The sequence below is a fragment of the Streptomyces sp. NPDC002276 genome, assembly GCF_053891435.1.
In genome coordinates this window covers 226,516-282,849 of sequence record NZ_JBSFCQ010000006.1, presented here as the reverse complement: position 1 = coordinate 282,849, position 56,334 = coordinate 226,516, and the positions used below count along the sequence as shown (strand labels likewise).

The window sequence follows — 56,334 nt, the reverse complement described above, 5'->3', positions numbered from 1 at the left end:
TACGGCCTACTCACGGTCTCACTGGTCGCGGAAGCGCACGATCTTGACGAACTCGTCGGCGTCCAGCGAGGCACCGCCGACCAGGGCGCCGTCGACGTCGGGCTTGGCCATGATCTCGGCGACGTTGCCGGACTTGACGGAGCCGCCGTACTGGATGCGGACCTGGTCGGCCAGTTCCTGGGTGTACAGCTCGGCGAGCTTGCCGCGGATGGCCTGGCAGACCTCCTGGGCGTCGTCGGCGCCGCAGACCTTGCCGGTGCCGATGGCCCAGACGGGCTCGTAGGCGACGACGATCGACTCGGCCTGCTCGGCCGGGACGTCCTTGAGGCCGCCGACGACCTGGGAGAGCGTGTGGGCGATGTGGTTGCCCACCTCCCGGATCTCCAGTTCCTCGCCGACGCACAGGATCGGGGTGAGGCCATGCTTGTAGGCGGCCTTGACCTTGGCGTTGACGACGTCGTCGGTCTCGGCGTGGTACTGGCGGCGCTCGGAGTGGCCGACGGCCACGTAGGTGCACTTCAGCTTGGCCAGCATCGCTCCGGAGATCTCGCCGGTGTAGGCGCCGGAGTCGTGCGCCGAGATGTCCTGGGCGCCGTACTTGATCTTGAGCTTGTCGCCGTCGACCAGGGTCTGCACGGAGCGCAGGTCGGTGAAGGGCGGCAGGACGGCGACCTCGACGGCCTCGTAGTCCTTGTCCGCGAGGGCGAAGGCGAGCTTCTGGACGTGGGCGATGGCCTCAAGGTGGTTGAGGTTCATCTTCCAGTTGCCCGCCATGATCGGCGTGCGCGTGCTCATAAAGGTTCAGTCCTCCAGTGCGGCGAGGCCGGGGAGCGTCTTGCCCTCTAGGTATTCGAGGGAGGCGCCGCCGCCGGTCGAGATGTGGCCGAATGCCGTCTCGTCGAAGCCCAGGATGCGGACGGCGGCGGCGGAGTCGCCACCGCCGACGACGGTGAAGGCCTGGGAGTCGACGAGGGCCTGGGCGACCGCCTTGGTGCCCTCGGCGTAGTCGGGGTGCTCGAAGACGCCCATCGGGCCGTTCCAGAAGATGGTGGCCGCGTCGGCGAGCTTCGAGGCGTACAGGGCACCGGTCTCGGGACCGATGTCGAGACCCATGTGGTCGGCCGGGATGGCGTCCGCGGCGACGGTGACGGGGTGGGAGGGGGCCTTCGTCTTCAGGTCCGGGAAGGCGGTCGCGGCCACGACGTCGACGGGGACGACGAGTTCGACGCCGTTCTTCGCGGCGCGCTCGACGTACTCGGTGACGGCGGGCAGCTGGTCGTCCTGGACCAGGGAGGCGCCGATCTCGTAGCCCTGGGCCTTGAGGAAGGTGAAGGCCATGCCGCCGCCGATGAGGATGCGGTCGGCCTTGCCGAGGAGCTGGTCGATGACGGCGAGCTTGTCGGAGACCTTGGAGCCGCCGAGGGCGACGACGTAGGGCCGCTTGACGTCCTCGGTGAGCTTCTTCAGGACGCCGACCTCGGTGGCGATGAGGTAGCCGGCGTAGTGCGGCAGGCGGGCCGGGAGGTCGTACACGGAGGCGTGCTTGCGGTGCACGGCGCCGAAACCGTCGCCTACGTAGACGTCGGCCAGGGCGGCGAGCTGGTCGGCGAACTCGCCGCGCTCGACGTCGTCCTTGGCGGTCTCGCCCGCGTTGAAGCGCAGGTTCTCGATGACCGCGACCTGGCCGGGCTCCAGGCCGCGCACCGCGTCGTGGGCGGCGGGGCCGATCGTGTCCTGGGCGAACGCGACGGGCGCGCCGAGGAGTTCGGCGAGCCGCTCGGCGGGCTGGAGGAGGGAGAAGGCCGCGTCCGGGGCGCCCTTGGGGCGGCCCAGGTGCGAGGCGACGATCACCTTGGCGCCCGCCTCGACGAGGGCCTTGATCGTGGGCAGTACGGCGCGGATGCGGCCGTCGTCGGTGATGAGGCCGTCGGCCAGCGGAACGTTGAGGTCGGCGCGGACGAAGACCCGCTTGCCGTCCACGCCTTCGGCGAGAAGTTCGTCGATCGTCTTCATGAATGGGGCTCCTAGGGAAGGCTTTTCAAGCTCTTCGGGCTCTTCGGATCCGAGAGGGCTGATCGATCACTACGTGGCGCAGGGCCCGGACAGCGCGGCGTGCGCTGCCCGGGCCCTGGCTCACATCGAGTTGCCTGCTCCGGGGGTCAGAGCTGGCCGCCGACGAAGACCGTGAGGTCGACGAGGCGGTTGGAGTAGCCCCACTCGTTGTCGTACCAGCCGAGGATCTTCACCGACGTGCCGTCCTGGACCATGGTCAGGAGGGAGTCGAAGGTGCAGGAGGCCTGGTCGCCGACGATGTCCGAGGAGACGATCGGGTCCTCGGTGTACGTCAGGTAGCCCTTGAGGTCGCCGTCCTCGGAGGCCTTCTTGAACGCGGCGTTGACCTCGTCCTTGGTGACCTCGCGCTGGAGCTGGACGACGAGGTCGGTGGCCGAGCCGGTCGGGACCGGGACGCGCATCGCGATGCCGTCGAGCTTGCCCTTGAGCTGCGGGAGGACCAGGGCGGTGGCCTTGGCGGCACCGGTGGTGGTCGGGATGATGTTCTCGGCGGCGGCACGCGCGCGGCGCAGGTCCGAGTGCGGGAAGTCCAGGATGCGCTGGTCGTTCGTGTACGCGTGCACCGTGGTCATCAGGCCCTTGACGATGCCGAAGTTCTCGTCGAGAACCTTGGCCATCGGCGCCACGCAGTTGGTGGTGCAGGAGGCGTTCGAGATGACGTGGTGCTGGGCCGCGTCGTACTTGTCCTGGTTGACGCCCATCACGATGGTGATGTCCTCGTCCTTGGCCGGAGCCGAGATGAGGACCTTCTTGGCGCCGCCGGCGATGTGCTTCTCGGCGTCGGCCTTCTTCGTGAAGATGCCGGTCGACTCGATGACGATGTCGACGCCCAGCTCGCCCCACGGGATGTCGGCGGGGTTGCGCTCGGACAGGACCTTGATCGTGTGCCCGTCGACGGTGATCGTGTCGGCGGTGTGCGACACCTCGGCCTGAAGGCGGCCCAGGATGGTGTCGTACTTGAGCAGGTGAGCGGTGGTCGCGGTGTCACCCAGGTCGTTGACAGCCACGATCTCGATGTCAGCACCCTGCTTCAGCAGCGCGCGGAAGTAGTTACGACCGATGCGGCCAAAGCCGTTGATGCCTACGCGGATCGTCACGAACCGATCTCCTCGTTGGTACGCCGGCTCAGTGCCGGCGAGTTGTATGGGATGTCCCCGACCGCCTACGACCCTACCTCCCTGAGCCCCCCGTGGTGACATCGAGATGCCCCATACACCGCAGGGCGGTCCGTACCCGCCAGTAGGGGTACGGACCGCCCTTGATGTTCATGACATCGTCACACCGCGTCAGCTCTTCAGGGCCGCGAGTGCCTTCTTGAGCAGGGCCGCGCGGTCGGTCGCCGAGGTGACCTGTTCCAGGCCGAAGCCCAGCAGCACGGTGCGGTCGGTGGTGATCGCGCCGTACGTCTGGAAGAGGGCTCCGGTGCGCGTCCAGTCCTTCAGGACCGCCGGGCTGCCCGGGGGCGGTCCGGTCACGCTCCAGGCGCCCAGGGAGGTCTCGAAGCCCTCGGTCTGGGTGGCGGTGCCGCCCACGACGAGCGAGGCGTCGTCGGCGAGGACGCCGTGGCCGCCGGAGCCCGGGTCGGTGATGTAGCTGAGCGACACCTCGACGGACTTGCCGGCGTAGGCGCTCAGGTCGAAGTCGACCTGCTGCCAGCCGTTGGAGGCGCCGGTGAAGCTGTTCCACGAACCGGTGGAGCCGGTCGCGGTGCAGCCGGTGGTGGCGAACGTCAGGTAGTGCTTGAGCCACGGGTGTTCGGCGACGAGGAACCCGGCCTCGCACTCCGAGGGCAGCGCGGTGCTGGTGGCGCCGCCCGCCTCCGGGAGCGTGGTCCAGTCGTCGGCGCCGGTGGTGTGGATCTCGACAACGGCGTGGTCGTAGCCGGGCTCGGTGTCCCACAGCAACTCGCTGCGCAGCGTGGGCTTGTCGGCCGCGCTCACCCCGGTGAGGTCGATGGTGCGGGTGAGGCGCTTGTAGGCGTCGTCGGTGTGGACGGCGGCGGCCATGTAGGAGCCCGCGAAGGGCCCGTACGGGTTGACGGTCCCGGCGAACTGGCCCGCGCCGGCACTCGCGAACTGCGGGTAGGTAGCCGGGGACAGCGAGTCGGAGGTGACGCTGTAACTGCCCGCCCGGTCCAGCGGGTTGCCGGGCGCGCCGCTGAGGGCGCCCGTGAAGCCGGTCAGCTTGCCGGAGCCGTTGAAGCCGGTGGCCCCGGGGAGGGACGTACGGGAGTAGGCGCCCAGGTAGTACTGGCTGAAGTCGTTCGAGGGGGTGCCGTCGGCGAGGGCGACGGAGCCGCCGGCCTGTTCGCCGGCCTCGATCAGCTTGCCGCCCTCGTTGAGGAAGGCGCGCAGCTGGAGCTGGGTGTCGTTGCCGGGGCCCGCGGGACCGGAGTAGTGGACGACCGTCTTGAAGTGGTCGAGCACGGCGAGCGCGTCGGGCGCGCCCTGTGTGGCGACGTCCCAGACGACCGTCTTACGGCCGTTGGCCTTCAGCGCGTCGACGTAGGCCTGTGTCTGGGTGGCGGCGGCGCCCTCCTCGGCGACCACGAGGGTGTCGGCGGCGGGTCGTTGGGCGACCGTGTACGTGAAGTGGGCGCTGGAGGTGGGCTTCCCGGCCTTCGTCCTGCCGGTGAACCACACCTCGACCTTGTCGCCCGGGTCGCCGCCCTTGACCTTGGCCCGGTACTCGTCGAAGTACAGGTTGTCGTCCCCGCCGTAGGTCTGGCCGCCCTTCCAGGCCTTGAGCGCCGCGCCCTGCGTACGGCCGCCGTCGACGCGGTACTTGAGCTCCTTGTCGCGCACGGACTTCCGTACGACGACGGAGACCGTCTGGTCGGCGCCGCGCGCGTACGACGTCGGGAAGCCGGCCGGGGTGAAGTCGGCGGCGCTCAGGCCGACCGACGAGGTCGGCTGGTCGGGGTGGGCGGCGGTCTCGGCGACGGAGAGCGCGAAGGGGACGTTCTTCGCGAACTCGTCCTGGATCAGCTTCTCGTCGTCCGGGTAGTTGAAGACGGACTGGCAGTCGGCCGCGTTCCAGGCGTCGTTCGGGTCGATGTTCGACGCGGTCTGGCAGGTCGACATCTCGGGGGTGAACATCGACATGCCGTTGACGTTCGACGCGTGGCCGTCCGCCTCGCCGTTGGTCGTGTACAGCTCCGAGGAGACCTGCGAGTGGTATCCGGGGATCGCCGGGTTGTCGGGCGTGCCCGCGAGTGCCTTGTAGAGCACGTCGTCCGGGGTGGGCGTGGCGACCTGCCAGCCGACTCCGTAGAGGAGGAGTTCGGCGGCGGAGTGGTAGTTGACGCCGTAGCTGAAGCCGACGCGCTTCTCGAAGTTGTCGAGTGCCTGCGTCTCGGGCTCGGAGGCGGGGGCCGTGCCGCGGTAGGTCTCGCTCGTCGGGTTCGGGGACGAACCCTCGTCGTCGTAGCCCCACTTGTAGGCGAAGTTGCGGTTGAGGTCGACGCCGTCACCGGTGGAGATGGTGCCGTCGCCGTTGACGTCCCGCAGGTTCTTGCGCCACAGGCGGGTGTCGGAGTCCTTGAAGGTGTAGTCGTAGCCGTCCGGGTTGGCGGAGAGCACGAACCACAGTTCCGTGGAGTCGACGATCTTCTTGACGCGCTTGTCGGTCTTGTAGTTGTCCAGGTAGTAGTGCATCAGCCGGCGGGTCATTTCCGGCGTGATCCACTCGCGCGCGTGCTGGTTGGACACGTACAGCACCGAGGGCTTGGAGCCGTCCTTGGTCTTCTTCGCGTTCTTGGTCAGTTTGAGCGCGAGGATGTCCTGGCCGTCGATCGTCTTGCCGATGGACTCGACCTTGGTGAGACCGGGGTTGGCCTGCCCGGTCCTGACGATCTCCTCCTTCAGGCCGCCGCTTCCGCTGTACGGCCGGAACACGCCCTGGGCCGCGTCCTCGACGCGGGTCTCGGCCTTCGCCGAGAGGGTGTGTTCGGTGAGGTCGACGCCCTGCTTCTCCAGCTTCTGGGCCTGCTGGTCGGTGAGGTAGACCTCGACAGCGGTCTTGCCGGCGGCCGAGAACTTGTTGTCGCCGAGTTCGTGCGCGTCCTGTCCGGCCTTCAGGAGCAGGGGTATCTGCTTCTGGGTGACGTCGGCGTGGAAGACCTTGACCTCGTCGGGGTCGGCCTTCGTGGAACTCCCGCCCTGCGCCTGGGCGATCGGCGCGATGCTCGCCCCGGCGATCAGGAGTGCACCGACAGCGAGGATCGATCTCGCTCTGTGTCTCATGAATCCCCCTAGCAACTGTCCGCCACAGCAGCGAACTGTTGCCAGGCTCATGACACTTCATGATCGAGTCAAGGGGGCGCATCGGGACGGTCAAGCGCCGGGCGGTCCCCCGGACCTGGGGGGGACAGGGACACTCATCCGAGAAAGCGTGACACCCCTCTCGGAAGTGTCACGCTTTCTCAACTCCACATGCCCCCGGCCCGCCCTGAGGCTTCGTCAGCCGACCATGTTGTCGGCCATCTCCTCGGTGATGCTGGACTCCGTGCCCGGGATGCCGAGGTCCTGGGCCCGCTTGTCGGCCATCGCCAGCAGACGGCGGATACGGCCCGCCACGGCGTCCTTCGTCAGCGGCGGGTCGGCCAGCGCGCCCAGCTCCTCCAGGGAGGCCTGCTTGTGGTCCATGCGCAGGCGGCCCGCGGCGGCGAGGTGCTCGGGGACCTCGTCGGCGAGGATCTCCAGCGCGCGCTGGACCCGGGCGCCGGCGGCGACGGCCGCGCGGGCCGAGCGGCGCAGGTTGGCGTCGTCGAAGTTGGCGAGACGGTTCGCCGTGGCGCGCACCTCGCGGCGCATCCGGCGCTCCTCCCAGGCCAGCACCGACTCGTGCGCGCCGAGCCGGGTGAGCAGGGCGCCGATCGCGTCGCCGTCACGGACGACCACCCGGTCCACGCCCCGCACCTCGCGCGCCTTCGCCGCGATCGACAGCCGGCGGGCGGCGCCGACCAGCGCGAGCGCGGCCTCGGGACCCGGGCAGGTCACCTCCAGGGAGGAGGACCGGCCGGGCTCGGTCAGCGAGCCGTGGGCCAGGAACGCCCCTCTCCAGGCCGCCTCCGCGTCACAGGTCGCCCCGGAGACGACCTGCGGCGGCAGCCCCCGGATCGGGCGTCCGCGGCCGTCCACGAGGCCCGTCTGCCGGGCCAGCTGATCGCCGCCCGCGACCACCCGGACGACGTAACGGGAGCCGCGGCGCAGTCCGCCGGGCGCCATCACGATCAGCTCCGAACTGTGGCCGAAGATCTCCAGGATGTCCCGCTTGAGCCGGCGCGCCGCCATCGCGGTGTCCAGCTCCGCCTCGATCACGATGCGCCCGCTCACCAGGTGGAGGCCTCCGGCGAACCGCAGAATGGCGGAGACCTCCGCCTTCCTGCAGCAGGTCCGGGTGACGGGGAGCCGGGAGATCTCATCCTTCACCGCTGCCGTCATCGCCATGGGCCGATCCTTCCATGCATCCGAAAAATACGGTCGTACGCGGCGGCCAACAGCTCCGGATCATGCCTTGGAGTTCCGTCGGTCCGGGCCACCGGCGCCAGCTCGACCGCGGCGTCCAGCCGCTTGGCGGCTTCGGTGAGCGACGCGCGATCGGGCACGGCTGCCTCGTCGGCCAGCACCACGTCCAGGGCGAGTTTAGGGGCGTGTCGTCCCAAAACCTCCAAATGACGCTGCGGGGAGAAGCCATCGGTTTCTCCGGGCTGCGGAGCGAGGTTCAGGGAGAGTACCCGGCGGGCCTTCGTCTCGGTGAGCGCGTCGAGCAGTTCCGGCACCAGAAGATGCGGGATCACCGACGAGAACCAGGAGCCGGGACCGAGCACCACCCAGTCCGCGTCGAGCACGGCGGCGACCGCCTCCGGCACGGCGGGCGGGTCGTGCGGCACCAGGTGCACGGACTGCACCTCACCGGGCGTCAGCGCCACGGTCGCCTGCCCCCGCACGGTGTCGACGTCGTCGGGCCGCGCCGGATCGTGCCCCTTGACCAGGGCCTGCAACTCCAGCGGTACGGCGGACATGGGCAGCACGCGCCCGTGCGCGCCGAGCAGCTTGCCGACCAGGTCGAGGGCCTGCACATGGTCGCCGAGCTGCTCCCACAGGGCGACGATCAGCAGATTGCCGACCGCGTGCTCGTGCAGGTCGCCCTTGGACTGGAAGCGGTGCTGGATGACGCGGGCCCAGGTCTGGCCCCAGTCGTCGTCGCCGCAGAGCGCGGCGAGGGCCTTGCGGAGGTCGCCCGGGGGCAGCACGCCGAGTTCGTCGCGCAGACGTCCGCTGGAGCCGCCGTCGTCGGCCACGGTGACGACGGCGGTGAGGTCGCCGGTGATCCGGCGCAGTGCGGTGAGCGAGGCGGACAGGCCCATGCCGCCGCCGAGAGCGACCACCTTGGGCTGGGTGCCGCGTCGGCGCGGCTTGCCGCCGCGGGCCTCCACGGGCCTGGTGGTACGCCCTTCGGGCACCACTCGGCGCAGCCTGCCGAGCCGTGGACTACGTCCCGTCATTCGCGTCCCATGTCCCGGTGTACGACCACCGTCTCCACGCCCTCGGCCACGAGTCGCGCGGCGAGCTTCTCCGCCGTGGCGACCGAGCGGTGCTTGCCGCCGGTGCAGCCGATCGCGATCGTCACGTACCGCTTGCCCTCACGCCGGTAGCCGGCCGCGATGAGGCGCAGCAGCTCGGCGTACCGGTCGAGGAACTCCTTGGCGCCGGGCTGGTTGAAGACGTACGCCGAGACCTCTTCGTTGAGGCCGTTGAAGGGGCGCAGTTCCGGGATCCAGTGCGGGTTGGGCAGGAAGCGCATGTCGGCGACGAGGTCGGCGTCGACCGGGAGGCCGTACTTGAAGCCGAAGGACATGACGGTGGCCCGCAGTTCGGGCTCCTCCTCGCCGGCGAACTGGGCGTCCATCTTGGCGCGCAGTTCGTGGACGTTGAGGCTGGAGGTGTCGATGACGAGGTCGGCGTCCCCGCGCAGTTCGCGCAGCAGCTCGCGCTCGGCGTCGATGCCGTCGACGATACGGCCGTCGCCCTGGAGGGGGTGGGGGCGGCGCACGGACTCGAAGCGGCGCACCAGGGCGTCGTCGGAGGACTCCAGGAAGACGATCCGCCGGGTGACGTTCTTCGACTCCAGGTCGGCGAGGGACTCGCGGAGGTTGTCGAAGAAGCGTCGGCCGCGTACGTCGACGACGACCGCGATCCGTGCCACGTTGCCCTGGGAGCGGGCGCCGAGCTCCACCATGGTGGGGATCAGGGCGGGCGGGAGGTTGTCGACGACGAACCAGCCGAGGTCCTCAAGGCACTTGGCGGCGGTGGAGCGCCCGGCCCCGGACATGCCGGAGATGATCACCAGCTCGGGGATGGCCGCTTCGGGCACCGCGGGGGTCGTGCTGTCCGTGCTCACCTGTGCTCCGTCGTCCTGGACCTGTGGCTGCGAAGCCTGATCCTCGCCCGGTTCCTTGTGCGTCCGATCTCGGTCCGCTGTGGGCTGCTTCTCTTGTTCGCTCATGTCTCCTGCCCCCGTCGCTCGTCCGGGGCTCCCGCGGGTACGGGCTCCCCTGGGACGCCCGCCGTCGTCTCGGGTGTCCCGTCTTCCATGTCATCCATGATCTCTCCAGTCGCCGTGTTGACGGCGGGTGCGGCCGGGGCCGCCTGGGCGAGGGCCACCGCGATGGTCTCGGCGGTCTTGCGACCTATGCCGGGAACCTCGCAGATCTGGTCGATTGTCGCGGATCGCAGCTTCTTCACCGAACCGAAGTGCTTGATGAGCGCCTGTTTGCGGGTCTCGCCGAGTCCGGGCACGTCGTCCAGGGGGCTCGCCCGGAACCGCTTGGCCCGCTTGGCGCGCTGGTAGGTGATCGCGAAGCGGTGGGCCTCGTCGCGGACCCGCTGGAGGAGGTAGAGGCCCTCACTGGTGCGGGGCAGGACCACGGGGTCGTCCTCGTCGGGCAGCCAGACCTCCTCCAGGCGCTTGGCGAGACCGCACACGGCGATGTCGTCGATGCCCAGCTCGTCGAGGGCCTTCTTGGCGGCGGCGACCTGCGGCTGCCCGCCGTCGACCACCACGAGCTGCGGCGGATAGGCGAACCGCTTGGGACGACCCTCCTCGTCCTTGAGCTCGTCGCCGTCGGCCCACTCCCCCGTCTTCTCCTTCTCGGCGAGATAGCGCCGGAAGCGGCGGGTGATCACCTCGTGCATGGAACGGACGTCGTCCTGGCCCTCGAAGCCCTTGATCTGGAAGCGGCGGTACTCGCTCTTGCGGGACAGCCCGTCCTCGAAGACGACCATCGACGCCACGACGTCGTCGCCCTGGAGGTGCGAGATGTCGTAGCACTCGATCCTGAGGGGGGCGCTGTCCAGGTCGAGGGCCTCGGAGATCTCCTCCAGGGCGCGCGAGCGAGTGGTGAGGTCGGAGGCGCGCTTGGTCTTGTGGAGGATCAAGGACTGCTGGGCGTTGCGCGCGACCGTCTCCATGAGGGACTTCTTGTCGCCGCGCTGCGGGATGCGCAGCGACACGTTCGACCCGCGCCGGTCCGTCAGCCACTGCTGGACCGGCTCCACCGGGTCGGGCAGGGCCGGGACGAGGACCTCCTTGGGGACGGAGTCCCCGGTCTCCTCGCCGTAGAGCTGCTGGAGCGCGTGCTCGACGAGGGCCGCGGTGGTGACGTCCTCGACCTTGTCGGTGACCCAGCCGCGCTGGCCGCGCACGCGTCCGCCGCGGACGTGGAAGATCTGGACGGCCGCCTCCAGCTCGTCCTCGGCGACCGCGATCAGGTCGGCGTCGGTCGCGTCGGCGAGGACGACCGCGCTCTTCTCCATGGCCTTGCGCAGGGCCTCGATGTCGTCGCGCAGGCGGGCCGCCCGCTCGTACTCCATCTCCTCGGCGGCCTCCGTCATCCGCTGCTCCAGGCGGCGGATGTACGTGCCGGTGCGACCGGCCATGAAGTCGCTGAACTCCTCGGCCAGTTCGCGGTGTTCGTCCTCGGAGACGCGGCCGACGCAGGGCGCGGAGCACTTGCCGATGTAGCCGAGCAGACAGGGGCGGCCGGTGCGGGTGGCGTTCTTGAAGACGCCTGCCGAGCAGGTGCGGACAGGGAAGACGCGCAGCAGCAGGTCCACGGTGTCGCGGATCGCCCACGCGTGTCCGTACGGCCCGAAGTAGCGGACGCCCTTCTTCTTGTGACCGCGCATCACCTGCACGCGCGGGTACTCCTCGTTCATCGTCACCGCGAGGTACGGGTAGCTCTTGTCGTCGCGGTACTTGACGTTGAACCGGGGGTCGAACTCCTTGATCCAGGAGTACTCCAGCTGAAGCGCCTCGACCTCCGTGGACACGACCGTCCACTCCACCGACGCGGCCGTGGTGACCATCGTGCGCGTGCGCGGGTGGAGTCCGGCCAGGTCCTGGAAGTAGTTCGCCAGGCGCTGGCGCAGGCTCTTCGCCTTTCCGACGTAGATCACCCGGCGGTGCTCGTCGCGGAACTTGTAGACCCCGGGCGAGTCCGGGATCTCTCCCGGCCTGGGGCGGTAGCTGGAGGGATCGGCCATGTTTCACACCCTACTGGCGCGGAGTGACAGCGCGGCGGGGCTGTGGACAACGCCGGGGCCTGCCCGGCGGAACTCCTGACGGGACTCCGGACGGAACTCCTACCGCGACTCCAGAAAGGTGAGAACCGCCAGGACACGGCGGTGGTCGTCGGCGGCCTCCGGAAGGCGGAGTTTGCCCAGGATGCTGCGGACGTGCTTCTCGACGGTGCCCTCGGTGACCCACAGCCTGCGGCCGATGCCGGCGTTGGAACGGCCCTCCGCCATCAACGCCAGGACCTCGCGCTCGCGGTTGCTGAGGACGGACAGCGGGTCGTCGCGGCGCTGCGCCGAGAACAGTTCGTGCACCAGGGAGGGGTCGACGACCGAGCCGCCCTTGTGGATGCGGTCGAGGGCCTCGATGAAGTCGTCGACGACCGTGACCCGGCTCTTGAGGAGATATCCGATCCGGTGCCCGCCGGCCAGCAGCTCCAGGGCCTCCTCGACCTCGACGTACGCCGAGAGGACGAGGATGCCGGTGCCCGGGTGGCGCTCGCGGATCGTACGGGCCGCCTTGAGGCCCTCGGTGGAGTGGTCCGGGGGCATCCTGATGTCGACGATCGCGAGGTCGGGCCGCTCGGTTTCGACCAGTTCCAGGAGCCGTTCCGCGTCACCGGCCTGGCCGACCACCTCGTAGCCCAGGCGTTCGCACAGGCTCGCCAGGCCCTCTCTGAGCAGGACGTCGTCGTCCGCGAGAACGACCCGTCCCCGCGCGGTCTGCTGCGATGCGTCCATCGTCTCGGCTCCCCCTGCCCGACCGGTGCCGTGCGCCAGGCACAGCCTGCCGGACCCGGTCGGGTACGGCTAGCGGGTAAGGGAATTGGGGGGTGACCGTGACGACAAGGGGCCGGGTCCGGACGATTCTCGTAGCAGTGCGGACGCGAGCGGACCGGTCGCCCCGGGTGAGGGGTTGCGGGCCGCGGGTCGGAAGGGCTGCGGGAGATGCGGCGGACACGGACGGAGAGACGACGGCGGTCGGTCCGTGTCCGCCCGTGGGAGGACGGCAGCCGATCCCCGACCCCGGGGGAGCCCTCGCGGCACACCTAGAGCCGGACGGTCGCCTCTCCGTCCGAGAAGACCGCCCGACGCGTACGCGACGTCACCGAGTCCACGCTCCCCCCGGCCTGGATCCCGTCGCGTACGCCTCGGGCGGTCACAACTCCGCCCGGGGCAGCGGCAGTCGTACGGTGAGTGTCGTGCCCTCCCCCGGTGCGCTGTCGACGCGCAGCTTGCCGCCGATCGCCTCCACGCGGTCGACGAGTCCGATGAGCCCGGAGCCGTGCCCGAGGTCGGCGCCGCCCACTCCGTCGTCGGCGATCGTCACCTCCAGGACGTCGTCCTCGGCCCGCGCGGTCACCTGCACGAAGCTCGCGCGCGCGTGCTTGGCGGCGTTGGTGAAGGACTCGGAGGTCACGTAGTAGACGGCGACCTCCGTCTGTTCCGGGAGGCGGCCCGGGGGCAGTCGCAGGTCGAGTTCCACCGGTACGGCGGAGCGGCGGGCGAGCGCGCGCAGGGCGGGGCCCAGGCCGCCCTTGGAGAGGATCGCGGGGTGGATGCCGCGCGCGATCTGCAGCAGGTCGGTGAAGGCGTCGTCCAGGCCTTTGGCGATGTGGTCCAGTTGCTCGGCGAGTTCCTCGGGCTGTTCGTCCAGCATCGACTGGGCGGTTCTGAGGTCGAGTTGGAGCGACACGATCCGCTGCTGGACTCCGTCGTGCAGATCGCGTTCGATACGGCGCCTGGAGGCGTCCCCGGCGGCGACCACGCGCGCGCGTGACGCCGTGAGCTGGTCTCGGCTGTCGGCGTTGGCGAGGGCGGTGGCGACGAGTTCGGTGAAGTCGGCGAGCCGGGACTCGGTGCCCGGGGGCAGCGGTTCGGGTCCGGCGGCGGTCGCGACGACGGCACCCCACAGCCGGTCGTCCACGACGATGGGGGCGCCCACCGAGCGGCCCACGCGCGCGGGGCGGGCGGTGCGGGCCACCGCCGCAGCCGCCGCCGTCGCGGCCGTACCGGCCACCGCGTCGGGTCCGTGGGCCGAACCGAGGACGGTGGCCGTGCCGTCGGCGCCGTAGCGCAGGACGGCGGCCGAGCCGCTGCTCAGGACCTTGCCCACCTGGTCGGCGACTTCGGAGAACACCTCACGCGGTGGCACTCCGCGGGCGACGAGGGTGGCGACCCGGCGCAGGGCGGTCTGTTCGCGGGCGGTGCGGCGGCTCTCGGTGACATCGCGCGCGGCGGCGTAGATCAGGCCCTCTCCGGTGACCGGGCGGGCGCTCCACTGGAGCCAGCGTTCGGTGCCGTCGTCCCGGAAGAAGCGGTTCTCGAACTCGCCCAGTTCGACGCCGCTCGCCAGCCGGTCGAGGGCGGCACGCGTGTGTGCCCGGTCCTCCGGGTGCACGAACTCCAGCCACGGTCTGCCGAGCAGTGCCTCGGCGGAGTGGCCGAGGGTCCGCTCGAAGGCGGGGTTCACGCGCTTGAAGTAGCCGTCGAGTCCCGCGATGCACAACAGGTCGAGGGAGAGGTGGAAGATGCTCGCCAGCTCCTGCTCGGCCTTGTCGCGTCGCCCGTGAGCGGCGGCGAAGGACGCCATGGTGCCGTTCATACCGCCGAGCAGCTCGGCCCAGGTTCCCTCGAAGGCGGCGACGTCCGCGCGGTGGCCGAGCCGGTTGTCGTCGATCGCCGTGTTCATGGTGGTGATCTCGCCGGCGAGCCGCTCGGTGGTCACCCGCAGTTCGCGGAACGTGTCGGCGACGGCGCCGAGTTCGTCCCGGCCCGCGTACCGGATGTCGTACGACAGATCGCCCTCGGAGAGCGCCCGCGCGCCCGCGGAGACCTCGCTGAGGGGGCGAGTGATCGACAGCCGCAGGGCCAGTGCGAGGACGGTGACGGCGGCCAGGACGACCAGCGACACGCTGAGGTCACGGGTCTCACGCGCGCGTGCGGCGTCCAGGTCGCGCGCGGCGTCACGGCCCAGTTCGGATGCGGCCTGGTGCTGGATGACGCGCAGCGCCTCGATGCGTTGGGTGGAGGCGGTCAGCCAACTGTCGTACGTGGGCCAGGCGTTCCGCTGGGCGTGCGGGTCGGCGAGGGTCTCGCGGGTCTTGCGGACGACGAGGCCGGGGTGCTGGAGGAGGACGACGTACAGCCTGCCCTTGAGGCCGGCGGGCGCGGTCTGGTCGAAGTCGTCCAGGAGCGCCTTCTCCAGGGCGGACCAGCGGTCCGTGGCGGTGGGGCGCGGGGCGCCCGGGGCGGCGAACAGGACGGCCAGCTCGGTGCGTTCGCGTTCGGCGGCCTCGATGGCGTTCAGGAGCGCGATGTGGGCGTCGGCGGCCTGGCCCGAGGCGCGGGTGGGACGACCGGACTCCAGGGTGGCGGCCAGCTCCAGGAGGTCGTTCTCGATCGTGTCGTACTGGTCGGCGAGTCGGGGCGCGGTGAGGGAGCCGGTCCCGGTCTGGAGCCGCAGGGCGCGCAGTTGACGGCCTCGGGCGTCGAGCCGGCCCGGCACATCCGGCGGTCCGGTCCAGCCGACGGTGTCGAGGAGGGCCGTGTGCAGGGCTTCGTCGGTGGCGTGCTGGGCCCCGGTGCGTTCCTTCAGTGTCACCGGTCCGGGGCGCAGCCGGGCCTTCACGGCGGCGATGCGTTCCCTGGCGAGCGCGTCGGTCAGCGCGGTGGTCCGGAACGACAGCTCGGTCGCCGTTCGGAAGTCCCGCAGTGTCTGTGCGTCGTGCCACTGGGAGACGGCGCCGAACGCGGTGAACGCCATCATGCCGGTCACCGGGAGCAGCACCAGGAGCATCAGCTTGCGCCCGACGCGCAGCCGGGCGAGGAAGGGGATGCGGAGGGCGGCGGGATGCCGGGGGCGGCGCATGGCGGGATCTCAGCAGCGGCCGGTGGGTGGGGAGTGCGGGTGGTGGTCGGTCACGTGCTCAGCCTGCCCCGAACCAGCCATGATCGTCAGGGTCTTGGAGAGGACGGGTACCGCGAAGTCGGGCACACGCGCGTGGCGCTCGGGGCGGGCACACGCGCGTGGTGCCCGTTTTCACGATGGGTTCATCTTCACGATGGGTTCATCGGATATCCGTCGTGCGCCGCGAGGTCCTTGTCGATCGCCTTGGCCGCCTGGTCCAGAGTGGCTTGGACCGGCGCCCGATCGAAGATGATCTTCGCGAAGGCGCGGGAGAAGGCGTCGGTGATCGCCGGGTAGGCCGGTGTCTGCGGCCGGGGGCGGGCCACGCCGTCCCGGAGTTGCTCGATGAACAGGTGCTCGGGTCCGCCGGGGGCGTACTGCGGAGAGAGCTTGATCGCGCTCTCGGTGGCCGGGATCGCCCCGTTGGCCGTGGTCATCCGGTGCACCTGGGCGGGCTGGAGCAGGAAGGACAGGAAGCGCCACACGGCGTCGCCGTCGGCGTCGCCCGCCGGGACCCCCCACTGGAAGGAGCCCATGCCGGTGACGGTGCCCTGGCCGAAGTCGGGCAGCGGGACGATCGTGACGTCCCCGGGGAAGGCCTTGTTGAATTCCGGATAGGTCCAGTGGCCGCACCAGGAGATCGCGCTGCGGCCACTGACGAACGCCTTGTCGTCCTTGACCATGTCGATGAGCCCCGCCTTGGCCCAGTTCTGCATGGTGGTGAGGGCCTCGACCGAGCCGGGGCCGTTCACGTAGCCGTCGGCGGTGCGGTGGTTGCCGGGCTCGATGAGGTCGCCGCCCGCCGACCACACGGCGGGCGCGAAGCCGTAGGTGTTCCACTCCTGGCCCGGCTGCGAGTAGACGAGCCGCAGGTCGAGCGGCGCCCGGTAGCCCTGGGTGCGCAACTTCCGCAGGATGCCGGTCAGTTCGGTGGCCGTCCAGGCGTCCTTGGGGCCGGTCGGGATACGTATTCCGGCCTTCTTCAGGACGGACTTGCGCACATACAGGCCCATGCCCGAGTCGAAGGTGCCGATGCCCCACAACCTGCCCGCGTAGGTGCCCTGTTGACGGATCGTCGGCAACAGGTCGGCGCGGACGCTCGCGGGCACGCAGGAGTCGATCGGCCGCAGCTTGCCGGACCAGGCGTAGCTGTAGAGGTTGGGCCCGTCGAAGTCGAGGAGGTCGGGCAGGTCCCCGCTGGCTGCGGCGGACAGCACCAGATCGGTGTAGGCACGGTCCTCGGGGAGGGTCACCAACTCGACCCGCACCTGTTTCTGCCGCCTGTTGAACTCCTTCACCTGGCTCTGCAACGTCGTGAACTCGCCGCTCGGGCCCGCGTGGTACCAGACGGTGATGTGCGCGGTGCCGTTGATCTTCCCGTCGCAGGTGGTGTCCTTCGGGGACGCGCTCACGCCTTTGGCATCGCTGCCGCCGTCGTCGCACGCGGCCAGCAGCAGGGCCGCGCACAGCATCCAGGGGACCAGGGTGCCCCGTACCCGGCGAATCGCGGGCCACGCGCGCGTGGCGCTCGTACCGCTCATGGCACACCCCCACTCGACCTGACGACCGGGCCTCCCCAGGGCTCCGACATGCTACCGCCCGTCGTATCGCCATCGCCCTGTGTGCACGAGAACCTTCTTTCACGGCACGGGACTTCAGCACTTTCCGGCTAGCTGGAAAGCGCGACCGACCACCGGTTGGCAAGCTGTGGACATGTCGCTGCGCTGTCTCCTCGTCGATGACAGCGCCCGGTTCCTGGAGGCGGCCCGCGCCCTGCTGGAACGTGGCGGAGTCGAGGTCGTCGGCATCGCCTCGACGGGCGCGGACGCCCTCTCCCAGGCCCGGGAGACGGCCCCCGACGTCGTCCTGGTCGATCTCGACCTCGACGGCGAGAACGGCTTCGACGTCGCGCGCCGCCTGGTGGGCGACGTACCGGCGGTGATCCTCATCTCGACCCACTCCCGGGAGGACTTCCAGGAACTGATCGCCGCCAGCCCCGCGCACGGATTCCTGCACAAGTCGTCCCTGTCCGCGCGGGCGATCAGGGACGTCCTGAGCGACGGCGGGCCGGCCGCGCAGCCCTGATCCCACCCACCACGACTCGGCCAGGTCACACCGGGCTGTTGGGCGGCAGGTGTTGTCGGGACTTGGTCAACACGCTTCAATGCGGGGGAACTCGGGGCGTGAACGACGGCGTACGGATGTGAAGACCCTTCTCCGGCGCCGACGGGGGCCCCGAAGCAACCCGCGTGAACGGTCTGACCAGCCGTTGTGAACATTCACAGAAAGGGCCCCTGCATGCCGCACGCCACACAGCAGGCGGATGTCGCCACCGCGGAACTCGACTCGGCCCTGCGCGGCGGCCCCTTCCACGTCGCACTGCGCGCCGCCATCGCCGCCCGCGGACTGCCACTGCAACGCGTCCAGCACCATCTGACGCGCTACGGGGTCAAGGTCGGCGTCACCAGCCTGAGTTACTGGCAGCAGGGCGCCCGCCGCCCGCAGCGCCCCGAGTCGCTGCGGGCCGTACGGGCGCTGGAGGAGATCCTCCAGCTCCCGGAGGAGTCCCTGATCCGGCTGCTCGCCGAGGCCGAGGAACGCGCGGTCGCCGCCCGCCCCGCGGCCCGCTCCTACCGCTCCTTCGTCGAGGCCTCGGGCGTCCTGGAACAGCTCCTGGCCGAACTGGAGTCCACGCCCGACAGCGGGCTGCACACCTTCGGGCACCACGAGCGGGTGCGCGTCGGCCCGCGCCGCGAGCTGGCGAGCCGCGAGTCGCACCACATCGTGCGCGCCCACCGGGACGGCGTCGACCGCTTCATCGCCGTCCACTACGGTGACCCGGGCTGCACCCCGGAGCACATGACCGTGCACGCCCTGGAGAACTGCCGCACGGGCCGCGTCCGCCGCCACCACGAAACCGGCATGCTGGTCGCCGAGTTCCTCTTCGGCACCCGGTTGCGCTCGGGAGATACGTTCCTCTTCCGCTACGGCGTCGAGGACGGCACCGCCGGCGTCTCCCGCGAGTACGTGCGTGACTTCGGTTCCGCGGGCGGCCAGTACGCGCTTCAGGTGAGCTTCGACGAGAGCGCGCTGCCGACGCGCTGCCACCGCTTCACCCAGCACTCGGCGGCGGCCCCGCGCAGCGGCCGTCAGGAGCTGCGCCTGACCGGACACCACTCGGTGCACCTCGTGGAGCCACGGATGCGGTCGGGGATCGTGGGGATCGGCTGGGACTGGGATTGAGCCGCCGCGGGCCCGGCGCCCCAGGGGTCAGGCGCCCGGTCCCGCGACGATCCTGCCGTTCTCGGCCGTCACCTTCAGCTCCGTCAGCGGCTCGGTGGCCGGGGACTGGAGCACCTTGCCCGTGGTGGCGTCGAACTGGCTGCCGTGGCACGGGCAGATGAGAGTCGTGCCGTCCAACTTGTCGATGGGGCACTGCGCGTGCGTGCAGATCGTGCTGTACGCCTTGAGGGTGCCGTTCGCGGCCCGGCTGACGACCACGTTGCTGTCCCGGTAGAGCTTGGCACTGCCCTTGGCGATCTCGCTCTCCGCGCCGAGGTCCACGGGCGCGGTCGGCGTGGCGGAGGCCCCTGAGCCGCCGCCCGAGCAGGCGGCGAGTCCGAGCCCGGCGACGGGCGCGAGGGCCGCTCCGCGCAGGACGGTACGACGGCTCGGGACGGGGCGGGCGGGCATGGGGGTCTCCAGCTGTCGTTCGGGCTGTTCAGCGGTCGGTGCACGGCGACGATACCCGTGGCGTTCCGCCCGCTTTGCGGTGGGTTCGCCGAAGAGGCGCTCACGGTACGTAAACGTTTGCGCAAGCGTTTACGTCGGGCGCCGGATGGGATACGTTCCCGGCCGGAAGACCTGCCGTACCGCAGACAGGGGGGACTCACGGTGGCCACCATGGCCGATGTCGCACGCAGCGCCGGTGTGTCCGTCGCGACCGTCTCGCACGTCCTGAACGACACCCGCCCGGTGCTGCCGGGCACCCGGCAGGCCGTGCTGAGCGCGATCGAGGAACTGGGCTACACCCCCAACACCCTCGCCCGTTCCCTGGTGACGTCCCGCACCCGTTCCATCGGCCTCGCGGTGTCGGCGATCAGCAACCCGTACTTCACGGAGATCCTCCAGGGCGTCGAGGCCGGCGCCCTGGAACACGGCTACAGCCTGCTCATCGCCGACCCGCACGACGACCCTGAGCACGAACTCAAGGTCGGCCGACTCCTGCACGAGCGCCGGGTGGACGGCATGCTCGTCGCGCCCTCGGCGGAACCGGACGCCCTGGTCGCCTACCTCGGGCGGCACGCCGTACCGACGGTGTTCCTGGACCGGGTGGTCGAGGCACCCTCGGGTGACGCGTTCCCCTTCGACCAGGTGTGCGCCGAGAACATCGAGCCGACGGCACAACTGGTCACGCACCTCGCCGGACTGGGCCACCGCCGCATCGGCCTCGTCGCGGGCCGACCCGGGCTCAGCACCACCGGCGAGCGGATCGCCGGATACCGGCACGGCCTGGCCGCCGCCGGACTCCCTTACGACGAGCGGCTGTTGGCGCACGGCGACTCCGAGTCGGCCGCCGCCGAGCGGGCCACCGCGGCCCTGCTGTCCCTCACCGCCCCGCCCACGGCCCTGGTCACCGCCAACAACGCGATGACCATCGGCGCCCTGCGCGCCCTGCGCGAGCGCGGTCTGTCAGTCCCCGGCGACCTGGCGCTGTGCTGCTTCGACGACTTCGCCTGGGCCGACCTGTTCGAGCCCCGGCTCACCGCGATCGCCCAGCCCAGCAAGGAGATCGGCGCCGAGGCCGTACGGCTGCTGCTGGACCGGCTCGCCGCGCCGGACCGGCCCGGCCGTGTGCTGCGGCTCCCCTGCGCGTTCGTCCACCGCACGTCGTGCGGCTGTCCCGACCAGCCCGAGAAGTCCACGAAGGGAAACGTCTCGTGATCGTCGTCGCCGGTGAGGCCCTGATCGATCTGGTACCGCAGGGCCCGGGCGCCCTCGCGGTCCTCAAGCCGGCGCTCGGCGGCGGCCCCTACAACACCGCCGTCGCGCTCGGCCGGCTCGGCTCCGCCACCGCCTTCTGCTCGCGCGTCTCCCAGGACGCGTTCGGCGAGGCCCTGCTCGCCGGGCTGCGACAGGCCGACGTGGACGTCCTGGACGTGCAGCGCGGCCCGGAGCCGACCACGCTCGCGGCGGCCACGCTCGACGCGAACGGCTCGGCCACGTACTCCTTCTACGTCGACGGCACCGCCGACCGGCTCTTCGCGATGCCCTACACGCTCCCCGCCGAGACCGAGGCGGTGTCCTTCGGCACCTGTTCGCTCGTCCTGGAGCCGGGTGCGAGCGCCTACGAGGAGTTGATGCGGGCCGCTGCCGCACAGGGCGTGTTCACCGCGCTCGACCCGAACATCCGGGCCGGTCTGATCCCCGACGCGGACGCCTACCGCGCGCGCTTCAAAAGTTGGCTGCCGCACGTGTCGCTGCTGAAGCTCTCCGAGGAGGACGCGCTGTGGCTGGGGGGCAATCCCGTCGAGTGGCTGGCCGCCGGTCCCTCGGCCGTCGTGATCACCCAGGGCGGCGACGGTCTCACCGCGTTCACCCGGGACGGCAAGGTGTATCCGGTGCCGGGCGAGAAGGTCGACGTCGTGGACACGATCGGGGCCGGCGACACCGTCAACGCGGCGCTGCTGCACGGTCTGTCGGCCCGGGACGCGCTGTCCCCGGAGGGGCTGGCTGGCCTCGGCCGCGACGGCTGGACCCGGCTGCTGGGGTACGCGGCGCGGGCGGCGGCGATCACGTGTTCCCGGGCGGGGGCGGAGCCGCCGTACGCCTCCGAACTGGGCGCTGTTTGACGGGCGTTGAGCGGATGCGGCGCCTCGCGGGGAGTCCCCGCGAGGCGCCGCATCGGTGTCCTTGCTCCGGTCAGGCCTTGCGGGCCCGCGTCGTCTTCTTCGCGGGCGCGGCCTTCTTGGCGGGCGCGGCCTTCTTCGCCGGGACCGCCGCCGTCTTCTTGGCGGCGACCTTGCGCGGGGCCTTCACCGGGGCTCCGTCGCTGATCCGGTCGGCGTCGAGGATCTCGCGCAGGAACTTGCCGGTGTGGCTGGCCCCCACCGCGGCGACCTGCTCCGGTGTGCCCTCGGCGATGACGAGTCCGCCGCCCGCGCCGCCCTCGGGGCCCATGTCGACGACCCAGTCGGCCACCTTGATCACGTCGAGGTTGTGCTCGATGACGATGACCGTGTTGCCCTTGTCGACAAGGCCGCCGAGCACGGTGAGGAGCTTGCTGATGTCCTCGAAGTGCAGGCCGGTGGTGGGCTCGTCCAGGACGTAGACCGTACGGCCGGTGGAGCGGCGCTGGAGCTCGCTGGCGAGCTTGACGCGCTGGGCCTCTCCGCCGGACAGGGTGGTCGCGGACTGGCCGAGCCGGACGTAGCCGAGGCCGACGTCCTTGAGGGTGTTGAGGTGACGGGCGATCCCGGGGACCGCCTCGAAGAACTCCGTGGCCTCCTCGATGGGCATGTTCAGGACGTCGGCGATGGACTTGCCCTTGTAGTGGACGTCCAGGGTCTCGCGGTTGTACCGGGCGCCGTGGCAGACCTCGCACGGGACGTAGACGTCCGGCAGGAAGTTCATCTCGATCTTGATGGTGCCGTCGCCCGCGCAGTTCTCGCAGCGGCCGCCCTTGACGTTGAAGGAGAAGCGGCCGGGCAGATAGCCCCGCACCTTCGCCTCGGTCGTCTCCGCGAACAGCTTGCGGACGTGGTCGAAGACTCCGGTGTACGTCGCCGGGTTGGACCGGGGGGTGCGGCCGATCGGCGACTGGTCGACGTGCACGACCTTGTCGACGAGGTCGTCGCCGTCCACGCGCGTGTGCCGACCCGGTACGTTCCTCGCGCCGTTCAGCTCGCGGGCCAGGTGCGTGTACAGGATGTCGTTGACCAGGGTCGACTTGCCGGAGCCGGAGACGCCGGTGACCGCGGTGAACACGCCCAGGGGGAACGAGACGTCGATGTCCTGGAGGTTGTTCTCCCGGGCGCCGTGCACCGTGAGCCGACGGGACGGGTCGAGCGGGCGCCGGATCTCGGGCAGCGGGATGGCCTTCTTGCCGGACAGGTACTGCCCGGTCATCGACTCGTCGTTGGCGAGCAGCTCCTTCAGTGAGCCGCTGTGCACGACCTTGCCGCCGTGCTCGCCCGCGCCGGGGCCGATGTCGACGATCCAGTCGGCGACCTTGATGGTGTCCTCGTCGTGCTCGACGACGATGAGCGTGTTGCCCATGTCGCGCAGCCGGACCAGGGTCTCGATCAGCCGGTGGTTGTCGCGCTGGTGCAGGCCGATGGACGGCTCGTCGAGGACGTAGAGGACGCCTACGAGTCCGGAGCCGATCTGGGTGGCCAGGCGGATGCGCTGGGCCTCGCCGCCGGAGAGGGTGCCGGCCGCGCGGTTCAGCGAGAGGTAGTCGAGGCCGACGTCGACCAGGAAGCGCAGCCTCTCGTTGCACTCCTTCAGGACGCGTTCGGCGATCTTCTTGTCGCGGGCGTCGAGCTTCATGCCGCCCAGGAACTCCGCGCAGTCGCTGATGGACATGCCGGAGATCTCGGCGATCGACTTGTCCATGATCGTGACCGCGAGGACGACGGGCTTCAGGCGCGTGCCGTGACAGGTGGGGCAGGGCACCTCGCGCATGTAGCCCTCGAAGCGCTCCCTGCTGGCGTCGCTCTCCGCCTCGCCGTGCCGCCGCTTCACGAAGGGGACGGCGCCTTCGAAGGGCGTCGTGTAGACCCGCTCGCGGCCGTACCTGTTGCGGTACCGCACCTCGATCTGCGTCTTGTGGCCGTAGAGCAGGGCCTTCTTGGCGCGCTGCGGGAGGCCCGCGAAGGGGATGTCGGTGCGGAAGCCCAGGGCGTCCGCGAGGGCGCCGATGAGACGGCCGAAGTAGTCCTTGGTGTGGCCGTGCGACCAGGGGTGGATGGCGCCCTCGTCCAGGGACTTGTCCTCGTCCGGGACGATCAGCTCGGCGTCGACCTCCATGCGCGTGCCGATGCCGGAGCACTCGGGGCAGGCGCCGAAGGGCGAGTTGAAGGAGAAGGAGCGGGGCTCCAGCTCCTCGAAGGACAGGTCGTCGTACGGGCAGTACAGGTGCTCCGAGAACATGCGCTCGCGCTCGGGGTCGTCCTCGGGGAGGTCGACGAAGTCGAGCACGATCATGCCGCCGGACAGTCCGAGGGCGGTCTCCACGGAGTCGGTGAGGCGGCGCTTGGCGGAGTCCTTCACCGTGAGGCGGTCGATGACCACCTCGATGGTGTGCTTCTCCTGCTTCTTCAGGACGGGCGGTTCGGAGAGCTGGATGGTCTCGCCGTCCACGCGCGCGCGGCTGTAGCCCTTGGTCTGGAGGTCCGCGAACAGGTCGACGAACTCGCCCTTGCGCTCGCGCACCAGCGGCGACAGGACCTGGAAGCGGCTCCCCTCCGGGAGGGCGAGGACCTTGTCGACGACGGCCTGCGGCGACTGGCGCGTGATCGGACGGCCGCACTCCGGGCAGTGCGGCTTGCCGATGCGCGCGAAGAGCAGCCGTAGGTAGTCGTAGACCTCGGTGATGGTGCCGACCGTCGAGCGCGGGTTGCGCGAGGTCGACTTCTGGTCGATGGAGACGGCCGGGGAGAGACCCTCGATGAAGTCGACGTCCGGCTTGTCCATCTGGCCGAGGAACTGGCGGGCGTACGAGGAGAGCGATTCCACGTAGCGCCGCTGGCCCTCGGCGAAGATCGTGTCGAAGGCCAGGGAGGACTTGCCCGACCCGGACAGGCCCGTGAAAACGATGAGCGAGTCGCGTGGAAGGTCGAGCGAGACATTCTTCAGATTGTGCTCGCGCGCGCCACGGACGATGAGACGGTCGGCCACGCCGGTCCGCACCTTTCTTGAGAGAAGTGACAGGGGCGGGGCCCCCGTCGTTCTCAGACTAGGGGGAGCCACTGACAACGCCGGTCGGAATCCCGGCCGAGGCATAACAACCTCCGGCCTTCCAGCATGCCCGACGCCGCACCCGACGATATAGCACGTGCATTCGATTTACGGCACTGCTTCACCACCTTCACCCAAAGGTGTGGCGGGACTAGGGTCAGCAGCATGATTGATCACGCTCATGACCTGGCCTCTGTACATGACGCGACCGAACGGCTCCTCACCGCAGCCGCCGCACTGGACAACGCCTCGGCCGCCGAGCCGTCACGGCTTCCCGGCTGGAGCCGCAATCACGTCCTCGCCCACATCGCCCGCAACGCGGACGCCCTCGTGAACGTCCTCGAAGGGCGCCCCATGTACGCGACGGCGAGCGTCCGTGACGCCGACATCGAGCGCGACGCCCCGCGCCCGCTCGACGCCCAGCTCGCCGATGTGCGCGAGAGCGGGGGCCGCTTCCAGGCGGTGGGCGCGGCTCCGGCGGACTGGTCGCGCCAAGTGGAGCTGCGCAACGGGGTCGTCGACACCGCGTCGAACGTGCCGTTCCGGCGGTGGGGCGAGGTCGAACTGCACCACGTGGACCTGGGCATCGGATACGAACTGGAGAACCTGCCCGAGGAGTTCACCCAACGGGAGATCGACTTCCTCGCCGAGCGGTTCACCGGGCACCCCGAAGTGGCGTCGACGCACCTTTCGGACGGCACGCGCGCGTGGAGCACGGGCCGGGCCGCCGAGAAGCCCGAAGTCACGGTCACCGGCAGCCCGGCGGATCTGCTCGGCTGGCTCTGCGGCCGCCGCGACGGGTCCGGCCTGACGGTCGACGGCGGCTCCTTGCCGACGCTTCCGCCGCTATAAGCCTCCGGGCCGGCGCTTCGCCCGCTGTACGCCTCCAGCCCTACCGTGCACAAGGCGTCCCGGTTCCGCACCCGAACGTCCGGGAGACATCGGCCACTTCGGAACGTCCTCCGGAAACGGATTAGGCTGACCGTCATGACGTACAGCGGCGAGGTCACGGTCGGTGGACCGGCGGATGTGCACGAACTCACGGACCTGATGATCACCAAGATCGCGGTCGGACCCATGAACAACAACGCGTATCTGCTGCGCTGTCGGGCCACGGACGAGCAGTTGCTGATCGACGCGGCCAACGACGCGGAGACCCTGCTCGGCACGATCGGTGACGACGGCATCGCGTCCGTCGTCACCACCCACCAGCACGGCGACCACTGGCAGGCGCTCGCCGAGGTCGTGACGGCCACGCGCGCGCGTACATACGCGGGGCGCGAGGACGCCGACGGCGTCCCGGTGCCGACCGACGTCCTGGTCGACGACGGCGACAGGATCCGGGTGGGGCAGGTGGAGCTGACCGCGCGCCACCTGGTGGGTCATACGCCGGGTTCGATCGCGCTCGTCTACGACGACCCGCACGGGCATCCTCATGTGTTCACCGGGGACTGTCTGTTCCCGGGTGGTGTGGGCAACACCCGTAAGGATCCCGAGGCGTTCGCCAGTCTGATCCACGACGTCGAGGCGAAGATCTTCGACGCGCTCCCGGACGAGACCTGGGTCTACCCGGGTCACGGCAACGACACGACGCTGGGCGCGGAACGCCCGCATCTGCCGGAGTGGCACGCGCGCGGGTGGTGAACCACGGGGCGCGGGTGGTGAACCACGGGGCGCGTGAAGCGGTTCACGCGCGCCCCGTGTGAATCCTTCGCACGCGCCGGTGTCGTACGCGCGCTCCCGGCACACATGATTGCGCGGTCAACTGGAAGCAGCCCCGCTCAGGACGACGGCTCCTGCGCGGATGGGCCGCCGGTCCATCGATCCCCGCCCTCGACCGGCGGCCCCGGCAAACGCGTCCCGGGCGTGATCGCACAGGAACTGTTCACAAGAACGCAACGCCCGTTCCCAATATGCGGACATTCAAGGCTGTGACCTCGACAAACAGGACGTTTGGCTGTCACTCTCCCGCCATGCACCTTGCCCCTCGCGTACCGAGTCGCGCGATAGCCGCCGTCACCATAGCCCTCCTCGCCACCGCCGTCGGCTGTGCTCCGCAACCGGAGGACAAGGCCTCCGACCAGGCCTCCACGTCGGCCGGGACCACCTGCGCCAAGGGCAAGCTGGCCACCCAGACCTCCGGCAAGCTGACGGTCGCGACGGACGAACCGGCGTACGAGCCCTGGTTCGAGGACGACAAGCCGGCCAACGGCAAGGGCTTCGAGTCGGCGGTCGCCTATGCCGTGGCGAAGCAGCTCGGCTACGACAAGAGCGCCGTCGTCTGGCAGAGCGTCCCCTTCAACAAGGCCTTCGCGCCCGGGGTGAAGACCTTCGACTTCGACATCAACCAGGTGTCGATCAGCGCCGAGCGCAAGAAGGCCGTCGACTTCTCGTCCGGCTACTACGACGTGCGCCAGGCCGTCATCGCGCTCAAGGGCAGCAAGGCCGCCAAGGCGACGACCATCGCGGGCCTGAAGGGCCTCAAGCTGGGCGCCCAGGTCGGCACCACGAGCCTGAACTACATCAGCGACGTGGTGAAGCCGACGCAGCAGGAGGCCGCGTTCTCCAAGAACGACCAGGCCGTGTCCGCGCTCAAGAACGGCCAGGTCGACGCGATCGTCGTCGACCTGCCGACCGCCTTCTACATCACCTCGGCCGAGGTGACCAACGCCAAGATCGTCGGCCAGTTCGAGAACCAGGGCGGCACGCCGGAGCAGTTCGGGCTCGTCCTCGACAAGGGCAGTGACCTCACGTCGTGCGTGACGTCGGCCGTGGATGCCCTCCGCAAGGACGGCACCCTGGCGGCGCTGGAGAAGCAGTGGCTGTCCGACGCCGTCGACGCCCCGGTCCTCAAGTGACCGTGGTGAAGGACGAGTCGGGCCAGGAGGGCTCGGACGACAAGGGCGACATGCCCGGCGGGGGCGACACGTACGTCCCCTCGGAGCGGCGCCTGGAGCGCGAACGTCACAAACGCGCGCGTGCCCGTCGCGCGACCGCGATCGCCGCGGTGTCGACCCTGGTCACGGCCGTCGTCCTGTACCTGGTCGTGGTCAGCGCGCCGGGCTGGGAGCGCACCAAGGAGACGTTCTTCGACGGGCACTACGCGCGCGAGGCGTTTCCCAAGGTCCTCGAAGGGCTGTGGCTGAACATCCGGCTGCTGCTGATCTGCGGTGTCCTGGTGCTCGTCCTGGGGATGCTGATCGCCATCGCGCGCACCCTGCGCGGGCCGGTGTTCTTCCCGCTGCGGGTGCTGGCGGCGGCCTACACGGACTTCTTCCGCGGGCTGCCGCTCATCATCAACCTGATGATCGTCGTCTTCGGAGTGCCCGCCCTGCGCCTCCAGGGTGTGACCGTCGACCCCGTGTGGCTGGGCGGTACGGCGCTGGTGCTGACGTACTCGGCGTACGTCGCCGAGGTGTTCCGCGCGGGCATCGAGTCCATCCACCCCTCGCAGCGCGCGGCGGCCCGCTCGCTGGGCCTGACCAACCGGCAGGCGCTGCGGCACGTGGTACTCCCCCAGGCCGTACGCCGGCAGGTGCCGCCCTTGTTGAACGATCTGGTGTCCCTCCAGAAGGACACCGGGCTCGTGTCGATCGGCGGCGCGATCGACGCCGTACGGGCGTCCGACATCATCGCGCAGCGCGCCCTCAACTACACGCCGTACATCGTCGCCGGGCTCGTCTTCGTGGCGCTGACCATCCCGATGACCCGCTTCACGGACTGGGTGACGGCCAGGATGGACCGGCAGCGCGCCCAGGGAGGCACGACATGAGCACCGACGACACTTCCCCCGTGCTGCGCATGGAGTCCGTCCGCAAGACCTTCGGTACGTCCGTCGTCCTGCGGGACGTCGACCTGGAGGTCCCGCAGCACACCGTGACCGCGCTGATCGGCGCGTCCGGCTCCGGCAAGTCGACGCTGCTGCGGTGCGCGAACCTCCTGGAGGACATCGACGACGGCGCGATCTGGCTGGACGGCGAGGAGATCACCGACCCGCGCGTCGACCAGGACGCGATACGGCGCCGTATCGGCGTGGTGTTCCAGGCGTACAACCTGTTCCCGCACATGACGGTCCTGGAGAACATCACCCTCGCCCCGCGCCGGGTGCACGGCGCGTCCCGCGCGGAGGCCGAGGCACACGCGCGTGAGCTGCTGGAGCGGCTCGGGCTCGGGGACAAGGCGGGCGCCTACCCGGACCGGCTCAGCGGCGGTCAGCAGCAGCGGGTCGCGATCGTGCGGGCCCTTGCCGTACGGCCGCGACTGCTGCTCTTCGACGAGATCACCGCCGCGCTCGACCCCGAGCTGGTGGGTGAAGTGCTCGCCGTCGTCCGGGACTTGAAGGACGAGGGCATGACCATGGTGCTGGCCACGCACGAGATGGGCTTCGCCCGGGACGTCGCCGACCAGGTGTGCTTCCTGGACGGGGGTGTGGTCCTGGAGCGCGGCACCGCCCAGCAGATCTTCGGCGACCCGCAGCAGGAGCGCACGCAGCGCTTCCTGCGCCGGATCGTGGAGGCGGGCCGGCTGTAAGGGGCGTGAACCAGGAGGCCGGTGCTTACGCGTCGGCCTTCCCCGCGCCCGCCAGCGCGGCGACCCGCTCCACGCCGAACACGTACCCCTGCACCCCGCACCCCGCGATGACACCGTCGGCACGCAGCGAGACGTACGAATGGTGCCGGAACGACTCGCGCTGGTGGATGTTGGAGATGTGGACCTCCAACACCGGTAGCCCGTCACAGGTGTTGAGGGCATCCAGGATCGCGATGGACGTGTGCGAGTACGCCCCCGGATTGATCACGATGCCGCAGTGGTTGAGCCGCGCCTCGTGGATCCAGTCGACCAACTCGCCCTCGTGGTTGGACTGCCGGAAGTCCACCGTGCCGCCGTGCCCGGCCGCCGCCTCGACGCACAGGGTCTCGACGTCGGCGAGTGTGTCGGAGCCGTAGATCTCCGGCTGGCGCTGGCCGAGGAGGTTCAGGTTGGGGCCGTTGAGGATCATGATCGGGGCGTTGGCCAGGGTGCGGGGCACGGTTCCTCCGGTCCGTTCGGACATGTCGTCGCAGGCGGGGCCGCCGGTCGACGGCCGCTGCTCGGACCCGGTCTATCACGCCGCCTCCGCACCACCGCGCGCCCCCGTAACCGACGTTCACTGTGGGTAGTTGACGCGGCATGCGTGATGCACCCACCGTAAGCACCCCGTCCATGCTCCGCCTCGCGACCGCCTCACTCGCCGGCACCGCGATCGAGTTCTACGACTTCTTCGTGTACGGCACGGCGGCGGCCCTGGTCCTCGGGCCCCTGTTCTTCCCGACGTTCTCGCCGGTGGCGGGGACGCTGGCCGCTTTCGGGACGTTCGGTGTGGGCTTCGTGGCGCGGCCGCTGGGCTCGATCCTGTTCGGGCATTTCGGGGACCGGCGTGGGCGGCGGCCGGTGCTCGTCGCCTCACTGCTGCTGACCGGCGGCTCGACGGTCTCGGTCGGCTGCGTACCGTCGTACGGCTCGATCGGGGTGGCCGCTCCCGTGCTCCTTCTGGTGCTGCGCTTTCTCCAGGGGCTGGGGCTGGGCGGCGAGTGGGGCGGGGCGGTGCTGCTGACCGCCGAGCACGCGCCGGCCGGGCGGCGCGGACTGTGGTCGAGCTTTCCGCAGATCGGTCCCGCGGTGGGGTTCCTGCTGGCCAACGGCGTGATGCTGACGCTGTCGGCGACCCTGACCGACGCGCAGTTCGCGCAGTGGGGCTGGCGGGTGCCGTTCTGGGTGGCCGGGGTGCTGGCCCTGGGCGGGCTGTGGCTGCGTTCGTCGCTCGCGGAGAGCCCCCGGTTCCTCGAAATCGACGACCACGCGCGCGTGCCGCTCGCCGAGGTCGTGCGCGAACACTGGCGGCTGGTCCTGCTGACCGCCGGGGCACTGTCGGTGGGGTACGCCATCTTCTACGCGGTGACGACCTGGTCCCTCGCCTACGGCACCGAGCGGCTCGGGGTCGGCCGTACCGAGATGCTGGCCTGCATCATGGCCGCCGTGGTGGTGAAGGGCTCGCTGACCCCGCTGGTGGCGCTGCTGAGCGACCGCTACGGGCGCAGACCGCTGTGTCTGCTGGGGTGCGCGGCCGCCGCGCTGTGGATGTTCCCGATGGTCGCGCTGCTCGCCACGGGAGCACCGCTGCTGATGTTCCTCGGCTTCTTGGGGGCGCTGCTCGCGTTCGTGACGATGTTCGCCGTGCTGGGCGCGTATCTGCCGGAGCTGTACGAGCCGCGGGTGCGCTGCACGGGCGCCGCCGTGGGCTACAACCTCGGCGGGGTCCTCGGCGGCGCCCTCACTCCGATCGTGGCGACGGCGCTCGCCGAGCACAGCGGGCGCGTTCCCTGGAGTGTGGGCGCCTATCTGACGGGGGTCGCGCTGTTCAGCCTGGGCTGTTTCGCACTGCTGCCGGAGACACGGCCGGTGCGGGTGGCGGTCCCCGCGCCGGCCACCGGGTGACCCGGCTACGGGTTGATCGCCAGCTCCAAGTACGCCGCGAACAGCACCAGATGGACCCCGCCCTGGAGCGGTGTCGCCCGTCCCGGCACCACGGTCAGGGAGCTGACCACCACGGTCAGGGCGAGCAGCACCATATGGGTCGAGCCGAGGCCGAGGACGAGCGGCCCGGAGAGCCAGATGGACGCCAGCGCGACGGCGGGGATGGTGAGGCCGATGCTGGCCATCGCCGAGCCGAGCGCGAGGTTGAGGCTGGTCTGCACCCGGTCGCGGCGGGCGGAACGCAGGGCGGCGATGGTCTCGGGGAGCAGCACGAGCAGCGCGATGATCACGCCGACCACGGCGTGGTGCAGCCCGGCGGCCTCGACGCCGGACTCGATGGTCGGCGAGACGCCCTTGGCCAGTCCTACGACACCGATCAGGGCGAGGCCGAGCAGGCCCAGGCTGATCAGGGCGGTGCGGGCGGACGGCGCGTCCGCGTGGTGGTCCTTGGTGATCACCGCACCCTGCCGGGAGATCGGCAGGAAGTAGTCGCGGTGCCGCACGGTCTGCGTGGCCACGAAGAGGCCGTACAGGGCGAGTGAGGACAGTGCGGCGAAGGTGAGCTGGGCGCCGGAGAACTCCGGGCCCGGCTTGCTGGTGGTGAAGGTCGGCAGGACCAGGCTGAGCGTGGCCAGGGTCGCCACGGTGGCGAGGGCGGCACCCGTGCCCTCGGGGTTGAAGACCGCCGTGCCGTGGCGCAGGGAGGCGACGATGAGGCACAGGCCGACGATGCCGTTGCAGGTGATCATGACGGCCGCGAAGACGGTGTCTCTGGCGAGGGTCGAGCTCTTGTCGCCGCCGTCGGCCATCAGGGTGACGATCAGGGCGACCTCGATGATCGTGACGGCGACGGCCAGGACCAGGGAGCCGAAGGGTTCGCCGACGCGGTGGGCGATGACCTCGGCGTGGTGCACCGCGGCCAGGACGGCCCCGGCGAGGACCAGGGTCACCAGGGCGACGACGACGCCGGGCAGGTCCTTGCGCCCCCAGGTGAAGATCAGCAGGACGGCTGCGAGCACCGGTACGAAGGTCGTCCACCGGGTGGTGAGCGACCTGAGCCGAGTGATCATGAAGAGATCCTCGCAGAGGCGTACGGGCCCCGCACTCCGGCGCCTCGGAGCCCGTCGCGCACTACTTGAACTCGGTCATGTCCAGGACGTCGCAGTCGGTGAAGGACGGCGGCCTGGTACACAGCGCGGCCATCTGCTGGGCGAATTCGGTGGTACCGGGATCGTTGCTGTTGCGCATGGCGTCGTCGTACGAGTCGAACTCGATCACGACCAGGACATGGCCGGGATTGTTCCGGTCGCGCAGCACGAGGCGGTGCGTCGGTCCGCCGGCCCGGCCCGCGAAGCGCTTGTCCGCCTCCTCCGCCACCGCCCGCATCTCGTCGAAGCGGTCGGTCTCGAAGTCCACGATCTGCACGAACTTCATCGCTGCGTCCATGAAGGCCTCCACCCGGCCGTGCCACCCCCGGGGCGGGGGCGCTCGGTATCCAACGAAGCACCGGGAGCGGTGGTCGGCAATTCATGGTGCGGTGCTCCCGGTGCTTGTCGTTCCTACGTCGGGCTTGGTCAGGCGTCGATGCTGTCCTTCGGGGCGCCTTCGGTCCCCGTCCGCGCCGCCTCGGCCGCCGCGGTCTTCTTGTTGGCCATCAGGCTGGTGATCGTGGTGACGATCAGGACACCGCAGATCACACCGAGGGAGACCGGGATGGAGATCTCCGGGACATGGACCCCGGACTCGTGCAGCGCGTGCAGCACCAGCTTGACGCCGATGAAGCCGAGGATGACCGACAGGCCGTAGCTGAGGTGGACCAGCTTCTTGAGCAAGCCGCCGATGAGGAAGTACAGCTGCCTCAGGCCCATCAGGGCGAACGCGTTGGCCGTGAACACGATGTACGGGTCCTGGGTGAGGCCGAAGATCGCGGGGATGGAGTCGAGGGCGAACAGCACGTCCGTCGTACCGATGGCGAGCATCACGACCAGCATCGGGGTCATGACCCGCTTGCCGTTCTCCCGGATCCACAGCTTGGTGCCGTGGTACCGGTCGGCCACGCCGAAGCGGCGCTCGGCGGCCTTGAGAAGCTTGTTCTCCTCGAACTCCTCGTCCTCCTCGTCGGTCCGGGCCTCCTGGATGAGCTTCCAGGCGGTCCAGATGAGGAAGGCGCCGAAGATGTAGAAGACCCACGCGAAGTTGGCGAGGACGGCCGCGCCGGCCGCGATGAAGATGGCCCGCAGGACCAGGGCTATGAGGACGCCGACGAGCAGCACCCGCTGCTGGTACTGCGAGGGCACGGCGAACTTCGCCATGATCAGGACGAAGACGAAGAGGTTGTCGACGCTCAGCGACTTCTCGGTGATGAATCCGGCGAAGAACTCGCCACCGGCCTGGCCGCCTCCGAAGACGAGCAGGCCGAGTCCGAAGAGTCCGGCGAGGGCGATCCAGACGACGGTCCAGATTCCGGCTTCCTTGATCGACACGTCATGCGGCTTGCGGCCGATGAAGAAGTCGACGGCGATGAGGGCGGCCAGCCCCACGATGGTCAGGACCCACAGGGTCACGGAAACATCCACTACTGCTCCTCCGGCGGTATTAACGGCAAATGGTCAGCGTCGTCGCTACCGGAGGTCTCTTCCACCTTGGACGGGCGTCCAGGGCCGACGCCCCGGGATCTGGCCTGATCCGTATTGACGGGTACGCCGCAGCAGATAGGGAGTACTCCCCTCCGTACGGAGAAGACTACCCCAATCACCAAGGAAAGGTAAAGAGATTGGCAAAAGAAAGACAAACCAGCAGGTGAGAGCCCTTTACCTGTACTTGGTACGAGCCGTCGCGACCTCGGTCAGCACCCGCTGGAGCACCTGGCTGCCGGGCGGCACGAGCGAGGGCTCGTACGTCCAGGCATGACCCACCCACGGGTCGGCGAGATGGTCGTCGGGCAGCGGGGTGAGTCGCATCAGCGAACGCCAGAGCGGGTCGAGCAACGGACCGTAGCCCGCCGCGTCCTCACGGTCCGCGACCATCATCAGATGGACGCCGACGGCCGGGCCCTCGTCCGCGAGATAGCGCAGCTGGGTCACAGCACGGTCGTCGAAGCCGTGCGGGAAGTCGTTGACGATCAGCAGCTGTTCGGCCGTGTCGAGGCCGGGCGGGAGTGAGTCGGCGGCCCCGCCGCGCACCGCCATCTGCACCAGGTCCACTCGCTGGGTGAGCCGGGCCAGCACGTCCGCGACCCCGGCGGCCCCCACGGCGGGCGGCGCCGCGAGCACGCCGGTGTGCACCAGGGGGACCAGCGCCTGCGCCGCCGAACCGGCCGGGTCGATGACGTGCACGGCGAACTCGCCCACCGGATAGACGGCCAGCAGCCGGGCCGCGTGCGCCACGGCCGTGTCGAGCGCGAGGCGCCGCAGCTCGTGCGAATCGGCGAACGAGCCGTCCAAGGACTCCCCGCCACCGCTGTCGATCCACAGACCGCGCTCCAACGGCAGCCGGACCAGCATCGGGATGCGCAGGTCGGGGCTCTCCGGGAGATGGAGGTCGCCCAGGCGCAGGGCCATGGGGATCTCCATCGGGACGCGGTAGCCGTGCCAGACGGGGTTGTCCCAGCCGGCGAAGGCCAGCGGGAGCGCGGGTTCGACCACCTCGGACTCGGCGGCCAGCTGGGCGAGGTCCCGGTCGAGGGCCGCCCGCGCCTGGTCGACGAGTTGGGCGTGCTTGGCCTGGGCCGCCTCACGGGCCGCGTCGCCCTGACCGCCGATCCGGCTGCGCGGGTCGGACAGCGCCTGGTCGAGTTCCTTCTCCATCCGCGAGTCGGCGAAGTCGACCGCGCTGCGGTATGCGGCCATGGTGCGGGCCAGGTCCTCGAACATGCCCCACACCTGGTTGTAGAGCCGTTCCTCCATCGACCACCCGGTCGCGTCACCGGCGACGGGCTGCGCGGCCTGTCCGGGCGGAGCCGGGGGCGCGGTCGGCGCGGGCGACGGAGGCGCCCCGGTCCCCCGACGCGGGTGGCTGTAGTCGATCGGCCCACCGGTAGCGGGAGCGGCGGCCTGGGCGGCGGGATCCGCGGGCGCGCCCGCACCGGGATATCCGGACTGCGGCGCCACGGCACCCGGGGTGCCCTGCGGACCGTACGGAGACGTAGGTTGCGGTGCTACGGCGCTGGGGGCGCCCTGCGCGTCGTAGGGCGAGGTCGGTTGCGGAGCGACAGCGCCGGGTGTGCCCTGCGCCGTGGCGCCGCTCGCCTCGGGGCCGATTCCCGGTGTGGCCGTCTGGCGGGTGCGGTCGCCGTCCGTGGTGCGGGGTGGGGGCGTTGCCACGGATCGGGCCAGGCCCCGGGCCACCGCTTCGTTGATGCCGCCCGCGAGGTGGGCGGCCTGGGGCAGGCCCTGGTCGGTGAGGAGTTCGGCCAGGCCGCCCGCGTAGCCCTGGCCGACGGCGCGCACTTTCCAGGCGCCCTGTCTGCGGTACAACTCCAGGGCCACGACGGCCGATTCGGCGTCCAGGCCGGTGATCGTGTAGCTGGCGACCTCGGTGCCGTCGAGGCCGGTGACCGCGACGAAGGGTGCGGCGACGGCCCCGAAGCGGGCGGGGCCGTCGGCGCCGAGGGGCAGCGCGAGCAACACGCTGACGCGGTGGACGGCCTCCGGCATGGCGCCGAGGTCCACCGCGAGGCGGTGGTCGGCGGCGGCCTGCTTGGAGACCTCAAGGCCGGGCAGGGTGGGTGTGCCCGGGTGGGCCACCCACTCCACGCCGTGGGTCCTGCCGCGCTCGTCGCCGAGCGTGGCGGCGGCCACGACCGGCTTGCCGGCCGCGACCCGGATCTCCAGACGCATCTGGGAGAGCGGGTGGTTCTGCCCTCGCACCAGCTCGGCCGCCATCGCTCTCGTCCCCCTGCTCAGCCGTGTCGTGTCGTGTGCGCCGGGCCGCCCTAGAGGTGCGGCAGGATCGCCGGCATCAGGTCCTGGAAGGTGCGGCCGTTGGTCGGTGTGCCGAGGGCCGTCAGTGTCCAGCCGGAGCCGGTGCGGTGGACCTTCGCCATGATCTGGGCCGTGTACTGGCCGCCGCCCGCGAGGGTGTAGCGGGCCAGCTCCTGGCCGTTGGTCTCGTCGACCAGGCGGCAGAACGCGTTCTGCACCTCCTGGAAGGTCTGCCCCGTGAAGGAGTTCACGGTGAAGACGATCTGGTCGATGTGGACCGGCACGCGCGCGAGGTCGACGAGGATGGCCTCGTCGTCGCCGCCCTGGCCGACACCGCCGACGAGGTTGTCACCGGTGTGCCGGACGGAGCCGTCGTCACTCACCAGGTGGCGGAAGAACACCACGTCGACCGGCTGCTTGTCGGCGAACAGCACCGCGGACGCGTCGAGGTCGATCTCCCGGGTGCGCGAGCCGAACAGACCGCGTCGGGGTGCCGCCTGCCAGCCGAGACCCATGCGCACCGCGGTCAGGCCGGTCCCGTCGTTCTTCTCAAGACTGATGGCCTGACCCTTGGTCATGTTGACGGTCACGGCTGTTCCCCTCTCGAACTGTCCCCTGTTGCCGTGGAATCCGCGGCTGCCCAGAACCCTACGCAGCGGCACTGACAGTGCCGAACCCCGCATCGGACTTTGTGTCGGTCTTGCAACACAGAGCGCATATCCCGAGGTCCGGCACTCCCCCGAGGGGGTCAGGCGATGCCCGCCTCCTTCATCTGACGCAGCTCCTTCTTCATCTCGTGCACCTCGTCGCGCAGCCGGGCCGCGACCTCGAATTGCAGGTCGGCGGCGGCGGCGCGCATGCGCTGCGTCATCTCCTCGATCTGCTCGGCGAGTTCGGCCGCGGGGCGGTCGGTCGGCACCCCGTCCTTCGCCTTGCCCTTGGCGGACTTGCCGCCCTTCGCGGCCTTGCCCCCGAGCGCGGGCACAGGGGCCTTCGCGCCCTTGCCGTCCTTGTTCTTGCGGTAGCCCGAGCCGAGCAACTCCTCCGTGTCGACGTCCTCGCGGGCGATCTGCGCGACGATGTCGTTGATCTTCTTGCGGAGCGGCTGGGGGTCGATGCCGCGCTCCGTGTTGTACGCGACCTGCTTCTCCCGGCGGCGGTTGGTCTCCTCGATGGCCTTCTCCATCGCCGGGGTGATCCGGTCGGCGTACATGTGGACCTGGCCGGAGACGTTGCGCGCCGCGCGGCCGATGGTCTGGATCAGGGAGGTGCCGGAGCGCAGGAAGCCCTCCTTGTCGGCGTCCAGGATGGCCACCAGGGACACCTCGGGCAGGTCGAGGCCCTCACGGAGGAGGTTGATGCCGACCAGGACGTCGAACTCCCCGGAGCGCAGCTCGCGCAGCAGCTCGATGCGGCGCAGGGTGTCGACGTCGCTGTGCAAGTAGCGGACCTGGATGCCGAGTTCGAGGAAGTAGTCGGTGAGGTCCTCGGCCATCTTCTTGGTGAGGGTGGTGACCAGGACGCGTTCGTCCTTCTCGGTGCGCTTGCGGATCTCGTGCACCAGGTCGTCGATCTGGCCCTCGGTGGGCTTGACGACGACCTCGGGGTCGATGAGGCCGGTGGGGCGGATGATCTGCTCCACGGTGCCGTCCGCGCGCGAGAGTTCGTACTTGCCGGGGGTCGCCGACAGGTAGACCGTCTGTCCGATGCGCTTCTGGAACTCCTCCCATTTCAGGGGGCGGTTGTCCAGGGCGGAGGGCAGTCGGAAGCCGTGGTCGACGAGGGTGCGCTTGCGGGAGGCGTCGCCCTCGTACATCGCGCCGATCTGCGGGACCGTGTTGTGCGACTCGTCGATGACGAGCAGGAAGTCCTCGGGGAAGTAGTCGATCAGGGTGTTCGGCGCGGAGCCGGGCTCGCGGCCGTCGAAGTGCATCGAGTAGTTCTCGACGCCGGAGCAGGAGCCGATCTGGCGGAGCATCTCCAGGTCGTACGTGGTCCGCATCCGCAGGCGCTGGGCCTCCAGGAGCTTGCCCTGCTTCTCCATCTCGGCCAGCCGCTCGGCGAGTTCCTTCTCGATGTCGTTGACGGCCCGCTCCATGCGCTCGGGGCCCGCGATGTAGTGGGAGGCCGGGAAGACGTAGAGGTGCTCGTCCTCGCTGATGATCTCGCCGGTCAGCGGGTGGAGGGTGGAGAGGGCCTCGATCTCGTCGCCGAACATCTCGATGCGGACGGCCAGTTCCTCGTAGACCGGGAAGATCTCGATGGTGTCGCCGCGGACGCGGAAGGTGCCCCGGGTGAAGGCCAGGTCGTTGCGCGTGTACTGGATGTCGACGAAGCGGCGCAGCAGCTGGTCGCGGTCGATCTCGTCGCCGACCTTGAGGGGGACCATGCGGTCCACGTACTCCTGCGGAGTACCGAGGCCGTAGATGCAGGAGACCGAGGCGACCACGATGACGTCGCGGCGGGTGAGCAGCGAGTTGGTCGCGGAGTGGCGCAGGCGCTCGACCTCCTCGTTGACCGAGGAGTCCTTCTCGATGTAGGTGTCCGACTGCGGGACGTAGGCCTCGGGCTGGTAGTAGTCGTAGTACGAGACGAAGTACTCGACCGCGTTGTTCGGCAGGAGTTCGCGGAACTCGTTGGCCAGTTGGGCGGCCAGGGTCTTGTTCGGCGCCATCACCAGGGTGGGGCGCTGGAGCTTCTCGATCATCCACGCGGTGGTGGCGGACTTGCCGGTGCCGGTCGCGCCGAGCAGGACGACGTCCTTCTCACCTGCCTCGACGCGCCGGGCCAGCTCGGCGATGGCCGCCGGCTGGTCGCCGCTGGGCTGGTAGGAACTGACGACCTCGAAAGGCGCCACCGTGCGTTCGATGTGGGAAACGGGCCGCATGGAACCAACCGTACGACCCGCCACTGACAACGGGGTCGGATCAGCGGTTCTGCGGGGTGCGGGAGCCGCGGTGTCCGAGGTCGCGGTCGGCGCGGACCGGGGTGCGCCGGGGGTGCGGGACGACGGCGCCGGCCGGGACGCCGGGCTTGTGCTCGACGGGGAGCCGGGTGGGCTTGCCCATGACCATCAGCGGGTCGAACATCACGACGACGCCGGCCAGGAGGAGGAAGGCGAGGGGGCCGATCATCATGGGCGCGAGCAGTGACGCGGCGGAGACCCCGTCGGTGGTCGCGGCCGTGCCGTGGACGTGGACGGTGAGGGCGGCCATGCCGGTGTAGTGCATGCCGGTGACGGCGAGCCCCATGACGAGACTCGCGCCCACGCTCCACAGGAACCCGCGGACCTGGCCGGCCGCCCACAGGGCGCTGATCGCGGCGACGACCGCTATGACGACGGAGGCGGCGACGGTGAAGGTGTTGTATTCGAGCTTTCCGTTGAGGCGCATGCTGGCCATGCCCAGGTAGTGCATCGAGGCGATGCCCAGGCCGGTGAGGGTGCCGCCGGTGAACAGGGCCGTCCCCCTGGCTCCCCGGTAGCCGACGATGAAGATCCCGACGCCCACCATGACGATGGCGACGGCGAGGCTCGCGAAGGTCATCGGTTTGTCGTAGTGGATCGGTGTCTGGCGGACCGAGAAGCCCATCATCGCGATGAAGTGCATCGTCCATATGCCGGAACCGATCGCCGCCGATCCCAGGGCCAGCCAGCCGGGCCTCCAGGACTGGGTCACGAGCATCGATCTGGTGGTGCAGCGCAGGCCGAGCGCACCGCCGAGGCAGGCCATGAGGTAGGCCACCAGCGGTGTGACGAGTCCGTAGCTGAAACCGTCGACCGTGCCCCGCATGCGCAGCAACCCTTCCGCCCTGTTCCGTCCCGCAAATTCCTGAAACCCGCCCAGCCCCAGCACCGCAGGAACGGTCGGGGTCGACGCAGAGAGTATGACCCCCACCGGAATGGTCGAACGATTTTCCGGCAAAGAAACACGGCCCCGCCCCACTTGTGCGGCACCGGTGAGCGGACTTGGGCAACTCCATTCATTCTGTGTCCATCCCGTACCCCACGGGTAGTGACGTTCCGCTGTCATTCTTGAGCTGTATGTGATCGCTCGACGCGAGGAGTACGCATGCACCTGCGCGCAGTTGCCGCCTCGACCACCGCGCTCCTGGGGGCCGCCGCCCTCCTGCTCCCCTCCCCCCAGGCCAGGGCCGGTGACGAGGCCGTGTGGCCCACCGTGGTCGCCCATCGCGGCGCGTCCGCCTACGCCCCCGAGAACACCCTGGCCTCCATCGACAAGGCGGCCCGGCTCGGTTTCCAGTGGGTGGAGAACGACGTCCAGCGCACCAAGGACGGCGAACTCGTCGTCATCCACGACGACAGCCTGAAGCGCACCACCGACGTCGCGAAGGTGTTCCCCGACCGGGCCCCCTGGAAGGTGAAGGACTTCACCGCCGCCGAGATCGCCCGCCTCGACGCGGGCAGCTGGTTCGGCCCCGCGTACACCGGCACGCGCGTGCCCACGCTCACGCAGTACATGCGCGAGGTGGAACACAACCACCAGAGCCTGCTCCTGGAAATCAAGAACCCGGAGCTGTACCCCGGCATCGAGCAGCAGACCCTCAAGGTCCTGGGCAACGAAGGATGGCTGGGCCAGTCCCACGTCGACGGCCGGCTGATCGTGCAGAGCTTCAGCGCGGCCAGCATCCGGATCGTGCACGACCTCGCTCCCGGGATCAGGACCGGCTTCCTCGGCACACCTTCCGTGTCCACCCTGCACGAGTACGCCGCCTTCACCGACCTGATCAACCCGTCGTACGGCTCGATCTCCAAGAGCTACGTCTCCGCGGTGCACGGGTTCACGGGCCCGCACGGCGGTCCGATGGAGGTGTACGCCTGGACCGTCGACGACGCGCCCACGGCGTGGACGGTCGCCGGGTACGGCGTGGACGGCCTCATCACCAACAGACCGGACGTGGTGCGGTCCGCGCTGAGCGGGTTCTGAGACCGCCCGCGGGGCGTTGTCAGTGCCGGGTCGTACGGTGGGCGCATGGACAGCCATGGGCAGAACGAGCAGCGGGTCGTGTGGACCGTCGTCGGCACCGACATCGGTCCGCTGCTGCTGGCCGCGACACAGGACGGCCTGGTCAACGTCGTGTTCCACGCCACGGACCCGGTGCGCGAGAGGACGCTCGACCGGCTGGCGTCCCGGCTGGGCACCGAACCGGTCGAGGCGCCCGACTCCCCCTTGCTGGCCGAGGCGATACGCCAGTTCGAGGCCTACTTCGCCGGAGCCCGGCGCGACTTCGACCTGCCGCTCGACTGGTCCCTGATCTCCGGCTTCAACCGCCAGGTACTGCGCGAGCTGGCGTCCGGCGTCCCGTACGGCTCGGTCGTCGGCTACGGCGACCTGGCCGGGCGGGTCGGCCAGCCGCGCGCGGCCCAGGCGGTGGGGGTGGCGATGGGTTCCAACCCGCTGCCGGTCGTCGTGCCCTGCCATCGGGTCGTCGAGAGCGACGGCGGCATCGGCGGCTTCGGCGGCGGCCTGGAGACGAAGAGAAGACTGCTGGCGCTGGAGGGAGTCCTGCCCGAGCCGTTGTTCTGAGCGCTCGGGCAGGGGGCTGGACCAGGCGATGGTCGGCCACTCCTGGAGAACCACGGTTTCCGATGCCCCGCGAAGGGTGGCCGGGAGGCCGAGCCGGTAGCAGACTCCGCCATGCGCGCGCACAGCCACTGGCATCCGGGGGATCGGAGCCGAAGGGACGGCGATCACGCATGAGTGGAAGCGGAAACAGGGCAGTCGCGTATCTCAAGCCGGGAGCGGTGGAAGTCAGGACCATCGACTACCCGACGCTCGAACTGCAGGACGGGCCGGGAGTCGCCCCCGCCAACGTCGGCCGCAAGGTCCGGCACGGGGTCATCCTGAAGGTGCTCGCCAGCAACATCTGTGGCAGCGACCAGCACATGGTGCGCGGTCGGACGACCGCGCCCGAGGGACTGGTCCTCGGACACGAGATCACCGGAGAGGTCGTCGAACGGGGTCCGGACGTCGAGTTCATCGACGTGGGCGACATCGTCTCCGTACCGTTCAACATCGCCTGCGGGCGATGCCGCAACTGCAAGGAACGCAAGACCGGCATCTGTCTGAACGTCAACCCGGCCCGTCCGGGGGCGGCCTACGGCTATGTCGACATGGGCGGCTGGGTCGGTGGTCAGGCCGAGTACGCCATGGTCCCGTACGCGGACTTCAACCTGCTGAGGTTCCCCGACCGGGACGAGGCACGCGAGAAGCTGCTCGATCTGACCATGCTGTCGGACATCTTCCCGACCGGTTTCCACGGCGCGGTCACCGCGGGCGCCGGGGTCGGGTCCACGGTGTACGTCGCCGGGGCGGGTCCGGTCGGTCTCGCGGCGGCGGCGTCGGCGCAGCTCCTGGGCGCCGCGGTGGTCATCGTCGGCGACCTGAACCCCGAACGCCTGGGCCAGGCAAGGAGTTTCGGCTGCGAGACCGTCGACGTCTCGCGCGGCGACATCGGGGAGCAGATCGCCGAGATCGTCGGCGAGCCCGAGGTGGACGCGGCGGTCGACGCGGTCGGCTTCGAGGCACGGGCGCACGGCCCGAACGCCCCGGAGGCACCGGCGACCGTCCTCAACTCGCTGATGGGCGTCACGCGCGCGGGCGGTGCCCTGGGCATCCCCGGGCTGTACGTCACCGCCGACCCAAGTGGGGTCGACGAGGACGCGAAGAGCGGCACCCTGAAGGTACGGCTCGGCCTCGGCTGGGCCAAGAGTCACCGGTTCGCAACCGGTCAGTGCCCGGTGATGACATACCACCGGAGTCTGATGATGGCGATCCTGCACGGGCGCGTGCACATCGCGAAGGCGGTCAACGCGACCCCGATCGCGCTGGAGGACGCACCGCGCGGCTACGCCGAGTTCGACCAGGGCGCCGGCCGCAAGTACGTGCTCGATCCCCACGGGACGCTGGCGGGCGTCAGCCCGGTCTGAGGTACGACATGGAAAACGGGGGCCACGCACGTGTGGCCCCCGTTTTCCATGTCGGGCGCCGATGATGTCTCCCACAGCCCGCGAGGGTTTGACCGGGCACCGAGCCCGCCAGGGATGAGGGAAGACCGAACGACAGGAGGCGCGTGGTGCTGGTGGTGTCCGAGGAAGTACGCGAGGCGATCGACGCGCGTCGACCCGTGGTGGCCCTGGAGTCGACGATCATCGCGCACGGGCTGCCGCGCCCGCGCAATCTACAGGTGGCGCTGGAGCTGGAGGCGGCGGTACGTCAGGAGGGCGCCGTCCCCGCGACGATCGCCGTGCTGGACGGGCGGCCCCATGTCGGCCTGGACAAGGACCAGTTGGAGCGGGTCGCCAACGAGGACGGGATCCGCAAGCTGGGCCACCGCGACCTGCCGCTCGCGGTGGCGGCGGGGGCCAGCGGGGCGACCACGGTGTCCGCGACGGCGCTGCTGGCGGCGCGGGCGGGCGTCCGGGTGTTCGCGACCGGCGGGCTCGGCGGGGTGCACCGGGAGTGGACGGTGACGCAGGACGAGTCCGCCGACATGGGGCTGCTGGCGTCCACCCGGATCACGGTGGTGTGCGCGGGCGTGAAGTCGATCCTGGACGTGCCGGCGACCTTGCAGCGCCTGGAGACGCTGGGCGTGGCGGTCGCGGGATACGGCACGGACCGCTTCCCCGGCTTCTACCTCTCCGACTCCGGGTACCCGGTGGACTGGACGCTGGAGACCCCGCAGCAGGTGGCGGCCGTGATGCGGGCGCAGGACGCGCTCGACGCCCCGGAGTCGACCCTGATCGTCGCCAACCCGGTGCCCGAGGACGAGCAGTTGGATCCCGAGCTGCACGCGCGCGTGCTCGCCGACGCGCTGCACGCGTGCGAGGCAGAGGGCGTCACCGGGCAGGCGGTCACCCCGTTCCTCCTCGGCTACCTCGTGGAGCACACCGACGGCGCCTCGCTGAGCGCCAACCTGGCGGCCGTACGCGGCAACGTACGACTGGCGGGGCGGATCGCGGCGGCCTGGGCCGAGGAGGCGTGACGACCGGGCCGAACGGCGCGCTCCTGGTCGTCGGCGACGTCGTCACGGATGTCGTCGCCCGGCATCTGGGGCCGCTCGCGCCCGGCACCGACACCGCCGCCGTGATCCGGACCGTGCCGGGCGGCGCGGGCGCCAACGTGGCCTGCTGGGCGGCCCATTGGGGCTGCGGGGACGTACGGCTGCTCGGTCGGGTGGGTGCGGACGCGGCGGCGTGGCACGAACGGGAGCTGGTCGCCTCCGGGGTACGGCCCCGTCTCGTGGTCGATCCGGAGGCGGCGACCGGGACGGTGATCTGTCTGGTCGACACGGGGGCGTCGGCCGAGCGGACGTTCCTCACCGACAGCGGCGCGTCCCTGCGGCTCGATCCCGGCGACTGGTCGGACTCGCTGCTCGACGGGGTCGTACGGCTGCATCTGTCGGGCTATCTGCTGTTCTCCGAGCCCAGTCGGGCGTTCGTGGCCGCGGCGGTGGAGTCGGCACGCGCGCGTGGGGTGCCGGTGAGTCTGGATCCGGCGTCGGCGGGGTTTCTCGTGGAGCTGGGTGTGGACCGTTTCCTGGCGCTCGTCGAGGGGGTGGACGTGCTGCTGCCCAGCCGGGACGAGGCGTGTCTGCTCACCGGGTTGCCCGATCCGGCGGACGCGGCGGCCAAGTTGAGCCGCCATGTCCCCCTGGTGGTCACCAAGCAGGGCGCAGAGGGGGCCTTGGTCGCCCACTCCGGCACGGTCCACGCACGCGTGCCGGCCGAGCCCGCCACGCCCCGGGACACCACGGGCGCGGGCGACGCGTTCACGGGGGCGTTCCTCGCGACGCTTCTGACGGGCGCCGATCCCGAGGCAGCGGCGCGGGAGGGGTGCCGGGCGGGAGCGCGGGCGGTGGAACGGGTGGGAGGGCGGCCACCCGGGCGGGAGTGAGCAAGCAACCCCGCCTCCCGCGCCCACCGGGCCTCAACTCCCGCCCGGCGCCTACGCCTTCCGCCCCCACGCGGAGATCATCGGCGCCGTGGCCAGGTCCATCGTGCCGGAGGCGACGTTGGCCAGATGGCGGTCGATGTCCTCGTCCGTGGCGAGACCCGCGGTGACGAGCTGGTCGCGGATCTGGCGGACCGTGGCGGATTCCAGGGCGGCGCAGGCCGGTGAGGTGACCGGGAAGTACGCGTCGGCCTCCACCCGGCGCAGACCGGCCTCGCGGAGCAGGCGCGGGAGTTTGCGGCCGTAGGAGAGGTCGGCGCCGCGGTCGGCGAGGAGTGCGCGGAAGCCGTTGCGGAGACGGTTCGCCAGTTGCTGCTCGGGACCGTGTTCGTCGGGGCAGAGCAGGGGCTGGAGGGCGGGGTCGGCGTCCTCGATCAGGAGGCGGCCACCGGGGCGCAGGGACTTGATCATCGAGCGCAACGCCCGTTCCCGGTCCGGGACATGGACCAGGACGAGCCGCGCGTGCACGAGGTCGAAGCCCTCCCCCGGCGGTTCCTCGGCGCCGACGTCGTGGACGCGCACCTCGATCGGCGGGCGGGCCACCGAGGCGACCTGGGAGGTGTCGATGTCGGTCGCGAGGACCTTCCCGGTCGGTCCGACCTTCTTGGCCAGCCAGGACACCACCGAGGTGCCGCCGACGCCGACCTCCCAGACCCGCCAGCCGGGTCCGACGCCGAACCCCTCCAGGTGCCGGAACGTCGTGGGGTCGAAGAGCGTGGCGAAGGCGTCGAAGCGCTGCCCTGCCTCGGACTGCCGGTTGTCGAGGAGATACCCGTCGGATCGCGTCATGCCGCGATCATCCCAGTTGCCCCGCTTGTCGGGAGGGGTCGACGCTCCGGTTCGGAACGCCCTCGCACGGCTTCGTCCACAGGCGGGAACAAAGCGGAGGATTCCGTTCCCACAGGCTTACCCACCGCTCACGTCGGCCTGGCAAACTGGCACGCCAAGGCGCAGAAATGCGATGCGAGGGGATCCACGCAAGGAGATCCGGATGTCCATGGCAGGGAATCTTCGGAAGGTCACGGGCCTGGGCAGGGTCGGCGGCCTCCGCAAGGTGGCGCGGCTGGCGCGACGGCGCCCGCGGGTCGACCTGAGCCACCACGCCCGGTCACCCCTGGGCTCCTCGGTGGTGAAGTGCGTCACGTATCAGGACGGCGTCCGGGTCCCGGTCGGCGGCGATCTGGTGGACGCCGTCGAGCGGGTGCGCAAGAAGGACGACGGGTTCGTCTGGCTCGGTCTGCACGAGCCGACGAACGAGGAGTTCGCGGGCATCGCCGAGCTGTTCAACCTGCACCCGCTGGCGGTCGAGGACGCGATCGAGGCCCATCAGCGCCCCAAGGTGGAGCGCTACGGCGAGACGCTGTTCGCGGTGTTCAAGACGGTCTGCTACGTCGAGCACGAGAAGCTCACCGCGACGAGCGAGGTCGTGGACACCGGCGAGATCATGGTGTTCGTCGGCGCCGAGTTCGTCATCACCGTGCGGCACGGACGGCACGGCTCGCTGGGGCCGCTGCGCGAGGAGTTGGAGTCGAATCCCCGGCAGCTCGCCAAGGGGCCGGCCGCGGTGCTGCACGCGATCGCGGACCACGTGGTCGACGACTACCTGAGCGTCACGGACTCGGTGCAGGCGGACATCGACCAGGTGGAGACGGACGTGTTCGCGGAGAACGGCGCGCGGGCGGACCCGGGCCGTATCTACCAACTCAAGCGTGAACTGCTGGAGTTGAAGCGGGCGGTGGTCCCCCTCAGCGGCCCGCTTGAGGCGTTGTCCACCCGGCCGATGCGGGTGGTGGGACCGGAGATACAGGCCTACTTCCGCGATGTCTCCGACCACCTGCTGCGGGCGAAGGAACAGATCGCGTCCTTCGACGAACTGCTCAACTCGATTCTGCAGGCGCACCTCGCCCAGGTGACGGTCGCGCAGAACGAGGACATGCGGAAGATCACGGCCTGGGCCGCGGTGATCGCCGTACCGACGATGGTGTGCGGTGTGTACGGCATGAACTTCGACCACATGCCGGAGCTGCACTGGCGGTACGGCTATCCCCTGATCCTGGGCGTGATAACCGTGGCCTGTCTGGCGCTGTACCGGGGCTTCCGGCGCAACGGCTGGCTCTGAGCCACCCGGCGGCCCAGAGCACGACCGTCCAGGGGTTCGGTTCAGCGCATGGCACTTCGGGCGTAGACGTTCTCGACCCAGGTGGCGAGCTGGTCCTCGGTCAGATGCTGGGCGAGGTCGGCCTCGCTGATCATGCCGACGAGGCGTTTGTTCTCGATGACGGGAAGCCGGCGGATCTGGTGTCCCTGCATCTCCTGGAGCACCTCGCCGACATCGGCGCCGGCGTCGATCCAGCGGGGCGTGCCCTGGGCCATCTCGCCCGCGGTGATCTTCGCCGGATCGTGGCCCATGGCCACACAGCCGACGACGATGTCCCGGTCGGTGAGGATGCCGCAGAGCCGTTCGTTCTCGTCGCTGATGGGCAGGGCTCCGACGCCCAGTTCGCGCATCAGCTGGGCGGCGCGGTCCAGGGTTTCATGGGCGGGGATCCACTGGGCGCCCCGGTGCATGATGTCTCCGGCGGTGGTCATGAAGTACCTCCCGGTGCCGGACGGCCGGCGCGGTACAGAACGTTCCGCTAGTCCCGGCGCCCTACATTCTCGCCGCGCGGCGGGGCGAACGCACCCGGGCGGTCGGGACTTCCGGTGGTCGACCGGGAATCCGGGACGGCGCTCGAACAGCGCTCAGACCTGGAAGCCCACGATCTTCCGCGGCACGACGCGGACGATCACCCGCACCTGGTCGTCCCGCTCGCCGGGCGGGTCGACGCCGAGGTACTTGTGCGAGAGCTCGTGCGGGAGCCGCTTGTCCGGGTCGGGAAGGATCTCGGCGGTGCCGCGGATCTCGACCGAGGCATAGGGGTTGGCGAGGTCGAACACCGACAGGCTGACGCGGGGGTCGTGACGGAGGTTGCGCACCTTCTGGCGGTCCTGGAGAGAGGAGAAGAGGACGGTGTCGTCCTCGCGCTTGATCCAGACCACCGAGGTCTGCGGGGCACCGTCGGGGCGGAGAGTGGCGACGCTGGCGAAGTTCTTCCCGTCGAGGAGAGCACGGACGAAGTCGTCGAAGATCGGCATGGCGACACCCTAACTAAATGCACACACATATAAAAGCCCTTTGGGTCAGGCCGTTCGGCCGTTGGGCAGCCCGCCCCACGCCGGGTGCCGTGGATCGTCGGCGCGCACCAGGATGTCCGCCGTGCCGGCCGGGTCGGTCTCGTCCTCGTAGCGCTCGAAGACGGGCAGGGTCCAGTGCTCGGCCTCGGGCGTACGGCGGCGCAGGGCGCCCGGCGAGAGGAGGACGTGCAGGGTCAGGTCGAAGGGGAACCAGTGCCGCAGAAGGAGGGGGCCGTGCAGCAACAGAAGGGCGCCGGGCGGGAGTTGGACGTAGGGGCTGCGGGTGGCGCGGTCGGCGGCCGGGTCCCACAGGTCGGGCAGGACGCGGCCGTCGCCGTCCGGTTCGAGCGGGCCGAACACCTCGCGCCACAGGGCCCGGGTGTCGAACCAGCCGTCGTAGTAGGCGTCGGTGTCCTGGTGCCCGTACTCCAGGCGCAGCGAGGCGGGGCGCAGGAAGCCCTCCGTGCCGACGACGAGCGAGGGACGGCCGCGGACGCGCAGCGCCTCCGCGACCCGTTCGGCGAGGTCGCCCGGGCGGGCCGCCGGGGCGCCGTCGAAGGCGACGCGCGGCCAGGGGCTGCCGTCGGCCGGCTTCAGGTCGAGCAGACGCTCGGCGAGGAGGTCGCCGAGCCGGTCCCAGGTGATCGCTTCCAGTCGCACAGGGCCCATGATGCGTCAGGCCTCGGTCAGCGGGTGGCGCGAGGCTCAGATGCGGCGGACGTACAAGGTCGGGACAGCGTGAAAACAGGAGCGAGGTGGTCGGTGGCAGGGAATGTCTCTCGTATGGCATCGCTCTCGACTCCCCCGATCCGCGACGGACTTGTGGCCGTCGGCGGACTCTTGGTCGTCCAGCCGCTCAGGAAACGGCACTGCGCGGGGTGTCGGCGTGGGCCGTTGGCGCTGCTGGTCGTCGAGGGCGGGGTGCCGCGGTGTCTCGACTGCGTGGACCTCGGGCATCTGGTGTTCCTGCCGCGCGGCGACACGGCGCTGACGCGCAGGGCGCGGGAGGAGAGCGCGTTGTCGGCGGTGGTGGTGCGGTTCGACCGGCGCCGGGGCCGGTACGAGCGACAGGGCGTCCTGGTCGAGGAGGAGGGGCTCGTCCGGGCCGAGGAACGGTGCCTCGCGGACGCCGAGGCACGGCGGCGGCGCCGGGTGCGGGACGCGGGGCGGCGGGCCGTGGAGGACGTGCGGTTCGCGGAGGCGTTCGCGGCGGAGATACGACGGCTGTTCCCCGGCTGCCCCGGGGAGCGGGCCCGGACGATCGCCGCGCACGCCTCGCTGCGCGGCAGCGGGCGGGTGGGGCGGAGCGCGGCGGGCCGGGCGTTGTCCGAGGGGGCGGTGGTCTCGGCGGTGGCGGCGGCCGTACGGCACGAGGACACGCCGTACGACCAGTTGCTGATGAGCGGGGTGCCGAGGCACGAGGCGCGGCGGCGGATCGCGGTGGGGGTGGAACGGGTGCTGCGGGACTGGCGGGGTGTCCCGGTATGACGTCCGTCGGCGTCGGCGAGCGGTGTCGTGGACGCTCGCGTATGGTCCGGCGATTCTCGGCCATGGTCGGGCGGGCGGGGACGGGTTCGACTTGTCGTGACGGTTGGTGGTGGGCAGGATCTCGGCTCTACGGGCGGGAGTTGGTGTCGGCATGATCGGTGAACCGTATTTCGCGCTGACGGTTCTGGGGGTGCTCACGACCGGGGTGATGGCCGGTGTGTTCTGTGCCTTCTCCGTGCTGGTCGTGCGGGGGCTGGCCGAACTGCCGCCCGCGCAGGGGGTCGCCGCGATGAACGCGATCAACAGGGCGGCGCTGACTCCCGCGTTCATGCTGCTGTTCGCCGGTTCGGCGCTGGTGTGCGCGGTGATCGCGGTGGTGACGTTCGTGCTGTGGCCGGATCAGGGGACCGCGGAGCTGCTGTTGGGCAGCGCGCTGTATCTGTTCGGGGCGTTCGGGCTGACCCTCGTCGCGAACGTGCCCCGCAACGACGCCCTGCTGAAGCTGGCCCCGGGGACCCCGGAGGCCGCCGCGTACTGGCCGTCGTACATACGCGAGTGGACGATGTGGAATCACGTCCGCGCGACGGCCTCGGTCGCCGCCGCGCTGGTCTACATGCTGGCCCTCGCCTGAGCGAAGTCCCAAGATCAACTGAGCGCGGGCTGAGGAACGCGGGCAAAGGGCGGCACAAGCCTGCGGAAACCCTCCTGAGAAAGCGGTCTCGCCCACTCTGCGCGCTCGGCCGGGGGGCCTTATCGTGGCTGAAAGAGTGCCGCTCGATGACGCACGGCCTGTCGCATGCGGACGCGAGGAAGACCGCCATGGCCGATCCCAAGGGTTTTATGACCACTCCGCGCGAGGAGTGGCCCCGCAGGCCCGTCGACGAGCGGGTACGGGACTGGGACGAGGTGTATGTCCCGGGCGCGCTGCTGCCGATCGTGAGCGGACAGGCCGACCGGTGCATGGACTGCGGCGTCCCGTTCTGCCACGACGCCTGTCCGCTCGGCAACCTGATCCCCGAGTGGAACGATCTGGTCAGCCGGGACGACTGGCGGGCGGCGGCCGACCGGCTGCACGCCACCAACAACTTCCCCGAATTCACCGGGCGGTTGTGCCCGGCACCCTGCGAAGCGGGCTGCGTGCTCGCCATCAACCAGCCCGCGGTCACCATCAAGAACGTCGAGGTGGCCATCGCCGACCGCGCGTGGACCGACGGTTTCACGCCACCCCGGCCGCCGGACCGGTTGTCCGGGCGGACCGTCGCGGTGGTCGGCTCCGGGCCCACCGGCCTCGCCGCGGCACAGCAGTTGACGCGCGCCGGGCACACGGTCGCCGTGTACGAGCGGGACGACCGGCTCGGCGGGCTGATGCGGTACGGCATCCCCGAGTTCAAGATGGAGAAGCGGCATCTGGAACGGCGGCTGGCGCAGATGCGGGCCGAGGGCACCAAGTTCCGTACGTCCACGATGGTCGGGCGGGATGTCGGAGCGGCCGAACTGCGGGCGCGCTACGACGCGGTGGTGATCGCCACGGGAGCCACGGCGTGGCGTGAACTCACCGTGCCGGGGCGGGAGTTGACTGGCATCCATCAGGCGATGGAGTATCTGCCGCTGGCCAACCGGGTCTGCGAGGGGGACCTCGCCGAGTCCCCGTTGTCCGCCGCGGGGAAGCATGTCGTCATCGTCGGCGGCGGCGACACCGGGGCCGACTGTCTCGGCACGGCGGTGCGTGAAGGGGCCGCGTCCGTCACGCAGTTGGACATCTACGCCCAGCCGGACACCGAGCGCGACGAGGACGCGGAGCCCTGGCCGACGTATCCGAAGATCTACCGGCTCTCGGCCGCGCACGAGGAGGCGCGGGACCTGGAGACGGCACCCGCCGCGCACGCGGATGCCCGGCTGTTCGCGGCGTCGACGCTCCGTTTCGAGGGGGACGCGGACGGGCGGGTGCGGTCGCTGCATCTGGTCGAAGTGGACGCGGAGCGGCGGCCGTTGGACGGTTCCGGCCGCAGCCTGCCCGCCGATCTCGTGCTGCTCGCCCTCGGGTTCTCCGGGCCCGACCGGGCCGACGGGCTCATCGACCAGCTGCGGCTGGCGATGGCACCGCGCGGCACGATCACCCGCGACGCGGACTTCGCGACGAGCGCGCGGGGCGTGTTCGTCGCGGGGGACGCCGCCCGGGGCCAGTCGCTGATCGTGTGGGCGATCGCGGAGGGGCGGGCCGTGGCGGCGGCCGTAGACCGCTATCTGACGGGGAGTTCGCAACTTCCGGCGCCGATCGGGCCGTACGACCGGCCGATGGCGGTGTGACGGGCCGCGTCAGCGTCGCTGGTCCGTGCCCGCCACCTTGGCGGTCGCCAGGGCCACCCGGTTCCAGGTGTTGATGGTCAGGATCAGGGACAGGACGTGGGCCAGTTCCTGCTCGTCGAAGTGGGCGGCGGCCTGCGCGTAGACGTCGTCCGGGACGCCGCCGTCGGCCACCAGGGTCACCGACTCGGTGAGGGCGAGGGCCGCCTGCTCGCGCTCGGTGAAGAAGTGCCGGGCCTCGCGCCAGACGGCGACCATGTGCAGCCGGTCCTCGCTCTCGCCGGCCTTGCGGGCGTCGTTCGTGTGCATGTGGAGGCAGTACGCGCAGTGGTTGAGGTGCGAGGCGCGGATCTGGATCAGTTCGACCAGGGCCGGGTCGAGACCCTCGCGGGCGGCGGCGTCGAAGCCGATGAGGGCACGGAAGACCTTCGGGGCGGTGCGGGCGAGGTCGATGCGGGTCGCCGTGGCGCTGACAGGAGCGTTCGTGTTCGTCGTCATGTGACAAATCTACGAGCTGGAAAGACCCACTGTAGGGTGCATTTCCATGGCGGAATCGTGGGTCAATTCGGCGGAGCGGATCGGGGCCGATCTGCATCTGGAGCTGTCGGGCGGCGGTGGCCGGCGGGCCGCGCTCATCGACGCGCTGCGGGAGGCCGTGCGCGGTGGGCGGCTCGCCCCGGGTACCCGGTTGCCGCCGTACCGCTCGCTCGCCGCGGACCTCGGGGTCGCCCGCAACACGGTCGCGGACGCGTACGCGGAACTCGTCGCGGAGGGCTGGTTGACCGCGCGCCAGGGCTCGGGCACCCGGGTCGCCGACCGAACCCGCCCCCTACGGGCGCAGCCGACGCGACACGCCAGGAACGGCCCGGTTACGGCACCTCCACGCGCGCGTGCTCCCCGGCACGACCTGCGGCAGGGCACGCCCGACGCGTCGGCGTTCCCGCGCGCGGCCTGGCTCGCGTCGTACCGGCGGGCGCTCCAGCAGGCGCCCGACGAGGTGTTCGGGCCCGGTGACCCGGCCGGGCGGGTCGAGTTGCGGGAGGCGCTCACCGAATACCTGGCACGCGCGCGTGGCGTACGCACCGCGCCCGACCGGATCGTGATCTGCTCCGGCTTCGCGCACGGCCTGCGGCTGCTGTTCGGCCAGGGCGGCGGCGGGTTGCTGCGCGGACCGCTGGCCGTGGAGGCGTACGGACTCGGCTTCCACCGCGAGCTGCTGCGAACAGCGGGCGTACGGACCGTGCCGCTGCCGGTCGACGAACACGGCGCGCGCGTCGAGGAGTTGGCGAAGGAACGGGCCGTACTGCTCACGCCCGCGCACCAGTTCCCCACCGGCGGTCCGCTGCGCGCCGAGCGCAGGGCCGCCGTGATCGACTGGGCACGCGCGCGGGGCGGGGTGGTCCTGGAGGACGACTACGACGGCGAGTTCCGCTACGACCGCAAGCCCGTAGGCGCCGTCCAGGGCCTCGACCCGGAGCGGGTGATCCTCCTCGGCTCGGTCAGCAAGAGCCTGTCCCCCGCGCTGCGCCTGGGCTGGATGGTGCTGCCGGAGCGGTACGTCGAGGGCGTGCTCGCGGCCAAGGGCGAACGCGAGGCCTGGGCGAGCGTCCTCGACCAGCTGAGCCTCGCCGACCTCATCACGTCGGGGTCCTACGACCGTCATGTGCGGCGGATGCGGCAGCGGTACCGGAGCCGCCGTGACCGCCTGGTCGCGGCGCTCGCCTCGCGGGCCCCGCACATCGAGGTCACCGGGGTCGCCGCGGGCCTGCACGCGGTGCTGCGGCTGCCGCCCGGCACGGAGCGCTCCGCGCTGAAGGCCGCCGTGTGGCAGGGCGTGGCGCTGGACGGGCTGGCCGCGTTCCGGCATCCGGAGGCGGCAACTACGGCGCCGGAGGCGGGAGTTCGGGACGGTCTCGTCGTGGGCTACGCGACGCCCTCGGAGGCCGGGTTCGGTGCCGCGCTGGAGGCGCTGTGCGAGGTGCTCCCGCCCGACGAAGCCGCCCATGGCCTGTGACGCGCCCCGCTCCTGCGGCTAACCGCGCACATGCAGGCCGAACCCCTTGCGGCCGGGCGCCTCCAGGCCCTCCTTCAACCGCAGTGACGGGATCTCGTAGTCACCGAAGTTCTGGCGCCGGAACGGGATCGGCTCGGTCGTCTCCAGCGTCAGCAGCCGCTCCTGCCAGGCCTTCGCGACGTCCTCGAAGTCGCTGCCGGTGAGCTTGTCGGTGCCGTACAGCACGAAGGGCGGCAGCACCTCCACACCCGGGTAGTACAGGATCCCGTGGTGGATGGGGAACAGCAGGTCCTCGATCGGACCGTTGATCCCGCGATCGGTGTAGTGGGACTCCGGGCCCCCGACGGTCACCGACAGGATCGCCCGGCGCCCCCGCAGCGTTCCCTCACCGAAGCGCTCGCCGTACCGCGTCTCGTCGTGCACGCCGACTCCGTAGGCGAAGTGGAAGGAAAACACCCGGTCCACCCAGCCTTTCAGGATCGCCGGCATGGTGTACCACCACATGGGGAACTGGAAGACGACGGTGTCGGCCCACAGGAGCTTCTGCTGCTCGGCCGCCACGTCGGGGGTGAGCGCACCGGCGTCGTACGCCCCGGCCGAACTCGGCACCACCCGCAGCGGGTTCGTGGCGTGCTCGCCGAAGTCCGCCGCGTCCACCACGGCCTTCCAGTTCATCGCGTAGAGGTCGCTCACCCGCACCTCGTGCCCGGCGGCTTCGAGAGTGGACACGGCGAGGTCCTTGAGCGCGCCGTTCAGCGAACGCGGCTCGGGGTGGGCGTGGACGATGAGCGTCTTCATGGCTGTTCCCTTCGACAATGCCTGCGACAAGGCCTTCGGCAAGGTGGGTCGCCACAGATGCTCGGCCGCCGGGGTCGCGTCGCGACAGGGGCGCCTCTTCCGTCGGACGGGACTTCCTGGTATCGGCAGGACCACCTTCAAGTGCCTTGACCGAGGCGATACTCGGGGGCATGGATGGTGGGGGCATGGCTGGTGGGGGCATGGACGATCTCGCGGGCTTTCTGCGGACCCGGCGGGCCCGGGTCGACCCCGCGGCCGTCGGCATCCCCGCCGACAGCCGTCGCCGGGTCGAGGGGCTGCGCCGTGAAGAGGTCGCGCACCTGTCCGGGGTCAGCGTGGACTACTACGTACGCCTGGAGCAGGGCCGCGCGACCCAGCCCTCCGGGCAGATCCTCGACGCGCTCGCCCGCGTGCTCGGCCTGGACGAGACCGAGCGCGGGCACCTCCACCGGCTCGCCCGGCAGCGCCGACGGCGCGCGAGGACACCGGGCGGACGGGTCAGGCCGGAGCTGTTGCGCGTCCTCGACCTGGTCGCCGGCGCACCCGCGCTGATCATGGACCACCGCCTGGACGTGCTCGCCGGGAACCGTCTCGCCGGGCTTCTCTTCGACCGGCCGCCGCCGGGCCTGAACACCGCACGGCACATCTTCCTTGAGGAGGCCGAGCGCGGTCTCTACGCGGAGTGGGAGCAGTGCACCCTCGACGTGGTCGGGCATCTGCGTCTGGCCGCCGGCAAATACCCCGAGGACCCCCGACTGGCTTCGCTCATCGGCGAGTTGGCGATGGGCAGCGAGCGTTTCCGCCGCCTCTGGGCCCGTGCGGACGTGCGCGCCCGCACCCATGGGCGCAAGGTGTACCGGCACCCGCTGGTGGGACTACTGGAACTGCACCAGGAGAACTTCGCGCTGCCGGACGGGTCGGGCATGGAACTGCTGGTGCTGTCCGCGGCTCCCGGCAGCCCCGCCGAGGACGGGCTGCGCCTGCTCGGGAGCCTGGGCGCGGACAGCGATGGGGCGCATCCCATCCCATCGGAATCAACGGATTCGATCAGAACCAATGGTGACTGATAGCAAAATGAGCAGGTTCGTTAAGGAAAAAGCATTCAGCACAGCTGGGTCACAGGCCGGGTCATGAGAGCAGGAAGTCCGCCTCGCCGGCTTTCGCCCCCTCGATGAAGGCCGTCATCTCGTCGGTCGTGTAGATCAGGGCCGGCCCGTCCGGGTCGGTCGACTGACGGACGGCGATCCGGCCGTCGGCGAGCTTCATCGCCTCCAGGCAGTTGCCGCCGTTGCCGCCGCTCCACGGCTTGTGCCAGCCTTCGCTCCCCAAGTCCCGCGCGGGCATACCGTTGTAGACGCTCATACGCGGCTTGATGCGATCCATTCACAGCTCCTTGCGGAGATCCTTGAGGATCTCCTTCGTGCGATGTGCCGTAGCGGCCTGCGCCGCCATGCGGTCCATGACCTCAAGGTGGGTCGCCACCTCTTCGCGCGCGTCCAGATAGACGGCGCCGGTCAGGTACTCGCTGTAGACCATGTCCGGCAGTTCCGGCATGGCAAATCGGAACAGCACGAAGGGCCCGTACGTGCCCGGGTGCGGCCCCGAGGAGAACGGGGCGACCTGAAGG

Annotated in this window: 50 protein-coding genes (1 of these 50 only partly in view); 21 read left to right on the top strand and 29 right to left on the bottom strand. The window is 70.4% G+C overall.

Annotated features, from left to right (window positions below):
• Window positions 1-18: 18 nt before the first annotated feature.
• The 11 genes from tpiA to ACWIHT_RS18070 all read right to left on the bottom strand — a co-directional run bounded on the left by tpiA (window position 19) and on the right by ACWIHT_RS18070 (window position 17,102).
• Window positions 19-795 carry a triose-phosphate isomerase gene (gene tpiA, locus ACWIHT_RS18120; RefSeq protein WP_456169104.1) on the bottom strand — a complete coding sequence of 259 codons (777 nt, stop codon included), beginning with the start codon at window positions 793-795 and terminating at the stop codon, window positions 19-21.
• A gap of 6 nt (window positions 796-801) precedes the next feature.
• Window positions 802-2,013: a phosphoglycerate kinase gene (locus ACWIHT_RS18115; protein WP_456169103.1), complete on the bottom strand. Its 1,212-nt coding sequence runs from the start codon at window positions 2,011-2,013 to the stop codon at window positions 802-804.
• 146 nt (window positions 2,014-2,159) lie between these two features.
• Window positions 2,160-3,170, bottom strand: a complete 1,011-nt coding sequence (gene gap / locus ACWIHT_RS18110; RefSeq protein WP_200712138.1) for a type I glyceraldehyde-3-phosphate dehydrogenase — start codon at window positions 3,168-3,170, stop codon at window positions 2,160-2,162.
• 189 nt (window positions 3,171-3,359) lie between these two features.
• Window positions 3,360-6,317: a M14 family zinc carboxypeptidase gene (locus tag ACWIHT_RS18105; RefSeq protein WP_456169102.1), complete on the bottom strand. Its 2,958-nt coding sequence runs from the start codon at window positions 6,315-6,317 to the stop codon at window positions 3,360-3,362.
• A gap of 216 nt (window positions 6,318-6,533) precedes the next feature.
• Window positions 6,534-7,523 (bottom strand): DNA-binding protein WhiA, encoded by a 990-nt coding sequence (gene whiA, locus ACWIHT_RS18100; RefSeq protein WP_019067568.1) that lies wholly within the window; start codon window positions 7,521-7,523, stop codon window positions 6,534-6,536.
• Window positions 7,514-8,581 (bottom strand): gluconeogenesis factor YvcK family protein, encoded by a 1,068-nt coding sequence (locus ACWIHT_RS18095; protein WP_026178369.1) that lies wholly within the window; start codon window positions 8,579-8,581, stop codon window positions 7,514-7,516. Before ACWIHT_RS18095 ends, whiA begins: the two co-directional genes overlap by 10 nt.
• The gene (gene rapZ / locus ACWIHT_RS18090; RefSeq protein WP_456169101.1) at window positions 8,578-9,582 is read right to left on the bottom strand and encodes an RNase adapter RapZ; all 1,005 of its coding nucleotides are present in this window, start codon (window positions 9,580-9,582) and stop codon (window positions 8,578-8,580) included. Before rapZ ends, ACWIHT_RS18095 begins: the two co-directional genes overlap by 4 nt.
• On the bottom strand, window positions 9,579-11,621 hold the full coding sequence (gene uvrC, locus ACWIHT_RS18085) for an excinuclease ABC subunit UvrC (RefSeq protein WP_456169100.1): 2,043 nt from the start codon (window positions 11,619-11,621) through the stop codon (window positions 9,579-9,581). The genes rapZ and uvrC overlap by 4 nt, the downstream gene beginning before the upstream one ends.
• Window positions 11,622-11,720: 99 nt before the next feature.
• Window positions 11,721-12,392: a response regulator transcription factor gene (locus ACWIHT_RS18080; protein WP_456169099.1), complete on the bottom strand. Its 672-nt coding sequence runs from the start codon at window positions 12,390-12,392 to the stop codon at window positions 11,721-11,723.
• A 418-nt stretch (window positions 12,393-12,810) separates the two neighbouring features.
• A complete protein-coding gene (locus ACWIHT_RS18075) occupies window positions 12,811-15,522 on the bottom strand; it encodes a PAS domain S-box protein (RefSeq protein WP_456169098.1) in 2,712 nt (903 codons plus the stop codon).
• A gap of 188 nt (window positions 15,523-15,710) precedes the next feature.
• On the bottom strand, window positions 15,711-17,102 hold the full coding sequence (locus ACWIHT_RS18070) for an ABC transporter substrate-binding protein (protein WP_456169097.1): 1,392 nt from the start codon (window positions 17,100-17,102) through the stop codon (window positions 15,711-15,713).
• A 172-nt stretch (window positions 17,103-17,274) separates the two neighbouring features.
• Here ACWIHT_RS18070 and ACWIHT_RS18065 point away from each other — a divergent pair, with 172 nt between their 5' ends.
• Together ACWIHT_RS18065 and ACWIHT_RS18060 are read left to right on the top strand one after the other, a co-directional pair.
• Window positions 17,275-17,646, top strand: a complete 372-nt coding sequence (locus ACWIHT_RS18065) for a response regulator (protein WP_456169096.1) — start codon at window positions 17,275-17,277, stop codon at window positions 17,644-17,646.
• A gap of 213 nt (window positions 17,647-17,859) precedes the next feature.
• Entirely contained in the window at window positions 17,860-18,804 is a 945-nt protein-coding gene (locus tag ACWIHT_RS18060; protein ID WP_456169095.1) for a hypothetical protein, read from the top strand.
• Window positions 18,805-18,831: 27 nt separating this feature from the next.
• Here ACWIHT_RS18060 and ACWIHT_RS18055 read toward each other — a convergent pair whose 3' ends face one another.
• Complete coding sequence (locus ACWIHT_RS18055) at window positions 18,832-19,254, bottom strand: Rieske 2Fe-2S domain-containing protein (RefSeq protein ID WP_456169094.1); 423 nt, start codon at window positions 19,252-19,254, stop codon at window positions 18,832-18,834.
• A gap of 201 nt (window positions 19,255-19,455) precedes the next feature.
• Between ACWIHT_RS18055 and ACWIHT_RS18050 the strand changes: the two genes are divergently transcribed.
• On the top strand, window positions 19,456-20,505 hold the full coding sequence (locus ACWIHT_RS18050; protein ID WP_456169093.1) for a LacI family DNA-binding transcriptional regulator: 1,050 nt from the start codon (window positions 19,456-19,458) through the stop codon (window positions 20,503-20,505).
• Window positions 20,502-21,413: a carbohydrate kinase family protein gene (locus ACWIHT_RS18045; RefSeq protein WP_456169092.1), complete on the top strand. Its 912-nt coding sequence runs from the start codon at window positions 20,502-20,504 to the stop codon at window positions 21,411-21,413. The genes ACWIHT_RS18050 and ACWIHT_RS18045 overlap by 4 nt, the downstream gene beginning before the upstream one ends.
• Window positions 21,414-21,483: 70 nt before the next feature.
• Here ACWIHT_RS18045 and uvrA read toward each other — a convergent pair whose 3' ends face one another.
• On the bottom strand, window positions 21,484-24,462 hold the full coding sequence (gene uvrA / locus ACWIHT_RS18040) for an excinuclease ABC subunit UvrA (protein WP_456169091.1): 2,979 nt from the start codon (window positions 24,460-24,462) through the stop codon (window positions 21,484-21,486).
• A 225-nt stretch (window positions 24,463-24,687) separates the two neighbouring features.
• Here uvrA and ACWIHT_RS18035 point away from each other — a divergent pair, with 225 nt between their 5' ends.
• The 5 genes from ACWIHT_RS18035 (at window position 24,688) to ACWIHT_RS18015 (ending at window position 29,052) form a co-directional block, all read left to right on the top strand.
• Window positions 24,688-25,374 carry a maleylpyruvate isomerase family mycothiol-dependent enzyme gene (locus tag ACWIHT_RS18035; RefSeq protein WP_456169090.1) on the top strand — a complete coding sequence of 229 codons (687 nt, stop codon included), beginning with the start codon at window positions 24,688-24,690 and terminating at the stop codon, window positions 25,372-25,374.
• A 135-nt stretch (window positions 25,375-25,509) separates the two neighbouring features.
• Complete coding sequence (locus ACWIHT_RS18030; RefSeq protein WP_456169089.1) at window positions 25,510-26,166, top strand: MBL fold metallo-hydrolase; 657 nt, start codon at window positions 25,510-25,512, stop codon at window positions 26,164-26,166.
• Between the two features lie 329 nt (window positions 26,167-26,495).
• Window positions 26,496-27,380 (top strand): ABC transporter substrate-binding protein, encoded by an 885-nt coding sequence (locus ACWIHT_RS18025; protein WP_456169088.1) that lies wholly within the window; start codon window positions 26,496-26,498, stop codon window positions 27,378-27,380.
• A complete protein-coding gene (locus ACWIHT_RS18020) occupies window positions 27,377-28,294 on the top strand; it encodes an amino acid ABC transporter permease (RefSeq protein ID WP_456169087.1) in 918 nt (305 codons plus the stop codon). Before ACWIHT_RS18025 ends, ACWIHT_RS18020 begins: the two co-directional genes overlap by 4 nt.
• The gene (locus ACWIHT_RS18015; RefSeq protein WP_456169086.1) at window positions 28,291-29,052 is read left to right on the top strand and encodes an amino acid ABC transporter ATP-binding protein; all 762 of its coding nucleotides are present in this window, start codon (window positions 28,291-28,293) and stop codon (window positions 29,050-29,052) included. The genes ACWIHT_RS18020 and ACWIHT_RS18015 overlap by 4 nt, the downstream gene beginning before the upstream one ends.
• A gap of 25 nt (window positions 29,053-29,077) precedes the next feature.
• On the opposite strand, the gene aroQ is transcribed toward ACWIHT_RS18015, so the two are convergent.
• Window positions 29,078-29,551, bottom strand: a complete 474-nt coding sequence (gene aroQ, locus ACWIHT_RS18010; protein WP_456169085.1) for a type II 3-dehydroquinate dehydratase — start codon at window positions 29,549-29,551, stop codon at window positions 29,078-29,080.
• 140 nt (window positions 29,552-29,691) lie between these two features.
• On the opposite strand from aroQ, the gene ACWIHT_RS18005 reads away from it, so the two are divergent.
• Window positions 29,692-30,996 (top strand): MFS transporter, encoded by a 1,305-nt coding sequence (locus tag ACWIHT_RS18005; RefSeq protein ID WP_456169084.1) that lies wholly within the window; start codon window positions 29,692-29,694, stop codon window positions 30,994-30,996.
• A gap of 5 nt (window positions 30,997-31,001) precedes the next feature.
• Here the strand turns inward: ACWIHT_RS18005 and ACWIHT_RS18000 are convergent, their stop codons facing one another.
• From ACWIHT_RS18000 to ACWIHT_RS17970, 7 genes are all read right to left on the bottom strand, one after another.
• Window positions 31,002-32,105, bottom strand: a complete 1,104-nt coding sequence (locus ACWIHT_RS18000) for a calcium:proton antiporter (RefSeq protein ID WP_456169083.1) — start codon at window positions 32,103-32,105, stop codon at window positions 31,002-31,004.
• Window positions 32,106-32,166: 61 nt separating this feature from the next.
• Window positions 32,167-32,481 (bottom strand): hypothetical protein, encoded by a 315-nt coding sequence (locus ACWIHT_RS17995; RefSeq protein WP_456169082.1) that lies wholly within the window; start codon window positions 32,479-32,481, stop codon window positions 32,167-32,169.
• A 128-nt stretch (window positions 32,482-32,609) separates the two neighbouring features.
• On the bottom strand, window positions 32,610-33,611 hold the full coding sequence (locus ACWIHT_RS17990) for a TerC family protein (protein WP_456169081.1): 1,002 nt from the start codon (window positions 33,609-33,611) through the stop codon (window positions 32,610-32,612).
• Window positions 33,612-33,845: 234 nt separating this feature from the next.
• Entirely contained in the window at window positions 33,846-35,918 is a 2,073-nt protein-coding gene (locus ACWIHT_RS17985) for a TerD family protein (RefSeq protein ID WP_456169080.1), read from the bottom strand.
• A gap of 50 nt (window positions 35,919-35,968) precedes the next feature.
• Window positions 35,969-36,547, bottom strand: coding sequence for a TerD family protein (locus tag ACWIHT_RS17980; RefSeq protein WP_019067593.1), 579 nt, complete (start codon window positions 36,545-36,547; stop codon window positions 35,969-35,971).
• 158 nt (window positions 36,548-36,705) lie between these two features.
• A complete protein-coding gene (gene uvrB, locus ACWIHT_RS17975; RefSeq protein WP_456169079.1) occupies window positions 36,706-38,844 on the bottom strand; it encodes an excinuclease ABC subunit UvrB in 2,139 nt (712 codons plus the stop codon).
• Between the two features lie 40 nt (window positions 38,845-38,884).
• Window positions 38,885-39,748 (bottom strand): MHYT domain-containing protein, encoded by an 864-nt coding sequence (locus ACWIHT_RS17970; protein ID WP_456169078.1) that lies wholly within the window; start codon window positions 39,746-39,748, stop codon window positions 38,885-38,887.
• 279 nt (window positions 39,749-40,027) lie between these two features.
• Here ACWIHT_RS17970 and ACWIHT_RS17965 point away from each other — a divergent pair, with 279 nt between their 5' ends.
• From ACWIHT_RS17965 to ACWIHT_RS17945, 5 genes are all read left to right on the top strand, one after another.
• Window positions 40,028-40,903: a glycerophosphodiester phosphodiesterase gene (locus ACWIHT_RS17965; RefSeq protein WP_456169077.1), complete on the top strand. Its 876-nt coding sequence runs from the start codon at window positions 40,028-40,030 to the stop codon at window positions 40,901-40,903.
• A gap of 45 nt (window positions 40,904-40,948) precedes the next feature.
• The gene (locus ACWIHT_RS17960) at window positions 40,949-41,503 is read left to right on the top strand and encodes a methylated-DNA--[protein]-cysteine S-methyltransferase (RefSeq protein WP_456169076.1); all 555 of its coding nucleotides are present in this window, start codon (window positions 40,949-40,951) and stop codon (window positions 41,501-41,503) included.
• Between the two features lie 170 nt (window positions 41,504-41,673).
• Window positions 41,674-42,906 (top strand): formaldehyde dehydrogenase, glutathione-independent, encoded by a 1,233-nt coding sequence (fdhA, locus tag ACWIHT_RS17955; protein ID WP_456169075.1) that lies wholly within the window; start codon window positions 41,674-41,676, stop codon window positions 42,904-42,906.
• 143 nt (window positions 42,907-43,049) lie between these two features.
• Complete coding sequence (locus ACWIHT_RS17950) at window positions 43,050-43,961, top strand: pseudouridine-5'-phosphate glycosidase (RefSeq protein WP_456169074.1); 912 nt, start codon at window positions 43,050-43,052, stop codon at window positions 43,959-43,961.
• Window positions 43,958-44,872 (top strand): carbohydrate kinase family protein, encoded by a 915-nt coding sequence (locus ACWIHT_RS17945; RefSeq protein WP_456169073.1) that lies wholly within the window; start codon window positions 43,958-43,960, stop codon window positions 44,870-44,872. Before ACWIHT_RS17950 ends, ACWIHT_RS17945 begins: the two co-directional genes overlap by 4 nt.
• Window positions 44,873-44,923: 51 nt before the next feature.
• Here ACWIHT_RS17945 and ACWIHT_RS17940 read toward each other — a convergent pair whose 3' ends face one another.
• On the bottom strand, window positions 44,924-45,718 hold the full coding sequence (locus ACWIHT_RS17940; protein ID WP_456169072.1) for a methyltransferase domain-containing protein: 795 nt from the start codon (window positions 45,716-45,718) through the stop codon (window positions 44,924-44,926).
• Window positions 45,719-45,920: 202 nt separating this feature from the next.
• On the opposite strand from ACWIHT_RS17940, the gene corA reads away from it, so the two are divergent.
• Entirely contained in the window at window positions 45,921-47,048 is a 1,128-nt protein-coding gene (corA, locus tag ACWIHT_RS17935; protein ID WP_456169071.1) for a magnesium/cobalt transporter CorA, read from the top strand.
• Window positions 47,049-47,089: 41 nt separating this feature from the next.
• Here the strand turns inward: corA and ACWIHT_RS17930 are convergent, their stop codons facing one another.
• From ACWIHT_RS17930 to ACWIHT_RS17920, 3 genes are all read right to left on the bottom strand, one after another.
• Window positions 47,090-47,518 carry a CBS domain-containing protein gene (locus tag ACWIHT_RS17930; protein ID WP_200710485.1) on the bottom strand — a complete coding sequence of 143 codons (429 nt, stop codon included), beginning with the start codon at window positions 47,516-47,518 and terminating at the stop codon, window positions 47,090-47,092.
• A 153-nt stretch (window positions 47,519-47,671) separates the two neighbouring features.
• Window positions 47,672-48,064 carry a PPOX class F420-dependent oxidoreductase gene (locus ACWIHT_RS17925; protein ID WP_456169070.1) on the bottom strand — a complete coding sequence of 131 codons (393 nt, stop codon included), beginning with the start codon at window positions 48,062-48,064 and terminating at the stop codon, window positions 47,672-47,674.
• 45 nt (window positions 48,065-48,109) lie between these two features.
• A complete protein-coding gene (locus tag ACWIHT_RS17920; RefSeq protein ID WP_456169069.1) occupies window positions 48,110-48,772 on the bottom strand; it encodes a uridine kinase in 663 nt (220 codons plus the stop codon).
• Between the two features lie 114 nt (window positions 48,773-48,886).
• On the opposite strand from ACWIHT_RS17920, the gene ACWIHT_RS17915 reads away from it, so the two are divergent.
• The 3 genes from ACWIHT_RS17915 (at window position 48,887) to ACWIHT_RS17905 (ending at window position 51,898) form a co-directional block, all read left to right on the top strand.
• Window positions 48,887-49,591: a DUF2293 domain-containing protein gene (locus tag ACWIHT_RS17915; RefSeq protein WP_456169068.1), complete on the top strand. Its 705-nt coding sequence runs from the start codon at window positions 48,887-48,889 to the stop codon at window positions 49,589-49,591.
• Window positions 49,592-49,742: 151 nt separating this feature from the next.
• Complete coding sequence (locus ACWIHT_RS17910) at window positions 49,743-50,222, top strand: anthrone oxygenase family protein (RefSeq protein ID WP_456169067.1); 480 nt, start codon at window positions 49,743-49,745, stop codon at window positions 50,220-50,222.
• A gap of 188 nt (window positions 50,223-50,410) precedes the next feature.
• Entirely contained in the window at window positions 50,411-51,898 is a 1,488-nt protein-coding gene (locus ACWIHT_RS17905; protein ID WP_456169066.1) for a glutamate synthase subunit beta, read from the top strand.
• A gap of 9 nt (window positions 51,899-51,907) precedes the next feature.
• Here ACWIHT_RS17905 and ACWIHT_RS17900 read toward each other — a convergent pair whose 3' ends face one another.
• A complete protein-coding gene (locus tag ACWIHT_RS17900) occupies window positions 51,908-52,393 on the bottom strand; it encodes a carboxymuconolactone decarboxylase family protein (protein ID WP_456169065.1) in 486 nt (161 codons plus the stop codon).
• A 46-nt stretch (window positions 52,394-52,439) separates the two neighbouring features.
• Here ACWIHT_RS17900 and pdxR point away from each other — a divergent pair, with 46 nt between their 5' ends.
• Window positions 52,440-53,909, top strand: a complete 1,470-nt coding sequence (gene pdxR / locus ACWIHT_RS17895) for a MocR-like pyridoxine biosynthesis transcription factor PdxR (protein ID WP_456169064.1) — start codon at window positions 52,440-52,442, stop codon at window positions 53,907-53,909.
• 18 nt (window positions 53,910-53,927) lie between these two features.
• On the opposite strand, the gene ACWIHT_RS17890 is transcribed toward pdxR, so the two are convergent.
• Window positions 53,928-54,707: an NAD(P)H-dependent oxidoreductase gene (locus ACWIHT_RS17890; RefSeq protein ID WP_456169063.1), complete on the bottom strand. Its 780-nt coding sequence runs from the start codon at window positions 54,705-54,707 to the stop codon at window positions 53,928-53,930.
• A gap of 200 nt (window positions 54,708-54,907) precedes the next feature.
• On the opposite strand from ACWIHT_RS17890, the gene ACWIHT_RS17885 reads away from it, so the two are divergent.
• Window positions 54,908-55,774, top strand: coding sequence for a helix-turn-helix transcriptional regulator (locus ACWIHT_RS17885; RefSeq protein WP_456169276.1), 867 nt, complete (start codon window positions 54,908-54,910; stop codon window positions 55,772-55,774).
• Between the two features lie 61 nt (window positions 55,775-55,835).
• Here ACWIHT_RS17885 and ACWIHT_RS17880 read toward each other — a convergent pair whose 3' ends face one another.
• Window positions 55,836-56,090 carry a DUF397 domain-containing protein gene (locus tag ACWIHT_RS17880; protein WP_019060458.1) on the bottom strand — a complete coding sequence of 85 codons (255 nt, stop codon included), beginning with the start codon at window positions 56,088-56,090 and terminating at the stop codon, window positions 55,836-55,838.
• A protein-coding gene (locus tag ACWIHT_RS17875; protein WP_456169062.1) for a helix-turn-helix domain-containing protein crosses the window boundary here: on the bottom strand, window positions 56,091-56,334 show its end. The gene runs 617 nt beyond the window's last position; only the last 244 of its 861 coding nucleotides appear in the window; its start codon lies beyond the right edge, outside the window; it ends in the stop codon at window positions 56,091-56,093.

Excerpts from the sequence above, each read along its gene's own strand:
- whiA (WP_019067568.1), bottom strand. The coding sequence starts at position 7,523 with ATGGCGATGACGGCAGCGGTGAAGGATGAGATCTCCCGGCTCCCCGTC.
- ACWIHT_RS18065 (WP_456169096.1), top strand. The coding sequence starts at position 17,275 with ATGTCGCTGCGCTGTCTCCTCGTCGATGACAGCGCCCGGTTCCTGGAG.
- ACWIHT_RS17930 (WP_200710485.1), bottom strand. The coding sequence starts at position 47,518 with ATGACCACCGCCGGAGACATCATGCACCGGGGCGCCCAGTGGATCCCC.
- ACWIHT_RS18030 (WP_456169089.1), top strand. The coding sequence starts at position 25,510 with ATGACGTACAGCGGCGAGGTCACGGTCGGTGGACCGGCGGATGTGCAC.
- ACWIHT_RS17925 (WP_456169070.1), bottom strand. The coding sequence starts at position 48,064 with ATGCCGATCTTCGACGACTTCGTCCGTGCTCTCCTCGACGGGAAGAAC.
- ACWIHT_RS17940 (WP_456169072.1), bottom strand. The coding sequence starts at position 45,718 with ATGACGCGATCCGACGGGTATCTCCTCGACAACCGGCAGTCCGAGGCA.
- corA (WP_456169071.1), top strand. The coding sequence starts at position 45,921 with ATGTCCATGGCAGGGAATCTTCGGAAGGTCACGGGCCTGGGCAGGGTC.
- ACWIHT_RS17995 (WP_456169082.1), bottom strand. The coding sequence starts at position 32,481 with ATGGACGCAGCGATGAAGTTCGTGCAGATCGTGGACTTCGAGACCGAC.
- ACWIHT_RS18105 (WP_456169102.1), bottom strand. The coding sequence starts at position 6,317 with ATGAGACACAGAGCGAGATCGATCCTCGCTGTCGGTGCACTCCTGATC.
- ACWIHT_RS18055 (WP_456169094.1), bottom strand. The coding sequence starts at position 19,254 with ATGCCCGCCCGCCCCGTCCCGAGCCGTCGTACCGTCCTGCGCGGAGCG.
- ACWIHT_RS18070 (WP_456169097.1), bottom strand. The coding sequence starts at position 17,102 with ATGAGCGGTACGAGCGCCACGCGCGCGTGGCCCGCGATTCGCCGGGTA.
- ACWIHT_RS17915 (WP_456169068.1), top strand. The coding sequence starts at position 48,887 with ATGGCATCGCTCTCGACTCCCCCGATCCGCGACGGACTTGTGGCCGTC.
- ACWIHT_RS18000 (WP_456169083.1), bottom strand. The coding sequence starts at position 32,105 with ATGATCACTCGGCTCAGGTCGCTCACCACCCGGTGGACGACCTTCGTA.
- ACWIHT_RS17910 (WP_456169067.1), top strand. The coding sequence starts at position 49,743 with ATGATCGGTGAACCGTATTTCGCGCTGACGGTTCTGGGGGTGCTCACG.
- tpiA (WP_456169104.1), bottom strand. The coding sequence starts at position 795 with ATGAGCACGCGCACGCCGATCATGGCGGGCAACTGGAAGATGAACCTC.
- ACWIHT_RS17880 (WP_019060458.1), bottom strand. The coding sequence starts at position 56,090 with ATGGATCGCATCAAGCCGCGTATGAGCGTCTACAACGGTATGCCCGCG.
- uvrB (WP_456169079.1), bottom strand. The coding sequence starts at position 38,844 with ATGCGGCCCGTTTCCCACATCGAACGCACGGTGGCGCCTTTCGAGGTC.
- ACWIHT_RS18095 (WP_026178369.1), bottom strand. The coding sequence starts at position 8,581 with ATGACGGGACGTAGTCCACGGCTCGGCAGGCTGCGCCGAGTGGTGCCC.
- ACWIHT_RS17900 (WP_456169065.1), bottom strand. The coding sequence starts at position 52,393 with ATGACGACGAACACGAACGCTCCTGTCAGCGCCACGGCGACCCGCATC.
- ACWIHT_RS17920 (WP_456169069.1), bottom strand. The coding sequence starts at position 48,772 with ATGGGCCCTGTGCGACTGGAAGCGATCACCTGGGACCGGCTCGGCGAC.
- ACWIHT_RS17985 (WP_456169080.1), bottom strand. The coding sequence starts at position 35,918 with ATGGCGGCCGAGCTGGTGCGAGGGCAGAACCACCCGCTCTCCCAGATG.
- ACWIHT_RS18075 (WP_456169098.1), bottom strand. The coding sequence starts at position 15,522 with ATGCGCCGCCCCCGGCATCCCGCCGCCCTCCGCATCCCCTTCCTCGCC.
- ACWIHT_RS18080 (WP_456169099.1), bottom strand. The coding sequence starts at position 12,392 with ATGGACGCATCGCAGCAGACCGCGCGGGGACGGGTCGTTCTCGCGGAC.
- ACWIHT_RS18060 (WP_456169095.1), top strand. The coding sequence starts at position 17,860 with ATGCCGCACGCCACACAGCAGGCGGATGTCGCCACCGCGGAACTCGAC.
- pdxR (WP_456169064.1), top strand. The coding sequence starts at position 52,440 with ATGGCGGAATCGTGGGTCAATTCGGCGGAGCGGATCGGGGCCGATCTG.
- fdhA (WP_456169075.1), top strand. The coding sequence starts at position 41,674 with ATGAGTGGAAGCGGAAACAGGGCAGTCGCGTATCTCAAGCCGGGAGCG.
- ACWIHT_RS17960 (WP_456169076.1), top strand. The coding sequence starts at position 40,949 with ATGGACAGCCATGGGCAGAACGAGCAGCGGGTCGTGTGGACCGTCGTC.
- ACWIHT_RS17890 (WP_456169063.1), bottom strand. The coding sequence starts at position 54,707 with ATGAAGACGCTCATCGTCCACGCCCACCCCGAGCCGCGTTCGCTGAAC.
- ACWIHT_RS17905 (WP_456169066.1), top strand. The coding sequence starts at position 50,411 with ATGGCCGATCCCAAGGGTTTTATGACCACTCCGCGCGAGGAGTGGCCC.
- ACWIHT_RS17885 (WP_456169276.1), top strand. The coding sequence starts at position 54,908 with ATGGACGATCTCGCGGGCTTTCTGCGGACCCGGCGGGCCCGGGTCGAC.
- ACWIHT_RS17970 (WP_456169078.1), bottom strand. The coding sequence starts at position 39,748 with ATGCGGGGCACGGTCGACGGTTTCAGCTACGGACTCGTCACACCGCTG.
- ACWIHT_RS17965 (WP_456169077.1), top strand. The coding sequence starts at position 40,028 with ATGCACCTGCGCGCAGTTGCCGCCTCGACCACCGCGCTCCTGGGGGCC.
- uvrC (WP_456169100.1), bottom strand. The coding sequence starts at position 11,621 with ATGGCCGATCCCTCCAGCTACCGCCCCAGGCCGGGAGAGATCCCGGAC.
- ACWIHT_RS18005 (WP_456169084.1), top strand. The coding sequence starts at position 29,692 with ATGCGTGATGCACCCACCGTAAGCACCCCGTCCATGCTCCGCCTCGCG.
- ACWIHT_RS18035 (WP_456169090.1), top strand. The coding sequence starts at position 24,688 with ATGATTGATCACGCTCATGACCTGGCCTCTGTACATGACGCGACCGAA.
- ACWIHT_RS18015 (WP_456169086.1), top strand. The coding sequence starts at position 28,291 with ATGAGCACCGACGACACTTCCCCCGTGCTGCGCATGGAGTCCGTCCGC.
- ACWIHT_RS18025 (WP_456169088.1), top strand. The coding sequence starts at position 26,496 with ATGCACCTTGCCCCTCGCGTACCGAGTCGCGCGATAGCCGCCGTCACC.
- ACWIHT_RS18115 (WP_456169103.1), bottom strand. The coding sequence starts at position 2,013 with ATGAAGACGATCGACGAACTTCTCGCCGAAGGCGTGGACGGCAAGCGG.
- rapZ (WP_456169101.1), bottom strand. The coding sequence starts at position 9,582 with ATGAGCGAACAAGAGAAGCAGCCCACAGCGGACCGAGATCGGACGCAC.